Annotated in this window: 53 protein-coding genes (2 of these 53 only partly in view); 26 read left to right on the top strand and 27 right to left on the bottom strand. The window is 71.7% G+C overall.

Annotated features, from left to right (window positions below; translation table 11 throughout):
- From ACH45E_RS23440 to ACH45E_RS23420, 5 genes are all read right to left on the bottom strand, one after another.
- On the bottom strand, positions 1 to 438 hold the 5' portion of the coding sequence (locus ACH45E_RS23440; protein ID WP_361439409.1) for an alkaline shock response membrane anchor protein AmaP. It extends 171 nt beyond the left edge of the window; 438 of the gene's 609 nt are visible here — the first part of the coding sequence; the start codon lies at positions 436 to 438; its stop codon lies beyond the left edge, outside the window.
- Positions 439 to 466: 28 nt separating this feature from the next.
- Positions 467 to 1,093 carry a DUF6286 domain-containing protein gene (locus ACH45E_RS23435; RefSeq protein WP_361439407.1) on the bottom strand — a complete coding sequence of 209 codons (627 nt, stop codon included), beginning with the start codon at positions 1,091 to 1,093 and terminating at the stop codon, positions 467 to 469.
- Between the two features lie 112 nt (positions 1,094 to 1,205).
- Positions 1,206 to 1,613 (bottom strand): Asp23/Gls24 family envelope stress response protein, encoded by a 408-nt coding sequence (locus tag ACH45E_RS23430; RefSeq protein WP_361439406.1) that lies wholly within the window; start codon positions 1,611 to 1,613, stop codon positions 1,206 to 1,208.
- Entirely contained in the window at positions 1,610 to 1,777 is a 168-nt protein-coding gene (locus ACH45E_RS23425; RefSeq protein WP_030645371.1) for a hypothetical protein, read from the bottom strand. Before ACH45E_RS23425 ends, ACH45E_RS23430 begins: the two co-directional genes overlap by 4 nt.
- A gap of 84 nt (positions 1,778 to 1,861) precedes the next feature.
- Positions 1,862 to 2,347, bottom strand: a complete 486-nt coding sequence (locus ACH45E_RS23420; protein ID WP_361439404.1) for an Asp23/Gls24 family envelope stress response protein — start codon at positions 2,345 to 2,347, stop codon at positions 1,862 to 1,864.
- 154 nt (positions 2,348 to 2,501) lie between these two features.
- On the opposite strand from ACH45E_RS23420, the gene ACH45E_RS23415 reads away from it, so the two are divergent.
- The 8 genes from ACH45E_RS23415 (at position 2,502) to ACH45E_RS23380 (ending at position 8,387) form a co-directional block, all read left to right on the top strand.
- Positions 2,502 to 3,077 (top strand): sigma-70 family RNA polymerase sigma factor, encoded by a 576-nt coding sequence (locus tag ACH45E_RS23415; protein WP_361439402.1) that lies wholly within the window; start codon positions 2,502 to 2,504, stop codon positions 3,075 to 3,077.
- Complete coding sequence (locus tag ACH45E_RS23410) at positions 3,068 to 3,739, top strand: hypothetical protein (protein ID WP_361439400.1); 672 nt, start codon at positions 3,068 to 3,070, stop codon at positions 3,737 to 3,739. Before ACH45E_RS23415 ends, ACH45E_RS23410 begins: the two co-directional genes overlap by 10 nt.
- Positions 3,736 to 4,104 carry a hypothetical protein gene (locus tag ACH45E_RS23405; protein WP_361439398.1) on the top strand — a complete coding sequence of 123 codons (369 nt, stop codon included), beginning with the start codon at positions 3,736 to 3,738 and terminating at the stop codon, positions 4,102 to 4,104. Before ACH45E_RS23410 ends, ACH45E_RS23405 begins: the two co-directional genes overlap by 4 nt.
- A gap of 527 nt (positions 4,105 to 4,631) precedes the next feature.
- Positions 4,632 to 5,021 carry a transposase gene (locus ACH45E_RS23400; RefSeq protein WP_399041360.1) on the top strand — a complete coding sequence of 130 codons (390 nt, stop codon included), beginning with the start codon at positions 4,632 to 4,634 and terminating at the stop codon, positions 5,019 to 5,021.
- Between the two features lie 20 nt (positions 5,022 to 5,041).
- On the top strand, positions 5,042 to 6,340 hold the full coding sequence (pcaC, locus tag ACH45E_RS23395; RefSeq protein ID WP_361439397.1) for a 4-carboxymuconolactone decarboxylase: 1,299 nt from the start codon (positions 5,042 to 5,044) through the stop codon (positions 6,338 to 6,340).
- 38 nt (positions 6,341 to 6,378) lie between these two features.
- A complete protein-coding gene (locus tag ACH45E_RS23390) occupies positions 6,379 to 7,014 on the top strand; it encodes an MBL fold metallo-hydrolase (protein WP_361439395.1) in 636 nt (211 codons plus the stop codon).
- Positions 7,015 to 7,071: 57 nt separating this feature from the next.
- Positions 7,072 to 7,851: an exodeoxyribonuclease III gene (locus ACH45E_RS23385; protein ID WP_361439393.1), complete on the top strand. Its 780-nt coding sequence runs from the start codon at positions 7,072 to 7,074 to the stop codon at positions 7,849 to 7,851.
- A 119-nt stretch (positions 7,852 to 7,970) separates the two neighbouring features.
- Positions 7,971 to 8,387, top strand: coding sequence for a DUF6278 family protein (locus tag ACH45E_RS23380; RefSeq protein WP_361439391.1), 417 nt, complete (start codon positions 7,971 to 7,973; stop codon positions 8,385 to 8,387).
- Positions 8,388 to 8,523: 136 nt separating this feature from the next.
- On the opposite strand, the gene ACH45E_RS23375 is transcribed toward ACH45E_RS23380, so the two are convergent.
- Both ACH45E_RS23375 and ACH45E_RS23370 read right to left on the bottom strand, forming a co-directional pair.
- A complete protein-coding gene (locus ACH45E_RS23375) occupies positions 8,524 to 10,092 on the bottom strand; it encodes an alpha/beta fold hydrolase (protein WP_361439389.1) in 1,569 nt (522 codons plus the stop codon).
- A gap of 116 nt (positions 10,093 to 10,208) precedes the next feature.
- Positions 10,209 to 10,973: a hypothetical protein gene (locus ACH45E_RS23370; protein WP_361439387.1), complete on the bottom strand. Its 765-nt coding sequence runs from the start codon at positions 10,971 to 10,973 to the stop codon at positions 10,209 to 10,211.
- A 116-nt stretch (positions 10,974 to 11,089) separates the two neighbouring features.
- On the opposite strand from ACH45E_RS23370, the gene ggt reads away from it, so the two are divergent.
- Entirely contained in the window at positions 11,090 to 12,889 is a 1,800-nt protein-coding gene (ggt, locus tag ACH45E_RS23365) for a gamma-glutamyltransferase (RefSeq protein WP_361439385.1), read from the top strand.
- Positions 12,890 to 12,911: 22 nt separating this feature from the next.
- On the opposite strand, the gene ACH45E_RS23360 is transcribed toward ggt, so the two are convergent.
- The gene (locus ACH45E_RS23360) at positions 12,912 to 15,479 is read right to left on the bottom strand and encodes an ATP-dependent Clp protease ATP-binding subunit (RefSeq protein WP_361439383.1); all 2,568 of its coding nucleotides are present in this window, start codon (positions 15,477 to 15,479) and stop codon (positions 12,912 to 12,914) included.
- Positions 15,480 to 15,684: 205 nt separating this feature from the next.
- The gene (gene map / locus ACH45E_RS23355) at positions 15,685 to 16,461 is read right to left on the bottom strand and encodes a type I methionyl aminopeptidase (protein WP_361439381.1); all 777 of its coding nucleotides are present in this window, start codon (positions 16,459 to 16,461) and stop codon (positions 15,685 to 15,687) included.
- Between the two features lie 32 nt (positions 16,462 to 16,493).
- On the opposite strand from map, the gene ACH45E_RS23350 reads away from it, so the two are divergent.
- The 9 genes from ACH45E_RS23350 (at position 16,494) to ACH45E_RS23310 (ending at position 27,606) form a co-directional block, all read left to right on the top strand.
- Positions 16,494 to 16,760 carry a helix-turn-helix transcriptional regulator gene (locus tag ACH45E_RS23350; protein ID WP_361439379.1) on the top strand — a complete coding sequence of 89 codons (267 nt, stop codon included), beginning with the start codon at positions 16,494 to 16,496 and terminating at the stop codon, positions 16,758 to 16,760.
- A 104-nt stretch (positions 16,761 to 16,864) separates the two neighbouring features.
- Positions 16,865 to 18,556 carry a hypothetical protein gene (locus ACH45E_RS23345; protein WP_361439377.1) on the top strand — a complete coding sequence of 564 codons (1,692 nt, stop codon included), beginning with the start codon at positions 16,865 to 16,867 and terminating at the stop codon, positions 18,554 to 18,556.
- Positions 18,557 to 18,737: 181 nt separating this feature from the next.
- Positions 18,738 to 19,580 (top strand): nitrilase-related carbon-nitrogen hydrolase, encoded by an 843-nt coding sequence (locus ACH45E_RS23340; protein ID WP_361439375.1) that lies wholly within the window; start codon positions 18,738 to 18,740, stop codon positions 19,578 to 19,580.
- Complete coding sequence (locus ACH45E_RS23335) at positions 19,577 to 20,863, top strand: aspartate aminotransferase family protein (protein ID WP_361439373.1); 1,287 nt, start codon at positions 19,577 to 19,579, stop codon at positions 20,861 to 20,863. The genes ACH45E_RS23340 and ACH45E_RS23335 overlap by 4 nt, the downstream gene beginning before the upstream one ends.
- 47 nt (positions 20,864 to 20,910) lie before the next feature.
- Positions 20,911 to 22,485 carry a PucR family transcriptional regulator gene (locus tag ACH45E_RS23330; protein ID WP_361439371.1) on the top strand — a complete coding sequence of 525 codons (1,575 nt, stop codon included), beginning with the start codon at positions 20,911 to 20,913 and terminating at the stop codon, positions 22,483 to 22,485.
- Between the two features lie 155 nt (positions 22,486 to 22,640).
- Complete coding sequence (locus tag ACH45E_RS23325; protein ID WP_361439369.1) at positions 22,641 to 23,483, top strand: nitrilase-related carbon-nitrogen hydrolase; 843 nt, start codon at positions 22,641 to 22,643, stop codon at positions 23,481 to 23,483.
- 31 nt (positions 23,484 to 23,514) lie between these two features.
- On the top strand, positions 23,515 to 24,918 hold the full coding sequence (gene hydA / locus ACH45E_RS23320; RefSeq protein WP_361439367.1) for a dihydropyrimidinase: 1,404 nt from the start codon (positions 23,515 to 23,517) through the stop codon (positions 24,916 to 24,918).
- Positions 24,919 to 24,929: 11 nt separating this feature from the next.
- Complete coding sequence (locus tag ACH45E_RS23315) at positions 24,930 to 25,949, top strand: TIGR03842 family LLM class F420-dependent oxidoreductase (protein ID WP_361439365.1); 1,020 nt, start codon at positions 24,930 to 24,932, stop codon at positions 25,947 to 25,949.
- Positions 25,950 to 26,067: 118 nt separating this feature from the next.
- A complete protein-coding gene (locus tag ACH45E_RS23310; protein ID WP_361439364.1) occupies positions 26,068 to 27,606 on the top strand; it encodes an NCS1 family nucleobase:cation symporter-1 in 1,539 nt (512 codons plus the stop codon).
- Between the two features lie 21 nt (positions 27,607 to 27,627).
- Here ACH45E_RS23310 and ACH45E_RS23305 read toward each other — a convergent pair whose 3' ends face one another.
- Positions 27,628 to 28,302, bottom strand: a complete 675-nt coding sequence (locus tag ACH45E_RS23305; protein WP_361439362.1) for a hypothetical protein — start codon at positions 28,300 to 28,302, stop codon at positions 27,628 to 27,630.
- Positions 28,303 to 28,472: 170 nt separating this feature from the next.
- The gene (locus tag ACH45E_RS23300) at positions 28,473 to 29,426 is read right to left on the bottom strand and encodes a glycoside hydrolase family 11 protein (RefSeq protein ID WP_361439360.1); all 954 of its coding nucleotides are present in this window, start codon (positions 29,424 to 29,426) and stop codon (positions 28,473 to 28,475) included.
- A gap of 234 nt (positions 29,427 to 29,660) precedes the next feature.
- On the opposite strand from ACH45E_RS23300, the gene ACH45E_RS23295 reads away from it, so the two are divergent.
- The 6 genes from ACH45E_RS23295 to ACH45E_RS23270 all read left to right on the top strand — a co-directional run bounded on the left by ACH45E_RS23295 (position 29,661) and on the right by ACH45E_RS23270 (position 36,795).
- Complete coding sequence (locus ACH45E_RS23295) at positions 29,661 to 31,472, top strand: gamma-glutamyltransferase (RefSeq protein WP_361439358.1); 1,812 nt, start codon at positions 29,661 to 29,663, stop codon at positions 31,470 to 31,472.
- 103 nt (positions 31,473 to 31,575) lie between these two features.
- On the top strand, positions 31,576 to 32,433 hold the full coding sequence (locus tag ACH45E_RS23290; RefSeq protein WP_361439356.1) for an inositol monophosphatase family protein: 858 nt from the start codon (positions 31,576 to 31,578) through the stop codon (positions 32,431 to 32,433).
- A gap of 108 nt (positions 32,434 to 32,541) precedes the next feature.
- The gene (locus tag ACH45E_RS23285) at positions 32,542 to 33,951 is read left to right on the top strand and encodes an NAD(P)/FAD-dependent oxidoreductase (RefSeq protein ID WP_361439354.1); all 1,410 of its coding nucleotides are present in this window, start codon (positions 32,542 to 32,544) and stop codon (positions 33,949 to 33,951) included.
- Positions 33,948 to 34,457, top strand: a complete 510-nt coding sequence (locus ACH45E_RS23280; protein WP_361439352.1) for an O-acetyl-ADP-ribose deacetylase — start codon at positions 33,948 to 33,950, stop codon at positions 34,455 to 34,457. Before ACH45E_RS23285 ends, ACH45E_RS23280 begins: the two co-directional genes overlap by 4 nt.
- A 341-nt stretch (positions 34,458 to 34,798) precedes the next feature.
- Positions 34,799 to 36,268: an AlkA N-terminal domain-containing protein gene (locus tag ACH45E_RS23275; protein ID WP_361440228.1), complete on the top strand. Its 1,470-nt coding sequence runs from the start codon at positions 34,799 to 34,801 to the stop codon at positions 36,266 to 36,268.
- Positions 36,269 to 36,309: 41 nt separating this feature from the next.
- Complete coding sequence (locus ACH45E_RS23270; RefSeq protein WP_361440225.1) at positions 36,310 to 36,795, top strand: methylated-DNA--[protein]-cysteine S-methyltransferase; 486 nt, start codon at positions 36,310 to 36,312, stop codon at positions 36,793 to 36,795.
- A 21-nt stretch (positions 36,796 to 36,816) separates the two neighbouring features.
- Here ACH45E_RS23270 and ACH45E_RS23265 read toward each other — a convergent pair whose 3' ends face one another.
- From ACH45E_RS23265 to ACH45E_RS23250, 4 genes are all read right to left on the bottom strand, one after another.
- On the bottom strand, positions 36,817 to 37,554 hold the full coding sequence (locus tag ACH45E_RS23265; protein ID WP_361439351.1) for a Sir2 family NAD-dependent protein deacetylase: 738 nt from the start codon (positions 37,552 to 37,554) through the stop codon (positions 36,817 to 36,819).
- Between the two features lie 58 nt (positions 37,555 to 37,612).
- Positions 37,613 to 38,002 (bottom strand): SseB family protein, encoded by a 390-nt coding sequence (locus ACH45E_RS23260; RefSeq protein ID WP_361439350.1) that lies wholly within the window; start codon positions 38,000 to 38,002, stop codon positions 37,613 to 37,615.
- Between the two features lie 154 nt (positions 38,003 to 38,156).
- Complete coding sequence (locus tag ACH45E_RS23255; RefSeq protein ID WP_361439348.1) at positions 38,157 to 38,651, bottom strand: NUDIX hydrolase; 495 nt, start codon at positions 38,649 to 38,651, stop codon at positions 38,157 to 38,159.
- A complete protein-coding gene (locus tag ACH45E_RS23250) occupies positions 38,652 to 39,752 on the bottom strand; it encodes an ADP-ribosylglycohydrolase family protein (RefSeq protein WP_361439346.1) in 1,101 nt (366 codons plus the stop codon). It abuts the gene before it with no gap.
- A 174-nt stretch (positions 39,753 to 39,926) separates the two neighbouring features.
- Here ACH45E_RS23250 and ACH45E_RS23245 point away from each other — a divergent pair, with 174 nt between their 5' ends.
- Entirely contained in the window at positions 39,927 to 41,063 is a 1,137-nt protein-coding gene (locus ACH45E_RS23245) for a glycerate kinase (RefSeq protein WP_361439344.1), read from the top strand.
- A gap of 531 nt (positions 41,064 to 41,594) precedes the next feature.
- On the opposite strand, the gene pssA is transcribed toward ACH45E_RS23245, so the two are convergent.
- From pssA to ACH45E_RS23200, 9 genes are all read right to left on the bottom strand, one after another.
- Positions 41,595 to 42,413 (bottom strand): CDP-diacylglycerol--serine O-phosphatidyltransferase, encoded by an 819-nt coding sequence (gene pssA, locus ACH45E_RS23240; protein ID WP_361440222.1) that lies wholly within the window; start codon positions 42,411 to 42,413, stop codon positions 41,595 to 41,597.
- 22 nt (positions 42,414 to 42,435) lie between these two features.
- Positions 42,436 to 43,092 (bottom strand): phosphatidylserine decarboxylase, encoded by a 657-nt coding sequence (locus ACH45E_RS23235; RefSeq protein WP_361440219.1) that lies wholly within the window; start codon positions 43,090 to 43,092, stop codon positions 42,436 to 42,438.
- Between the two features lie 170 nt (positions 43,093 to 43,262).
- Positions 43,263 to 44,468, bottom strand: coding sequence for an acyl-CoA dehydrogenase family protein (locus ACH45E_RS23230; RefSeq protein ID WP_361439342.1), 1,206 nt, complete (start codon positions 44,466 to 44,468; stop codon positions 43,263 to 43,265).
- Positions 44,469 to 44,470: 2 nt separating this feature from the next.
- Positions 44,471 to 44,983: a MaoC family dehydratase gene (locus ACH45E_RS23225; RefSeq protein WP_361439340.1), complete on the bottom strand. Its 513-nt coding sequence runs from the start codon at positions 44,981 to 44,983 to the stop codon at positions 44,471 to 44,473.
- A 5-nt stretch (positions 44,984 to 44,988) separates the two neighbouring features.
- Complete coding sequence (locus ACH45E_RS23220) at positions 44,989 to 45,954, bottom strand: CoA ester lyase (RefSeq protein ID WP_099932428.1); 966 nt, start codon at positions 45,952 to 45,954, stop codon at positions 44,989 to 44,991.
- Positions 45,951 to 47,978, bottom strand: a complete 2,028-nt coding sequence (locus tag ACH45E_RS23215) for a protein meaA (RefSeq protein ID WP_361439338.1) — start codon at positions 47,976 to 47,978, stop codon at positions 45,951 to 45,953. Before ACH45E_RS23215 ends, ACH45E_RS23220 begins: the two co-directional genes overlap by 4 nt.
- 18 nt (positions 47,979 to 47,996) lie before the next feature.
- On the bottom strand, positions 47,997 to 49,340 hold the full coding sequence (gene ccrA, locus ACH45E_RS23210) for a crotonyl-CoA carboxylase/reductase (protein WP_361439336.1): 1,344 nt from the start codon (positions 49,338 to 49,340) through the stop codon (positions 47,997 to 47,999).
- A 436-nt stretch (positions 49,341 to 49,776) separates the two neighbouring features.
- On the bottom strand, positions 49,777 to 50,586 hold the full coding sequence (locus ACH45E_RS23205; protein ID WP_361439334.1) for a TetR family transcriptional regulator: 810 nt from the start codon (positions 50,584 to 50,586) through the stop codon (positions 49,777 to 49,779).
- A 115-nt stretch (positions 50,587 to 50,701) separates the two neighbouring features.
- Complete coding sequence (locus tag ACH45E_RS23200) at positions 50,702 to 52,507, bottom strand: 3-hydroxyacyl-CoA dehydrogenase family protein (RefSeq protein ID WP_361439332.1); 1,806 nt, start codon at positions 52,505 to 52,507, stop codon at positions 50,702 to 50,704.
- Positions 52,508 to 52,931: 424 nt separating this feature from the next.
- Between ACH45E_RS23200 and ACH45E_RS23195 the strand changes: the two genes are divergently transcribed.
- Positions 52,932 to 53,507 carry an adenylosuccinate lyase gene (locus tag ACH45E_RS23195; protein WP_361439330.1) on the top strand — a complete coding sequence of 192 codons (576 nt, stop codon included), beginning with the start codon at positions 52,932 to 52,934 and terminating at the stop codon, positions 53,505 to 53,507.
- A 7-nt stretch (positions 53,508 to 53,514) separates the two neighbouring features.
- On the opposite strand, the gene ACH45E_RS23190 is transcribed toward ACH45E_RS23195, so the two are convergent.
- The 3 genes from ACH45E_RS23190 to ACH45E_RS23180 all read right to left on the bottom strand — a co-directional run.
- The gene (locus tag ACH45E_RS23190) at positions 53,515 to 54,078 is read right to left on the bottom strand and encodes a GNAT family N-acetyltransferase (protein WP_361439328.1); all 564 of its coding nucleotides are present in this window, start codon (positions 54,076 to 54,078) and stop codon (positions 53,515 to 53,517) included.
- A 62-nt stretch (positions 54,079 to 54,140) separates the two neighbouring features.
- On the bottom strand, positions 54,141 to 55,739 hold the full coding sequence (locus ACH45E_RS23185) for an alpha/beta hydrolase (protein WP_361439326.1): 1,599 nt from the start codon (positions 55,737 to 55,739) through the stop codon (positions 54,141 to 54,143).
- A 170-nt stretch (positions 55,740 to 55,909) separates the two neighbouring features.
- A protein-coding gene (locus ACH45E_RS23180) for an Rv2578c family radical SAM protein (RefSeq protein WP_361439324.1) crosses the window boundary here: on the bottom strand, positions 55,910 to 56,055 show its 3' portion. Its footprint extends 907 nt past the window's final position; only the last 146 of its 1,053 coding nucleotides appear in the window; its start codon lies beyond the right edge, outside the window; its stop codon occupies positions 55,910 to 55,912.

The following is a 56,055-nucleotide window of genomic DNA, read 5'->3' as shown; positions in this document are numbered from 1 at the left end:
GCGGCCCGGTCGGCCGGTGATGAGTACGGCCGCATGGCCTACCCCTGGCAGGGCACCGGCTTCGTTCGCGATCGCTTCGCTGAGTGCGCGGTCGCGCAGTTCGACGCCCTCCTGCGGGGGTGTGCCGCCGACGGGTAGTGAGCCGGAGCGGTGTCGGCTCAGCTGGGCGAGCAGCCACCACAGGGCGAGCAGGGCGGTGAGGACGAGGGCGGCGATGACCGCGGGCCACCACCACCAGCCCTGGCTGCTCCAGCGTGCCCGGTCGGCGGAGCCGAGCAGGACGTCGGCCGGGGTGGGCAGGGGCCAGCCGGCGGGCGGGGCCACATCGTGCCGCCGGTAGAGGTCGAGTCCGGCGAAGAGGATGAGCAGTCCGCCGCCGAGGAGGACCAGTCCGACGAGGGCCAGCAGAGTGCGGTTGAGTGCGGATCGCGGCGTCATGGCGGGCTCCGGTGCTGCGGGTCTTGCGTCAGCGGGTGCGTCGCCGCGTCCGTACGGCGATGCGGGGAGGACGGGCGAGGGCCAGCCGGTCGCGCTCCTCGTCGAGGACGGCGGTGAGGTCGTCCTTCACCTGTCGGGGCTCGCGGAAGCGGACGTCCGCGCGGGCTTTGATGCGGTGGCGGCGCACCAGGACGTGCGCCGCGCCGACTCCGGGGACCCGCATGGCGGCGTCGCGCAGCAGGACGGCGGCGCCGTCGCGGTCTACGAAGGCCCGCAATCGCGGGCAGCCGGCGGGTGAGCGCAGGGGCAGCCAGCGTCGCTGACCGGGGGTGAGGGCCAGGACGATCAGCCAGACGCCGACGGCGGCGGCCACGGCGGCCCCCGTCAGCATCCACACGTCGTCCACCGGGCGGGTCGCCAGTTCGTCGGCCAGGTGCCGTCGCCAGGCCGCGGCCGGACGTCCCGCCCGTACGGCGACGACGTCGGCGAGCGTCGCGACCGCGGCCACGAGGATCACCGCGGCGACCAGCGCCGCCGTGACGCTGCGCGCCGACCACTTGCGACGGCTTCGGTGCCCTCCTTCGCGCTCACCGGCTGTGAGGTCCGAGGTGGACACGTCGCGTTCGGGAGGATCGGGCTCCTTCGTCAGCGGCACTGCGGCACGGTGCGCGGACGACGCGGAGCCGCGGCCCGGGGGACGTGGACCAGATGTCATCACGATCGCCCTTCCTGCACGGCGTGCCCGGTGACCCGGGCCGCCCGGCCGCTCACCGGACCCGCCCCCGGCTCGAGTCGGTGGCGGTCACCAGCCGCCGGACGGTGAGGAGGACCTCTCCCACGCGCAGCCCGGTCAGCTGGGCGACCCGTTCGGCGACGTCCCGCTGGATCCGCTCGCAGACACGGGGGATGTCGGTGGGGTAGGGCAGGTCCATGGTCAGATGCAGGCGCACCGATCCGGTACGGACGGCGGCGGAGGCCTGGGGTGCCGCAGGTCCGCCCCGATCGGGCGGTACGGCGGCGCGCCGCGCCTGCGCCGCGCGCGCGGCCTGCGCGGCGATACGGGCGACCACCCTGTCCGGGATGACGGTGGCGCCCCGCTCGGCCGGGGGCGGCAGCCCGGCGGCCGGCGCCGGCGGGCCCGACCCCTCACCGGGGGAACCGGGCTGGGTCTTCACCGCTGCCTCCGTGTCCGGAGGTCCAGGTCGCCCTGTACGACGAGGCCGACGATCAGCCCCGCCGCGCCCAGGACCAGCACCAGCAGAAACGCCCAGAAGCCGCCGAAGTAGCCGGCGAAGCCGAGGGCCATACCGGCCGCGAGTCCCGTTGTTGCTGTGTTCATCTTGCACTCACCCGTCTCGCGAGTGTCCCTCCCGACGTGATCATCCGCTCGTGCCCGAGGACACGGCGGTGCTCCCGGCAGCGGTCACCTCACGCGGCCCTCGTCCGGTCCGGTCTGTTCCTCCTCGTCGTCGGGCAGGTGGACGTCGTCGACGGCGATGTTCACCTCGACGACCTCCAGGCCCGTCATCCGCTCCACGGCGCTGATGACGTTGGTGCGTACGCCGCCCGCGACGTCGACGATGGAGACGCCGTACTCGACGACGACGTCCAGGTCCACCGCGGCCTGCCGTTCCCCGACCTCGACCTTGACGCCGCGGGTGACCGCTCCGCCTCCGCCGGGGACGCGTTCCCGCATGGCTCCGAAGGCGCGGGCCATGCCCGCGCCCAGGCTGTGGATGCCTGGTACCTCGCGGGCGGCCATGCCCGCGATCTTGGCCACCACGCCGTCCGCGATGGTGGTCCTGCCCCGTGTCTCGGCCGGAGCCCCGGCCCCGGTGCGGCCCTTGAGCGCGCTCACGCCTGTTTCGGGCCGGCTGCCCCCGCCGACGTTGGTGATGTTGTCCGTCATGGCGGTCGCCTCGATCGGTCGGCCGGACACCGGAATGATGCCCGTCGAAAGTTGGACATATCGAGCGGTGGAGTCCTCACGTGCCCTGGTGTGTGACGTGCGTCACATTTCTTTTCGGGGGTACACGGTCGTTCCGAGCTTGCGTGGGAGCGCCATGATCGAACGCACTGCTTCCCCACGACTGGGGTGCGACCTGCCCGACCGTCTGCTGGCGGTGCGGGCGGCCGAGGGAGACGAGGACTCCTTCGCCGTTCTCGTCCAGCGGCACAGCCGGTCCCTCCTGACCCTGGCCCGTTGCATGCTGGGCAACCTCCAGGACGCAGAAGAGGCCGTCCAGGACGCCTTCGTCAGCGCCTGGCGCCACCTGCCGGAATACCGCCACAGGGCGGAGTTCCGCACCTGGATGTACCGGATCACCGTCAACCGCTGCCAGACCATGTGCCACCGCCGGCCGCCGCCCCTCCCCCTGGACACCGTCGCCGAACCCGCGGAGAGCGACGCGTGGAGCCAGCCCGCCCGGACCGCCGAGCAGGACGCGGCCACGGCCGCCCTGTCCCGCGCACTCGCCGAGCTGGACGCCGGACAGCGGGTCTGCTGGATCCTGAGGGAGGTGCAGGGCCTGCCCTACAAGGAGATAGCGCACGTGACGCGTACCGGCGAGCAGACGGTACGCGGCAGACTGTTCAGGGCACGCCGATCCCTGCAGGAGGCGATGGGCCCATGGCGCTAGACGACCCGCACACGCGGCCTCCCGAACCGCCCGGAGCCGATGGGCCCCGCAACGGCTGGGCCGCCGCCGACGTGCCCCCGATCGCAGGCGATGAGGTACTGCCCTGCGGCCGCCTGCTCAGCCGGGTCTGGGAACAGGCGCGGGACGCACCACCGGCCGCGGACCCGCACCCGGTGTCCTGTCCATACTGCCTAGAGGCGGTTGAGGGACTGGCCACGGTGAACGCGGCCGCCCGGACGCTGCGCGACGAGGACCCTCCGGGCCTGCACGCACTCGCGGACCGGGTCATGGACGTCGTCAGGGCAGAGGTCCGGTTCGGGCGGCTGCTGCCCCTGGCCGACCCCGACCGGGACCTGCGGATCGCCGAGAGCGCCGCGGCGAAGGTGCTGAGGCGGGCCGCGGACACGGTCCCCGGTGCCAGGGCCGCGACCTGCCGGCTCGTACCCGAGGGCAACGGCACCGACGTGCGGGTGACCATGACCCTGGCCGCCGCCCTCGACCGCCCGCTGCCCGACCGGGTCCACCAGGTACGCCGATCGGTCCTCCACTCGGCCGGACAGGACCTGGGGCTCACGGTGACAGCCGTCGACATCACCGTGGCCGACGTACTGGAACCGGGACCGACCCTCGGTCCCCGCCTCCCGACGGGCGGTGGCGCATGATGACCGCCGCCGGCACCACCGCGCTCCCCGGCGTCGCGGCCGAGGCAGCCCTCGCGGTTCCTGGCGTGGCCGCCCTGCAACCCCGCCTCGCCCGGCGCCTCGCGGCAGCCGCCGCGCCCACCCGGGCGGACACCACGCCGCCCGAGGCCGGCGTACGCGCCGACCGGGCGCCGGACGGTTCCGGATGGCACATCGAGGTGCGCTGCGTCCTGACGGAGGGTCGGCGGGCGCTGGACATCGCCCGAATCGTCCACGACCGGGTGACAGACGCCCTCGTCACCCACCTCGCCACCCACGCTGCCGCGGAGCCGGTCACCGTCGCGGTCACGGTGACCGGTATCGCCGCCTGGCGCGACGCGGCGTGAGCGGCCGCGCGGGCACAGGCCCGCGAACCGTCGCTTCTTCGTGCTCCCGTTCAACCCATCGCTCCGCATCGGTCCGCCAGGCCCCGACGAGGAGTACCTGGTGATTGCCATGAGCATTCCGTACACCAGCGATGAGCGTCGCGTCGTCGCTGGTGCGGCCGCCCCGTTGCTGCTTCAGAGCGTGAGAGAGGGCGCGCACCACCGTTGCTGATCCGCAACCACCAGCTCGTGCGGCAACTGACAGGCCCGACCACCGTGCCGGTCGGCTTCGGCGGTGAGGAACCCCGGATCGCGGCATGTCATGCGGGCTGTTTTCGTTGGTCTGCTGCGGACGGCATTGTCGGCCCGCTGACGAGGCACGAGGGGGCCGTCCGGGGCGGTCGACGCTCGGAATAGGGCCCCTAGTGTCCGCTGCCCCGGTCGGAGAGGGGGGAGATCGACTGCACTCCGGCGGCTCTCACCGTTGGGCACTTGGAAGGCCGCCTGACCCGCCTGGTGGAGCGCCACGCTCCACAGTCGCTCGGACGGTGGGCATCGGTCCGGACACCGCCGTCACTTTGCTGATCACGGTGGGGGGCACCCCGGAACCGCTGGGCAGTGAGGCGTCCTTCGCGGCGCTGTGCAGGGTCAGCCCGGTCGAGCCTGGCGGAGTCAGTCCCATCGAGTACTCCTCCGGCCGTCGGAGCACGCGACGGCTCAACTACGGCGGCGACCGGCAGGCCAACGCCGCCCTGCACCGCATCGTGTTCACCCGGCTGCGTCACGATCCGCGCACCCAGGCGTACTACGAACGCCGCACGCAGGAGGGCAAGACCCGACGCGAGATCATCCGATGCCTCAAGCGATATGCAGCCCGCGAGGTCTTCAACCTGGTCAGAACGGTACCCGGCGTTCCCCCGTTATATGGGCGTCCGTGAGACGTGAGAGGGTCTGACGCGTGAGTGAGACACCCCCGAACACCCTGCAATACCGCTTTGACGGGCCAGAAGACGCTCCGGTCCTGATCTTGGGTCCCTCACTGGGTACCACATGGCACATGTGGGACCGGCAGGTCCCCGAGCTGGCCCGGCAATGGCGGATCTTCCGGTTCGACCTGCCCGGGCACGGCGGCGCCCCCGCGCACCCGGCGGGGTCCGTCTCCGAGCTGACCGCGCGGCTGCTGGCCACGCTGGACGGGCTCGGGGTGCACCGCTTCGGCTACGCGGGCTGTGCGCTCAGCGGTGCCGTCGGCATCGAGCTGGCGCTGCGCCACCCGGAGCGGCTGGCCTCGCTCGCGCTGGTCGCCGCCTCGCCGCGGTTCGGCACGGCCGACGAGTTCCGGCAGCGCGGGGTGATCGTACGGACCAACGGGCTCGACCCGATCGCCCGTACCTCGCCCGACCGCTGGTTCACCGGCGGATTCGCCGCCGCCCAGCCCGCGATCACCGAGTGGGCCGTGCAGATGGTCCGCACCACCGACCCCGGCTGCTACATCGCCGCCTGCGAGGCCCTCGCCGGGTTCGACGTGCGGCCCGAACTGGGCCGCGTCGGTGTGCCGACCCTCGTCCTGGTCGGCTCCGACGACCAGGTCACCGGCCCGGCCGAGGCCCGTACCCTCGTCGCCGGCATCCCCGACGCCCGCCTCGCGGTCGTCCCCGGCGCCTCCCACCTGGTCCCCGTCGAGCAGCCCGCGGCCGTCACCGACCTGCTGGTCAGACACTTCTCCACCGCCTGGCAGCCCGCCAACGAGCCCGCCACCGGCCATACGGCCCTCCCGGCGGTCGCTCCCCAGCCGGTCCTGGTCGTGCCGCCGCAGGCCCGGCCCATCGCCGAGATCGCCCCGGCCGTCGTCGTAGCGCAGCAGCTGCCCGGGCGGCCCGACCCCTACGACGCGGGTCTCAAGGCCCGCCGGGAGGTCCTCGGCGACGCGCACGTGGACCGCGCGCTCGCCCAGGCCGACGACTTCTCCGGGGACTTCCAGGAGTTCGTCACCCGCTACGCCTGGGGCGAGATCTGGGACCGCCCCGGCCTCGACCGCCGCACCCGCAGCTGCGTCACGCTCACCGCACTGGTCGCCGGCGGCCATCTGGAGGACCTCGCCGTCCACACCCGGGCGGCCCTGCGCAACGGACTGACCCCCGGCGAGATCAAGGAAGTGCTGCTCCAGGCGGCCGTCTACTGCGGCCTGCCGGCGGCGAACAGCGCCTTCCGGGTGGCCCAGCAGGTCATCCGCGAGGAGACCACGCCCGAGGGGTGACCCGGCCGCGCTCCACGCCGGCAGGCAGGATGGAAGCCATGAAGCTCACGAAGATGTCCCACGCCTGCGTCCGGCTCGAGAAGGACGGGCGGACGCTCGTCATCGATCCCGGCGGCTTCAGCGAGCAGGACGCCGCCGCCGGCGCGGACGCCGTCCTGGTCACCCACGAGCACCCGGACCACTTCGACGAGGGGCGGCTGCGGACCGCGCTGGAGGCGAACCCCGCGGCCGGGATCTGGACGCTGAAGTCGGTCGCCGACCAGCTCGCCGCGGCCTTCCCCGGCCGGGTGCACACCGTCGGCCACGGCGACACCTTCACCGCCGCGGGCTTCGACGTGCAGGTCCACGGCGAACTGCACGCGGTGATCCACCCGGACATCCCGCGCATCACCAACGTCGGCTACCTCGTCGACGGCGGCAAGGTCTTCCACCCCGGCGACGCCCTCACCGTCCCCGGTCCGCCGGTCGAGACCCTGATGCTCCCGGTCATGGCCCCCTGGAACAAGATCTCCGAGGTCATCGACTACGTCCGCGAGGTGCGCCCGCAGCGCGCCTACGACATCCACGACGCCCTGCTCAGCGACCTCGCCCGCCCGATCTACGACCGCCAGATCGGCGCCCTGGGCGGCGCCGAGCACCTGCGGCTCGCGCCGGGGTCGTCCGCCCAGGTCTGACCGCCCCGGGAGGCCGGGCGGGCCGCGTTGTCGGACCCGCCGGGTAGGTTGTGAGACATGCGCATCGCGACCTGGAACGTGAACTCGATCACCGCCCGCCTCCCGAGGCTGCTGGCCTGGCTGGAGAGCAGCGGCACCGACGTGCTCTGCCTCCAGGAAGCCAAGATCGCCGAGGAGCAGTTCCCGTTCGACCAGCTGCGCGAGCTGGGCTACGAGGCGGCGGTCCACGCCACCGGCCGGTGGAACGGCGTGGCGGTGCTCTCCCGCGTCGGCCTCGAGGACGTCGTCAAGGGCCTGCCCGGCGACCCCGGCTACGACGGCGCGGTGGAGCCCCGGGCCGTCGCCGCGACCTGCGGCCCGGTCCGCGTCTGGTCGGTGTACGTGCCCAACGGCCGCGAGGTGGACCACCCGCACTACGCCTACAAGCTCCAGTGGTTCGAGGCCCTCAAGGCCACCGTCGCCGGCGACGCGGGCGGCAGCCGCCCGTTCGCGGTGCTCGGCGACTACAACGTGGCGCCGACCGACGACGACGTCTTCGACGTGGCCGCCTTCGAGGGCAGCACCCACGTCACCCCCGCCGAGCGCGCCGCCCTGGCCTCCCTGCGCGAGGCGGGCCTGTCCGACGTCGTCCCGCGCCCGCTGAAGTACGACCACCCCTTCACCTACTGGGACTACCGCCAGCTCTGCTTCCCCAAGAACCGCGGCATGCGCATCGACCTGGTGTACGGCAACGCGCCGTTCGCGAACGCGGTCAAGGACGCCTACGTGGACCGCGAGGAGCGCAAGGGCAAGGGCGCCTCCGACCACGCGCCCGTCGTGGTCGACCTGGACGTGTAGCCGGACGTGCGGCACATGCTGCACGTGGGGGACGTGCAGGTCGTGCAGGACGTGTAGAGGACACGACACCACCGCCCGGGCTGTGGTGCGTACGGCGGCGCGAATGCCACGCTGGGTGCATGAACATCCCTTTCCTGGGCCACCGGCACCCCAAGACCGGGGAGGCGGTGCTCCCCACCGATCCCGAGGGCGTCGCCGACCTCCTCTCCGAGTGCGAGCTGCTGCGCTCCCAGGCGGAGCGGGCGGGGGTCGGGCTCGACGACTCCCCGGGTTCGCTGGAGGCGCTCGACCAGGTGCTGCCGCGCTGGCGCGACGACGAGGAGACCCTGACCTGGCTGGGCAACGACGCCGGCTTCTACCTGGGCACGGTGATCGTGCGCACCGTGCCCGGAGCGGCCTGGGACGTCCGGGCCGCCGGGCCGGTCGTACGCCTGGCGTCCGGCCGTGAGTTCGACGTCCTCGCGTCCGGCCACGAGTGGGCCACGAGCGGGGTGCCGGAGCTCTCGCAACTCTACGCGGAGGTCGCCGAGTCCTAGGCAGGGCCAGTCCGTTGAGTCCCCGGTCACCGGGCGGCGACCCCGGTCGGCTGTCCGGCCGGCGGTCGTCGCATAGGATGTGCCCTTCGTGGGGTGGCGGTTCACCGAGCCAGACCCGGCCGGCGGCAGCCGGCGATCACTGCTCGCGCAGCGGTACGGACACGTATGACGGGTCGTCCGCCGGTGAGGAGAAGGTCAGCTGCGCGCCGGACGGGTTGTGCTCGATGTAGAGCGGGTCCACCGTGTCCACGACCAGGGCGAGACGGTGCCCGGCCGGGACGTCGTAGGCGGTGGAGAACAGATCAAGGTCCACGCCGAACGACTGGCCGGGCGTCCGTCCGTGCCAGGTGTACGGGGCGTGGGTGACGAGCTTGCCGAGGCCGAGCGGCCCCACGTCGTACAGGTAGGCGACGAGGGTGCCGCTCTCCTTGGTCGGGGTGAGCGTGGTGTGCAAGCTCGCGGTGCCCCGCACCTGTTGGGCGGACGCGTACTTCTCCGACTGCCACACCGCGGCCCAGCGGCGGGGGAGCAGCGGGATCGAGGCGACGGGCGGCAGCTGGGCCACCTGGTCGAGGATGCTGGAGAGGAAGATCACCCCGCCGTCCGCGCCCGAGTCGACGTTCGCGTGGAGGGTGGTGGAGCCCGCGAGGGCGATCTTCCGGCGGGTGGCGGCCACCGACTTCCAGTCCGGGTAGCCCTCGTAGCCGCCCGTCGTACGGGACTTGAGCTGGACCGGCTGCTCGCGGTCGATGCCGTTGTCCGCGCCCTTGAGATAGTGGTCGAACCAGCGCCCGGTGTCCGTCCACACGTCGTTGGGCAGCCCGAACAGGCCCGTCAGTTCGGCGGTCGCGTGGTCGCCGGGGCGGAGTTCCAGTCGCTTGGGGCCGGTCAGCTTCTGGTAGAAGTCCGCGTACTGGTTGGCCGGGAAGATGGTGTCGCCCCAGGCGTTGGCGAGCATGACGGCCGCGCCGTTCTTGTTCAACTGGTCGACGTAGGTTCCGGGGGAACGTTTCTTTCCCCAGGCCACCAGTTCGGGCTCCTTGGCCAGGTTCGAGGCGTAGAAGTCGTCGAAGACCTGGCGCAGTTCGGGACTCTCCCGGCCGGTGACGGTGGCCGTGCCGTCCAGCAGGGCGGCGGCCTGGACGTGCTGGGTGCGGCCGGAGTAGATGGAACCGATCAGGTCGGCCCAGCCGCTCAGCGCGGCGACGGCCTTGATCCGCTTGTCGTGGGCGGCGGCCAGCAGGCTGATGCCCGCGCCGTAGGAGACCCCCGCCATCCCCACGTGCTGCGGGTCCGCCGGGGTGTTGGCGAGCGCCCAGTCGATCACCTTGGAGGCGTCGGCCGTGTCGGGCGGCCCCGCCACTTCTATCTCGCCGCCGGACTGCCAGAATCCGCGCACGTTGTAGGTGAGCACGACATAGCCGGAGTCGGCGAGCTTCTGGGCCTGGGCGAGATACTCGGCCTGGGGCAGGCTCCAGCTCGTGGGCAGCACGATCAGCGGGTAGCGGCGGGTGCTGTCGGCCCCCGCGGGCGTCACGACGTTCGCCTTGAGCACCGTACCGCCGTCGCCGGTGATGTCGACGAAACGGACGCCGTTCTGCGCCGCCAGGGCGGTCGGGGCGAGCCCGAGAACGCCACCGGCGATCAGTGTCGCGGATACGGCGCCCACGGCGGTCGTACGCAGGGCCTGGCGATGGGTGCCCACGGGCCACTCCTCACTCGTGTCAGTGCAAAGTGACCAGACGGTAACCGGAACGCCTTACTCTAGGTAACCCGTGGGTAAGTTACGTGCCAGTAACGATTGTTGTCCTGTGAACGAATTCAGGAGGCACGGTGTGAGGCGCGCGTGGGGGAGGGCTCCGGGTCCGGCAGCGGCGCCTGTGCCGCCCGCGTCACGTCCGCGACCAGCTCCACCACATCGGGGCCGTACGCCTGCGAGTTGACGACCTTCAGCAGCAGGACGAAGGAGTTGCCGCCGTGCTTGCGGGCCAGCCGTTCGTGGTTGCGGGCGAGGTACCGGGTCGCCGCCTGGTTGGTGATCGCCCGCTGCCCGCAGAACAGGAACACCGGCCGCGCCTCGCGCCGCTCGCCCGCGGTGATCCGGGCCAGCAGGACGTACTCCGTGACGCCCGGCTCCATGCGGTAGCGCTCGCCGCCGATCTGGAAGGCGCCGCGGTCCGGGCCCGGTTCCGGATCCACGTTGACGCGTACGCCGGGCAGCATCGCCGACATGTGGGCCAGCATGCGCCGGTTCGAGCCGGGACCGCCCACGCAGAACTCGGTGCGCTCGCCGAAGCCCTGCCGGACGGAGTCCTGGGTCACCACCTGCAGATTCGCACCGCAGTCCTTGATCAGCGCGGCGAGTTCCAGGAGGGCGAACACGTCGAAGCGGTGGACCGCGGGCTCGGACGTGGCGGGGTCGCGGTTGACGATGAGCAACGTCTCGGAGTTCTCCGGGAGCCCGAAGAAGGCCTGCTTGCGGCGGAGCTTCCGCTTCCACAGGTACGTGCGGGCGATCCAGCCCAGCCCGGCGCTGATGCCGGCCGCCACCACGCCCAGTACGATATTGCGCACGTCGTCGTTCATGGCCGCGCATGGTAGCGGGTCCGGCGCACCCGTGTTCGAGACGTTCTCGATGCGTTCCTGACGTGATCATGACGATGCACTAAGCTGCCCGGACGGTCCCTCGGCTGGAGGTGCGGATGCGTCGCCCTGTCGCACGGAAACTGTCGGTCCTGGCGGTCTCGGCCGCCGTGGTGTCGGTGGGGGCGGCAGCGCCACCCTCCGCCGCCGGCGCCGTCCCACGGAAGGTCCCGGTCGCCGTCGGGTACGGCGGTGCCGTCGCCAGCGTCGACGCGGACGCCTCCGCCGCCGGCATCGAGGTGCTGAGGAAGGGCGGCAACGCCGTGGACGCCGCCGTCGCCACGGCCGCCGCGCTCGGCGTCACCGAGCCCTACTCCTCCGGCATCGGCGGAGGCGGCTACTTCGTCTACTACGACGCCAAGTCCCGTACGGTGCATACGATCGACGGCCGGGAGACCGCGCCGCTGACCGCCGACTCCGGCCTCTTCCTGGAGAACGGCAAGCCCCTCGCCTTCGCCGACGCCGTCAGCAGCGGCCTGAGCGTCGGCACACCCGGCACGCCCGCCACCTGGCAGACGGCGCTCGACAAGTGGGGCAGCCAAGGACTCGGCACGGTCCTGGGGCCCGCCGAACGGATCGCCCGCGACGGCTTCACCGTCGACGACACCTTCCGCTCCCAGACGGCGGCCAACGAGACCCGCTTCCGCTACTTCCCGGACACCGCCAAGCTGTTCCTGCCGAACGGGCAGCTCCCGGTCGTCGGCTCCACCTTCAAGAACCCCGACCTGGCCCGCACCTACGAGGAGTTGGCGAGAAAGGGCGTCGGCGCGGTCTACCGCGGCGACCTCGGCAAGGACGTCCTGTCCACCGTCAACAACCCGCCGGTCGACAGGAGTTCCGGCTGGAACGCCCGCCCCGGCAAGCTGTCCGCGAAGGACCTCGCGGCCTACCGCGCGAAGCTCCAGGCGCCCTCGGAGACCTCGTACCGCGGGCGGAAGGTGTATTCCATCGCCCCCTCCTCCTCGGGCGGCACCACGGTCGGCGAGGCCCTCAACATCCTGGAGAACACCGACCTGTCCAAGGCCGGTGACGTCCAGTACCTGCACCACTTCATCGAGGCGAGCCGTATCGCGTTCGCCGACCGCGGGCGCTGGGTCGGCGACCCCGCCTTCGAGGACGTACCGACCAAGCAGCTGCTCTCGCAGAAGTACGCCGACTCGCGCGCCTGCCTGATCCAGGACGACTCGGTCCTCACCAGCCCGGTCGCCCCCGGCGACCCGCGCCACCCCGCCGCCTGCGCCGCCGGCGGCACGGCCGCCCCGACGACGTACGAGGGCGAGAACACCACCCACCTCACCGTCGCCGACAAGTGGGGCAACGTCGTCTCCTACACGCTCACCATCGAGCAGACCGGCGGCAGCGCCATCACCGTGCCCGGCCGCGGATTCCTGCTCAACAACGAGCTGACCGACTTCTCCTTCGCCCCGGCCAACCCGGCCGTGCACGACCCGAACCTGCCGGGCCCAGGCAAGCGGCCGCGGTCGTCGATCTCACCGACCATCGTGCTCGACCGGCACGACAGGCCGGTGGTGGCGCTGGGCTCGCCCGGCGGCGCCACCATCATCACCACCGTGCTGCAGACCCTGACCGGGTTCCTCGACCGGCACCTGCCCCTGGTCGACGCCATCGCCGCACCCCGCGCCAGCCAGCGCAACGCGGCCAAGACCGAACTCGAACCCGGCCTCTACAACAGCGAGTTGCGCGGCAAGCTGGAGGCCATCGGGCACTCCTTCTCGCTCAACCCCGAGATCGGCGCCGCGACCGGCGTGCAGCGGCTCGGCAACGGCGAATGGCTGGCCGCCGCCGAGAAGGTACGCCGCGGCGGCGGCTCGGCGATGGTGGTGAACCCGGCACGCTGAGCGCGCCGGGCCCACCACAGGCTCACCACTCCGGGACGGGCGGCTTCTGGGCCGGATCCTCCGCCGGATCCTCCGTGCGGAACACCAGCCGCCCGTCCGCCACATCCACCGTCACCCGGCTGCCGTCCCCGAGCCGGCCGTCGAGCAGCAGCCGGGAGAACTGGTTGTCGACCTCGCGCTGGATGGTGCGGCGCAGCGGACGGGCGCCGTACTCCGGCTCGTAGCCGCGTTCGGCGAGCCAGTTCACGGCCGCGTCGGCGAACTCCACCGTGACGCCCTGCGCGTGCAGCATCCGGCGGGTCCGCTCCAGCAGCAGATCGGTGATCCGCCGCAGCTGCTCGACGGTGAGCTGACGGAAGACGACGATCTCGTCGATGCGGTTCAGGAACTCCGGCCGGAAGTGCTCGCGCAGCGGCCTGAGGATCTGCTCCCGCCGTGCCTCCTCGTCGGCCTCGGCGCCGCCCGGCCCGAAGCCGATGCCGGCGCCGCGCCGGTTGATCACCTCGGAGCCGAGGTTGCTGGTCATCACGATGACCGTGTGGGTGAAGTCGACGGTGCGGCCCTGCGAGTCGGTCAGCCGCCCGTCGTCCAGCACCTGGAGCAGGATGTTGAAGACATCCGGATGCGCCTTCTCCACCTCGTCCAGGAGCAGCAGCGAGTACGGGTGCCTGCGCACCACCTCGGTGAGCTGGCCGGCCTCCTCGTGGCCGACGTACCCGGGCGGGGCACCGACCAGCCGGGAGACGGTGTGCCGCTCCTGGTACTCGCTCATGTCCAGGCGGACCATCCGGTCCTCGCTGCCGAACAGCGCCTCCGCCAGCGCCCGGGCCAGCTCGGTCTTGCCGACACCGGTCGGGCCCAGGAACAGGAAGCTGCCGATCGGCCGGTCGGGGCTCGCCAGCCCGGCACGCGAGCGCATCACCGCCTCGGCGACCACCGCGACCGCCTCGTCCTGGCCGACCACCCGCTGGTGCAGGTGCTGCTCCAGGCCCAGCAGCCGCTCCTTCTCCTCCTGCGTGAGCCGGCTGACCGGGATGCCGGTCAGCCGGGACACCACCTCGGCGATGGCCTCGGTCGTCACCTCGAGGTCCTGGCCCTCGTCGGCCCGGTCCTCGCCGGTGGTCTGAGCGATCCGCTGCTTCAGCCCGGTGATGCGGTCCCGGAGCTGGGTCGCCTGCTCGTACTGCTCGTCGGCGACCGCCTGGTCCTTGTCCCGGGTCAGCTGCTCGACCTCGCGCTCCATGGCGCGTACGTCCGTGCCCTTCGTCCGGGCGCCCAGCCGCACCCGTGCCCCCGCCTGGTCGATCAGGTCGATCGCCTTGTCCGGCAGGCGGCGGTCGGCGAGGTAGCGGTCGGACAGCTCCACGGCGGCCACCAGCGCCTCGTCGGTGTAGCGGACCTGGTGGTGGGCCTCGTACCGGTCGTGGAGCCCGCGCAGGATCTCGACGGCGTCGGCGACGGTCGGCTCGGGCACCAGGATCGGCTGGAAGCGGCGGGCCAGCGCCGCGTCCTTCTCGATCCGCCGGAACTCCTCCAGCGTGGTCGCGCCGACGATGTGCAGCTCGCCGCGGGCCAGTGCGGGCTTGAGGATGTTGGCCGCGTCCATCGCCCCGCCCTCGCCGCCACCGCCCGCGCCGACGACGGTGTGCAGTTCGTCGATGAAGACGATCAGGCGGTCGGAGTGGGCGCGGATCTCGCCGACGATGTTGTTCAGCCGTTCCTCGAAGTCGCCGCGGAAGCGGGTGCCCGCGACCACCCCGGTCAGGTCCAGGGCGACCACGCGGCGCCCGAGGAGGACGTCGGGCACGTCCCCGTCGGCGATCCGCTGGGCCAGGCCCTCCACGATCGCGGTCTTGCCGACGCCCGCGTCACCGATCAGGACCGGGTTGTTCTTGCCGCGCCGGGAGAGCACCTCGATGGTCTGCTCGATCTCGTCGTCCCGCCCGATCACCGGGTCGATGCCGCTCTGCCGGGCCAGGTCGGTCAGGTCGCGGCTGTACTTGTCCAGCGTCGGCGTCGACGTGGGGCGCTGCCGCTCGGCGGTCCGCGTCCGGTCGGCCTCGGAAGCCTCGGGCGGTAGGCCGGAGGACGCGTAGCGGGCCGCGTGCAGGATGTGCCCCGCGGCCGAGTCCGGGTTCGCGGCCAGCGCGCTCAGCACATGCTCGGGGCCGATGTATCCGGCGCCGCGCGAGCGGGCCAGGTCGTGCGCGTCCAGCAGGGCGCGCTTGGCCGCCGGGGTCAGGGACAGCGTCGTCGGCGGCGGTGCCTCGCCCGGCGGATGCTGGACCGGCCCGGACCGCTCGTCGATCTCCGTCGCGAGCGAGTCCGGGTTCGCCCCGGCCCGGCTGAGCAGACTCCGGGTGGGTTCGGCGGCGAGCGCCGCGCGCAGCAGGTGCTGCGTGTCCAGGTCCCGGCTGCCGTGCTCGGCGGCGTACTGGGCGGCGCCTCTCACCAGTTCCCTGGCCGGCTGGCTCAGCAGCCGGCCGAGGTCGATGTGGCGGGGTCCGGATTGGGGGCCGGCTCCGCCGAAGAAGCGGGCGAGGAAGTCGCCGAAGGGGTCGCCCTCCGGGCCGATGAAGCCGCTGGTCATCGTTTCCGTTTCCTTCGCTGACGTTTGGCTCCCGCCGGGTAACCGGGAAGGGGTGCGCTCATGCCACGATGGCACGTTCTGTTTCTCGGGGCATGTCCGGAGCGCCTACGGTATGGGTGCTTCGTGTCGTTTCGCGGGTGCGGGCGAGTGGGGGCTTGTCGCGCCCACGCGGCGGAGCCGCATATCGATACAGCCCCGCGCCCCTTCAGGTGGGCTCGCGTGCCGTCAGGATCCTGGGGCCGCCATCCGTGATCGCCACCGTGTGTTCCGCGTGGGCCGCTCGGGATCCGTCGGTCGTGCGGAGTGTCCAGCCGTCCGGGGCCTCGTAGTAGCCGTCGGTGCCGCCGGCGATGAGCATCGGCTCGATCGCCAGGGCCATGCCGTGGCGGAGGCGGAGGCCCCGGCCGGGGCGGCCCTCGTTGGGGACCGGTGGGTCCTCGTGCATGTGGCGGCCGATGCCGTGGCCGCCGAAACCGTCCGGGATGCCGTATCCCGCGGCCCGGCACACCGTGCCGACAGCGTGGGCGATGTCGCCGATGCGGTTGCCGACGACCGCCGCCTCGATGCCGGCCGCCAGGGCCCGCTCGGCCGTCTCGATCAGCCGTACGTCGGCCGGGCGGGCCCGTCCCACGGTGAAGCTGATCGCCGAGTCGCCGGCCCATCCGTCCAGTTGGGCGCCGCAGTCGATGGAGACCAGGTCGCCGTCGCGCAGCCGGTACCGGTCCGGGATTCCGTGCACGATCGCGTCGTTGACCGAGGCGCAGATCACCGCGGGGAACGGGGTCGGGGCGAAGGAGGGGCGGTAGCCGAGGAACGGTGAGGAGGCACCCGCCTCGCGCAGCACCTCCCGGGCCACCTCGTCCAGTTCCAGCAGGCTGACGCCGACGGTCGCGGCCTCCCGTACGGCCGTGAGGGCCCGCCCCACTACCCGGCCCGCCGCGTGCATCGCTTCGATCGACGTGTCCGTCTTCAGTTCCACCATGCCAATTACTATACCGGTATTAGAATGACGGCATGGTGCGTACCCCTCTCACCCCCGAGGAGCGCGAGCGCGGCGAGCGGCTCGGGCGGTTGCTGCGTGACGCGCGTGGCGCGCGGAGCATGACGGATGTCGCCGCCGAGGCGGGCATCTCGGCCGAGACCCTCCGCAAGATCGAGACGGGCCGCGCTCCCACTCCGGCGTTCTTCACGGTGGCCGCGCTGGCCCGGGCGCTCGGCCTGTCCATGGACGAGGTGGCCGAGCGGTGCGAGCTCGCCGGTGCGCCGGTCAAGAACGCGTAATGGGCGGCTCGCGCATCTTCTCCGAAAACTGGCCGTAGCAGCGCTGTAACACAACTGGTGTTGCCTACGGAACCGGAGTGCTCCTCTCTGGCGGGAGTTGGGCGATGGCTGTGGATCAACTCCCTGGTCGGGTAAGGGAGTTCGCGGACTACCTGGACGGTCTGCTGGCGCGCCTGGATCAGGGCGGCGGCTGGTGCGGGGTGTTCTGGCAACGCGACCCCGAAGGCATGCGGGCCTGCCTCGGCGGGCGTGAGGTGCCGCCGTGGGACGTGGTGGACGCGCTCCTGCACGACCTCGCGGTGACGTACGGCGCCCCGGCCGCGGAGGCCGAGACGGAACGGGCCCGGATCCTGCACGTGGCCGCCCTCGACGCATACGACTCCCTGCCGGGCGCCCGGGCGGAACTGGGCGACCGGCTCGACGTGATGCTGCGCGAGCAGCGGTACGCCGCCGAACGGCAGGCCGAACTGAACCGGCTGCTCGCCGCGGCCACCACGCCTCAGGAGGCCGACGCCCTCCGCCTCGACCTCGCCTGGGCCCGCGACGACCACGAACGCGCCACCGCGCGGTGCGCGGAACTCCGTTCTCGTACGGCCGGCCTGGACCGGCGCACGGCACACGGCATCCTGGCCGTCCGGCCGGGCGCGGACGGGGACGTGCTCCACGTCGGGGACGGGGTTACGAGGGGCGGCGGCGAGGCGGCCCCGGCCGAGGCGAAAGGCCCGCATCGCGAGTCGTCGGCACGGTCCGCGGCGGGGGACCTCCGGTCGTCCCGCACGCCTGGTTCCCCGGGCGGCGCCCTGCGGACCACCACCCCTGACACCACCTCCGACACCACCTCCGACACCACCTCCGACACCCCCTCCGACACCCCCTCCGCCCCCGCCGTCTTCCATCCTTTCCGCCGCCCCGACCGGGCACCGGCCGCCGACCACGAGCAACCCGCCGCGTCCGACCCCGCCACCACCCCGGCCCCGTCCGCGCACCCCACGCCCGAATGGGCCCCCGCCCCCGAGCCGCCCCCCACCGCCCCCAAGCAGCGCAAGCGCCGCCGAGGCAGTGCCCGCTTCGCCGGGATGGCCGAGGGCGAGGCGGCGCCGGCCGTCCTGCCGGGGGTGGAGCAGGCCCCGGCGGCACCGCTCGCCCCCGACCCGGCGCCCGCCCCGCGGCGTACCCCGCGCGGCGCCCGGTTCGCCGGAGCCGCGCAGGAGGTGCGGCGGCCGGTACCGCGGGCCGAGCCCGCGAACGCCACGGACGCCACGGACGCGGAGGCGGCGCGGGCCGTCGCCGGGGCCGTCGAGCGGCTCGTACGGCTGCGTGCGGAGGGCCGCAGCGGCGAGGCGCACGCCCTGCTGGCCGAGGCCGCGTACTGGCCCGCCTCCCGCTTCCCGCCGCTCGCGGCACAGCTCCGGCGCGCCGGGCTCGGCGCCGACTGGACGACCCTGCTGTGGGAGGCCGCCTCGCTGCCCGCCGACCGGCTGGTGGCCGCGGCCGACGCCCTGGACGCGGCGGGGCGCTCCGCCGACGGGCAGCAGATCCTGCGGCAGGGCGTCGCCCGCCCCGCCGCCGAGATAGCCGAGGCCGTGCTGGCGCTGGACACGCAGGGCCGCGGGCGCGAGGTGCGGGTCCTGCTGGACGCCTACGTCCGGGTCCGCACCCCCGAGGAGGCCGCGCGCAGCGTCGCCGCCGACCCGCGGCGCCTGGTCCCGCTGCTGCTCCAGGCCGCGCGGGGCGTCTCCCAGGAGCGGCACTGGGACCTGGTGCACGCCGTCCGCGTCGCCGGATTCACCGCCTGAACGCCGTACCGCGGGCATACCGCGGGTAACCCCTGATCGCCCACTGGAGTGCGAAACACGATCGACTCAGCGGGTTGACGGCGATGGTCTTGGCAAGGCCGTCCGGGAGGCTTACGTTCGTCCCTCTACCGCTTGCGTCTACGTGCGTAGAGGGATGAACGTCCCGTCGAAGGAGCAGCTCATGGCGAACGTCGTCCGCGCCGCACTGGTCCAAGCCACCTGGACCGGCGACACCGCGTCCATGGTGGCGAAACACGAGGAACACGCCCGCGAGGCCGCCCGGCAGGGCGTCAAGGTCATCGGGTTCCAGGAAGTCTTCAACGCCCCCTACTTCTGTCAGGTCCAGGAAGCGGAGCACTACCGCTGGGCCGAGCCGGTGCCCGACGGGCCGACCGTCAGCCGGATGCGGGAACTGGCCCGCGAGACCGGCATGGTGATCGTCGTCCCGGTGTTCGAGATCGAGCAGTCGGGTCACTACTACAACACCGCGGCCGTGATCGACGCCGACGGCAGCTACCTCGGCAAGTACCGCAAGCACCACATCCCGCAGGTCAAGGGCTTCTGGGAGAAGTACTACTTCAGGCCGGGCAACCTCGGCTGGCCCGTCTTCGACACCGCCGTCGGCAAGGTCGGCGTCTACATCTGCTACGACCGGCACTTCCCGGAGGGCTGGCGGCAACTCGGCCTGAACGGCGCCCAGCTCGTCTACAACCCGTCCGCCACCCACCGCGGCCTGTCCTCCCATCTGTGGCGCCTCGAGCAGCCCGCCGCGGCCGTCGCCAACGAGTACTTCGTCGCCGCGATCAACCGGGTCGGCGTCGAGGAGTACGGCGACAACGACTTCTACGGCACGAGCTACTTCGTCGACCCGCGCGGGCAGTTCGTCGGCGAGCCCGCGAGTGACACCAAGGAGGAACTCCTCGTCCGGGACCTCGACTTCGACCTCATCGAAGAAGTCCGGCAGACGTGGGCGTTCTACCGCGACCGCCGCCCCGACGCCTACGAAGGGCTGGTGCAGCCGTGACCAAGGACCTGCTGGGCCGCCACCGGGCCGTCCTGCCCGACTGGCTCGCCCTCTACTACGAGGACCCGATCGAGCTCACCCACGGCGAGGGCCGTCACGTCTGGGACGCCGCCGGCAAGCGCTACCTCGACTTCTTCGGCGGCATCCTCACCACGATGACCGCGCACGCCCTGCCCGAGGTGACCAAGGCGGTGAGCGAGCAGGCCGGGCGGATCATCCACTCCTCCACGCTCTACCTCAACCGGCCGCTGGTCGAACTCGCCGAACGGATCGCCCAGTTGTCCGGCATCCCGGACGCCCGGGTCTTCTTCACCACCTCCGGCACCGAGGCCAACGACACCGCCCTGCTGCTCGCCACCGCCTACCGGCGCAGCAACACCGTCCTCGCCATGCGCAACAGCTACCACGGCCGCTCCTTCAGCGCCGTCGGCATCACCGGCAACCGCGGCTGGTCCCCGACCTCCCTGTCCCCGCTGCAGACCCTGTACGTCCACGGCGGCGTCCGCACCCGCGGCCCGTACGCCGCTCTGGGCGACGACGAGTTCATCGCCGCCTGCGTCGAGGACCTGAAGGACATCCTCGGCCACACCCGCCCGCCCGCCGCGCTGATCGCCGAACCCGTCCAGGGAGTCGGCGGCTTCACCTCCCCGCCCGACGGCCTGTACGCCGCGTTCCGTGAGGTCCTGCGCGAGCAGGGCATCCTGTGGATCGCCGACGAGGTGCAGACCGGCTGGGGCCGCACCGGCGACCACTTCTGGGGCTGGCAGGCGCACGCCGGCAGCGGACCGCCGGACATGCTCACCTTCGCCAAGGGCATCGGCAACGGCATGTCCATCGGCGGGGTGGTCGCCCGCGCCGAGATCATGAACTGCCTGGACGCCAACAGCATCTCCACCTTCGGCGGCACCCAGATCACCATGGCGGCGGGCCTGGCCAACCTGGCGTACCTGCTGGAGCACGACCTCCAGGGCAACGCCAGGCGGGTGGGCGGGCTGCTCATCGAGCGGCTGCGGGCCGTCGCCGCGCAGCTGCCCGGCGTACGGGAGGTGCGCGGACGCGGCCTGATGATCGGCGTCGAACTGGTCAAGCCCGGCACCGACCGGGCCGATCCGCAGGCGGCCGCCGCGGTGCTGGAGGCGGCCCGCGCGGACGGGCTGCTCCTCGGCAAGGGCGGCGGCCACAACACCAGCGCCCTGCGGATCGCACCGCCGCTGTCCCTGACCGTCGCGGAGGCCGAGGAGGGCGCCGCGATCCTCGAACGCGCGCTGAGGAGCACCTGGTAGCACCGACCGGGCTGCCCCGGGCAGCACATGAGCAAGGGAACAAGGTCATGGCCACCACCTACGAGACCCTCCAGAGCCTGGAACCCGCCCTGTCGGTCCGGCAGGTCCTGAACCTGGAGCGGGTGCTCGCCGGGGAGCCGGAGGTGGTGGCCGGCGCCGCCCAGCTCGACCGGCCCGTGCGCTGGGTGCACGTCGCCGAGGCCCCCGACGTCGGCGTGATGCTCAGCGGCGGCGAGATGGTGCTCACCACCGGGGTGCTGCTCGCCGGTGACGAGGGCAAACAGGCCGAGTACATCCAGTCCCTGCACCGCGCCGAGGCCGCCGCCGTCGTCCTCGGGCTCGGCCGGGCCTTCCCCGCCCCGCCGGACGTGATGCGCCGGGCCGCCGAGCGGTGCGGGCTGCCCCTGGTCGTCCTGCACCGCCCGTTCCCCTTCGCCGAACTGACCGAGGAGGTGCAGTCCCGGCTGGTGCGGCGGAAGTTCGCCGCGGTGAGCCTGTCGGAGGCGGTACGCACCGCCCTCACCGGGCTCATCACCGCGGGCGCCCCGCTGCAACGGCTCCTTGACGAGGTGGCCCAGCACAGCGGCTGCCCCGTCGTCGTCACCAACCTCGCCCACCGCGTGCTGGCCACGGCGGGGGAGCGGTCCGCCGTGGACGACGTACTGCGCGACTGGGAACGTATCGCCCGGCAGGCGGGCGGCGGCCCCGGCGACGGCTGGATCCGCGCCGACCTCGGCGGGCGTGGCGAGCGATGGGGCTGGATCGTGCTGTGCGGGCACCGGGGCGACACCGCCACCGGACGGCTGCTCGCCGACCGCGCCGCCGAGGCCCTCGTCCTGCACCGCATGCTCGGCGGCTCCGCCGCCCACAGCTGGGAGGAGCAGTCCGCGCAGAGCCTGCTGACCGACCTGGTCTCCGGCGTCGTACCGGCCCGCCAGCTGCTGCCCCGGGCCCGCGCGGCCGGGCTGCCGGTCAACCGGCGCACCTTCGTGCCGCTGGTCGTCCGGGACGCGGAACCCGCCGGGCTCGACCGCATGCTCAGGCTGCTGGGCCTGCCCGGACTCGTCGCCGAGCTCGCCGACGGGGCCACCGCCGTGCTGCTCAGCCTCGCCCGCGACCAGGACGCCGAGGCCCTCGCGGCGCACTTCGCGGCCCGGCTGCGCACCGAGTCCGGTCAGGCCCGCACGGTGGTCGCCGCCGCCGATCCGCGCACCGCCTGGGACGACGTACCCGCCGGTCTGCGCGAGGCCCAGCACGTCGCCGACGCCGTGGCCGACTCCTCGGCCGCCCTGGCCCTCCCTGCCGTCGTCCGTCTCCGGGACGTCCATCTGCGCGGCCTGATCCGGCTGCTGCGGGACGACCCGCACGTGCAGTCCTTCGCCGAACGGGAGCTGGACGGGCTGCTGTGCGGCGCCGGCGAGGACCTGCTGAACGTCCTGCGGACCTACCTGGCCACCGGCCGCAACAAGTCCCGCACCGCCCAGCTCCACCACGTCTCCCGGCCCGCGCTCTACCGCCGGCTGGAAGCGATACAGGGCCGCCTCGGCGTCGACCTCGACGACTTCGAGCAGGCGGCCTCCGTGCACATCGCGCTCCTCGCACACGACGCGCAACAGGGCTGAAACTTACGATGACCTGCGAAAACGGCGGTGAAACATGGGCCCGGCAACACGTGACACGGTGACACGCCGCCCACCCGCAGACGTGACACGCTGCAACTCAAACCGGCCTTCCGGGCTTCCTACTCTCGCCGTACACCGAGCGACCGGAGGTCCCGATGAGCAGAGTGATCCGTGCCGCCCTCTTCCAGACCGCCTGGACCGGCGACAAGGAATCGATGATCCAGGTGCACGAGCAGGCGGCCCGCGACGCGGCCGCGCAGGGTGCCCAGGTGCTGTGCTTCCAGGAACTGTTCTACGGACCCTACTTCTGCCAGGTCCAGGACAAGGCCTTCTACGAGTACGCGGAAGCGATCCCGGACGGCCCCATCGTCAAGCGCTTCCAGGCGCTCGCCAAGGAACTGGGCATCGTCCTCATCCTGCCGATGTACGAGGAGGAGCAGCCCGGCGTCCTGTACAACACGGCAGCCGTGATCGACGCGGACGGCTCGTACCTCGGCAAGTACCGCAAGCACCACATTCCCCAAGTGCCGGGCTTCTGGGAGAAGTTCTACTTCCGTCCCGGCAACGCCGGCTGGCCGGTCTTCGACACCAAGGTCGGGAGGATCGGTGTCTACATCTGCTACGACCGCCACTTCCCGGAGGGCTGGCGGGCGCTGGGCCTGGCCGGCGCCGAGATCGTCTTCAACCCGTCGGCCACCTCGCGCGGCCTGTCCGCCTACCTGTGGCAGCTGGAGCAGCCGGCCGCGGCGGTCGCCAACGAGTACTTCGTCGGCGCGATCAACCGGGTCGGTGTCGAGGAGCTGGGCGACAACGACTTCTACGGGACGACGTACTTCGTCGACCCCGAGGCCAAGTTCGTGGGCGAGGTGGCTTCCGACAAGGAGCCCGAACTCGTCGTCCGTGACCTGGACATGGCCAAGCTGCGCGAGGTCCGCGACCGCTGGCAGTTCTACCGGGACCGCCGCCCCGACGCGTACCCCCCGCTGACCGCACCCTGACCGCACCGTCCACCCTGGCAGGAGAGGGACCATGAGCAGCCGTACCGTCATCCGCGGTGGCCTCGTCATCACCGCGTCCGACGAGATCCACGCCGACGTCCTGATCGAGGACGGGCGCATCGCCGCCCTCGCCGCCTCCGGCACCCCGGCAGCCGAGGCCTTCACCGCCGACCAGGTCATCGACGCCACCGGGAAGTACGTCATCCCGGGCGGCGTCGACGCGCACACCCACATGGAGCTGCCCTTCGGCGGCACCTTCGCCTCCGACACCTTCGAGACCGGCACCCGGGCCGCCGCCTGGGGCGGCACGACCACGATCGTCGACTTCGCGGTCCAGAGCGTCGGCCACTCCCTGCGCGAGGGCCTGGACGCCTGGCACGCCAAGGCCGAGGGCAACTGCGCCATCGACTACGGCTTCCACATGATCGTCTCCGACGTCAACCAGGAGACGCTGAAGGAGATGGACCTGCTGGTGGAGGAGGGCGTGACCTCCTTCAAGCAGTTCATGGCCTACCCGGGCGTCTTCTACAGCGACGACGGCCAGATCCTGCGCGCCATGCAGCGCTCCGCCGAGAACGGCGGGCTGATCATGATGCACGCGGAGAACGGCATCGCCATCGACGTGCTGGTGGAACAGGCGCTGGCCCGCGGGGAGACGGACCCGAGGTACCACGGCGAGGTCCGCAAGGCCCTGCTGGAGGCCGAGGCCACCCATCGCGCCATCAGGCTCGCCCAGGTCGCCGGCGCCCCGCTGTACGTCGTGCACGTCTCGGCCATGGAGGCGGTGGCCGAACTGGCCCGGGCACGTGACGAGGGGCTCCCCGTCTTCGGCGAGACCTGCCCGCAGTACCTGTTCCTGTCGACCGACAACCTCGCCGAACCCGACTTCGAGGGCTCGAAGTACGTGTGCAGCACGCCGCTCCGCCCCAAGGAGCACCAGGCCAAGCTGTGGCAGGGGCTCAGGACCAACGACCTCCAGGTCGTCTCCACCGACCACTGCCCCTTCTGCTTCACGGGCCAGAAGGAACTCGGCCGTGGCGACTTCTCCAAGATCCCCAACGGCCTGCCGGGCGTGGAGAACCGCATGGACCTGCTCCACCAGGCCGTCGTCGACGGACACATCAGCCGCCGCCGCTGGATCGAGATCGCCTGCGCCACCCCGGCCCGGATGTTCGGCATGTACCCGAAGAAGGGCACCATCGCCCCGGGCGCCGACGCCGACGTCGTCATCTACGACCCGCACGCCGAGCAGATCATGTCCGCCGAGACCCACCACATGAACGTCGACTACTCGGCGTACGAGGGCAGGCGCACCACCGGCCGGGTCGAGACCGTGCTCTCGCGCGGCGAACCCGTCATCACCGAGCGGGAGTACACCGGACACGCCGGCCACGGTGTCTACACCCCGCGCTCCACCTGTCAGTACCTCAACTAGGAGTGGCGCTCATGGACTTCGGACTCGTCCTGCAGACCGACCCGCCGGCCTCCCGTGTCATCAGCCTGATGCAGCGCGCCGAGCGCAACGGCTTCACGTACGGCTGGACCTTCGACTCCGCCGTGCTCTGGCAGGAACCCTTCGTGATCTACAGTCAGATCCTGTCGCGCACGGACCGGTTGACGGTCGGTCCCATGGTCACCAACCCGGGCACCCGCACCTGGGAGGTCACCGCCTCCACCTTCGCCACCCTCAACGACATGTTCGGCAACCGCACCGTCTGCGGCATCGGCCGCGGCGACTCCGCGATGCGCGTCGCGGGCCGCAAGCCCAACACCCTCGCCCGCATCAGCGAGGCCATGAAGGTCATCCGGGCGCTCGGCCGCGGCGAGGAGGCCGACCTCGGCGGCACGGTGATCAGGTTCCCGTGGATCAAACCGGGCGCCGAACTGCCCGTGTGGATGGCCGCGTACGGGCCCAGGGCGCTGAAGATGACCGGTGAGGAGGCCGACGGGTTCATCCTCCAGCTGGCCGACCCGTATCTGACCGAGTACATGGTCAAGGCCGTGAAGGACGCGGCTGCCGCCGCCGGCCGCGACCCGGCCGAGGTGAAGATCTGCGTCGCCGCCCCCGCGTACGTCACCGAGGACGACTCGCCCGAGGCGCTCGCCCACGCCCGCGAGCAGTGCCGCTGGTTCGGCGGGATGGTCGGCAACCACGTCGCCGACCTGGTCGCCAAGTACGGCGAGCACTCCGCGGCCGTACCCGACGAACTCACCGACTACATCAAGGCCCGGCAGGGCTACGACTACGCCCACCACGGGCGCAGCGGCAACCCCGACACCCAGTTCGTGCCGGACGAGATCGTCGACCGGTTCTGCCTGATCGGCCCGGCCGACAAGCACATCGAGAAACTGAACGTCCTCCGCGAGCTGGGCGTCGACCAGTTCGCCGTGTACGACATGCACGACGCGCAGGAATCCGTCATCGACACCTACGGGTCGCGGGTGATCCCCGCCGTCAACTCCTGAGCCCCACCACCGCTTTCCGGTGAACCCCCCACTCCTGGTCACCCCTCCCCGCAGTCCCCGGGGAGGGGCGAGTGCCCGCACGGCCTCTCCCGTCCCACCTCGTTCGATTGGCCTGCCCATGACCGACACCGCTCCCACCGCCATACCGCCCACCTCCCAAGTCACCCTCGCCGACGGCCGGGTGGAGATCGCCCCCGGAGTGCCGCAGCCCAGCGGCCCCTACGCCAATGAGGACCTGCTCCCGGTCCCGGTGGCCGGACGCACCTGGACCACCTACAACTTCTCCGCGCTGTGGGTCGGCATGGCCCACAACACCGCCTCCTGGACCCTCGCCTCCGGGCTCATCGCCGTGGGCATGGACTGGAAGCAGGCGGTGTTCACCATCGCCCTGGCCAACCTGATCGTGCTCGTGCCGATGCTGCTCACCGGGCACGCCGGACCCAAGTACGGCATCCCCTTCCCGGTCTTCGCCCGCGCCTCCTTCGGTGTGCGCGGCGCCAACCTGCCCGCCGTCGTACGGGCGTTGGTGGCCTGCGGCTGGTTCGGCATCCAGACCTGGATCGGCGGCGAGGCCATCTACTTCCTCGCCGGGAAGCTGATCGGCGACAGCTGGTCGGGCGCCTCGCACATCGGCGGCTACGCCTGGACCATGTGGCTGTCGTTCGCGATCTTCTGGGCGATCCAGGTCGCGATCATCTACCGGGGCATGGAGACGATCCGCCGCTTCGAGAACTGGGCCGCGCCCTTCGTGCTGGTCGGCGCCTTCGTGATGCTGTGGTGGATGAGCGACAAGGCCGGCGGCCTCGGCCCGCTGTTCGACCAGCCGTCCAAGCTGGGCTGGGGCGGCGACTTCTGGAAGCTGTTCTGGCCCTCCCTCATGGGCATGATCGGCTTCTGGTCCACGCTGTCCCTGAACATCCCGGACTTCACCCGCTACGGAAAGAGCCAGAAGGCGCAGACCTGGGGCCAGGCGCTCGGCCTGCCGACCACGATGACCCTCTTCGCGTTCCTCTCCGTGCTGGTGACCTCAGGCTCGCAGGCGGTGTACGGCAAGCCGATCTGGGACCCGGTACAGCTGGCCGCGCAGACCGACAGCGTGGTGGGCCTGCTGTACGCGCTGGTGACCGTGCTGGTGGCGACCCTGTCCGTCAACATCGCGGCCAACCTGGTCTCGCCGGCCTTCGACTTCTCCAACATCGCGCCCCGCAGGATCAGTTTCCGTACCGGCGCCCTCACCACCTGTGTGCTCGGCGTGCTGATCTTCCCGTGGAAGCTGTACTCCGACCCGCAGGGCTACATCTTCACCTGGCTCGGCCTGGTCGGCGGTCTGCTCGGCACGGTCGCCGGCATCCTCATCGCCGACTACTGGATCCTGCGCCGCACCCGGCTGGAGCTGACCGACCTCTACCGCACGGGCGGCCGGTACTGGTACGCGGGCGGCTGGAACTGGCGGGCGGTCGTCGCGTTCGTGGCGGGCGGTGTGCTGGCCGTCGGCGGCGCCAGCTTCAAGCCGCTGATCGACGGCCGGCCGATCCCGGCGCTGTCCTCGCTGGCCGACTACGGCTGGGCGGTGGGCCTGGGTACCTCGCTCGTGCTCTACCTGGCGCTGATGCTGCTGACCGGGCGGAAGGACACCACCGCGCCCTCCGTGGTCTGACGAGTGGCCGGAGGGCGGCCGTCAGCTGGTCCTGCCGCCCTCCAAGGCCTTCACCGCGTCCTTGGCGGCCTTGATGGCCCCCTTGTTGATCTCGTCCGTACCCGGCGCCTTCTTCGACTCGAAGTCGCTGCCGTTGTACGTGACCACCACCAGCGCGTTGGCGGCACGCACCAGCACCGTGCCCTCGCGCGTCTGCTGCTTGTCCTCGGTGGTGAGGTTCACGACGGAGTACCCGGCGTCACCGACGCCCGGAACATCCCCTCCGCCGCTTTTCTCCGTTACGCGGTCCTTGTACTCCTTCTGTGCCGCCTGGTCCGAGGCCGTCATCTCGAACGACACGTCGAGCCAGCGGTAGTCGTACCCCTTGAGCGCGTTCCAGGAGCAGGTGCGGCGCAGCTTGGTGTCGGTGGACGGGATCTCCTTCCCGGCCGTCCTGGCGCCCGGCACCAGTGACTTGACCGTCGCGGCCGTCACGCTGCCGCAGGGCGCGGGCGCTGCGCCGTACGTCGTCGAACCGGCCGTCGTCGACGACGGCGCCGAGGGTGACTGGGTGGCCGTCTTCTGGGCGGCCGGCTGGTGCCCGGCGGCCGGCGCCGGGGCGAACGGACCGGACGCCAGCGCCCAGCCGGCCGTGGCCAGTACGGCCACCGGCGACAGACGCGCGGTCAGGGCGAGCGGCAGAGAAAGAGGGGGCACGGGCGCACTTCTCGTGGGGGAGGGCTGTGCGGATGGGGGGTCCGCACCGCGGGCGGGGCGCCAGTCTCACATGACTCTCTGTGAGACGGAAGGGAAAACTCGCTCCGTGCCTGCGCGATCACTGAGACTCACCGCTGACGGGTGGTCGGCGCGCGGCCGACGGAACGGCGCTAACCGCCGCTGCAGGAGACGGTCGGCCAGGTCCAGGTGCCGTTGGTCTGGATGGTCACGCCCCAGTTGTTGCCGTTGCCGTTGGGTTTGGCGGTCAGTGTCTGGCTGGTGGGGTAGGTGGCGTTGGTGTTCCAGGTGGCGATGATCTTCTCCGGTGACGGGACGTTCATGGTGACCGTCCAGGTGCTGGAGCCGCTGACGGCGACGTTGAGGTTGTAGCGGTCGCTCCACGCCGTGCCCGCGGACAGCGTCGCCGTACAGCCTCCGGTGCCGCCACCGCCGCCCGAGCCGCCGCCGGAACCGGCGTCGCTCAGTGTGATGCTGGAGTTGCCGCTGCTCTGGTATCCCTCGGTCGCGAGGATCTGGTAGTTGAAGGTTCCCAGGTTCATCCCGTAGCGGGCCCAGGCGTCGAAGTGGTTGGCCGCGGTGATGGTGCCGCCGGTCCGCTTCGACTGCCGGACGCTCCAGTACTGGTTGAAGGTCCGCGTGCCCTCGATGGAGGGGGCGTTGTACCGCGTGGTCTCGTAGATGTCGTACGTGCCGCCGTCGGTGGTGACGGTGCCCTTGTACGTCCCGGTGGGCCGGTAGGTGCCCCAGTTGTCGACGACGTAGTACTCCACCAGCGGGCTGGTCGTCCATCCGTAGAGGGACAGGTACGCGTTGCCGGACGGGTTGAAGCTGCCCGAGTAGTTCACCGTCCGGCGCGCGCCGGTGGCCCAGCCCTTGCCGGCGACGAAGTTCCCGCTGTTGCTCCACGAGGTGCTGTAGCTGCCGCCGGAGCCCAGGTTCATGGAGGTCGATCCGCCGCCATCGGTCCAGAACGAGTAGAAGTAGCCGTTGTTCGTGCCGGTCTGGTTCGATGTGATCACCGTGTCGGCACGGGCGGTGCCGGCGAGGACCAGCGCGGCCACGACGGCCAGCGCGAGGGTCCAGGTACTCCTGAGTGTGCGCATACGTGCTTCCTCCTCTCTGACAACGGCGCCAGTGTTGGTCTGACCCTGCCAAGCGTCAATGGTTTCGGTGAATATTTCGAAATGTTCGTTTGGGTGAGGAGTCGCTGATCAGTACTCTTTCCTGGGGTGTTGTTGCCTGGAGTCCCATAGATCGAAATGTGAAGTGACACCTTCGAAACATTCGAAGTGCACTGCCCGGGCGACCTCACGAGGCAACTCGATAGCCTGCGCCGTATGTTCACCACCCGCCCCACCCTCCAGGGCACCTTCGGCATGGTGTCCTCCACGCACTGGCTGGCCTCGCAGACGGCGATGGCCGTGCTGGAGGACGGCGGCAACGCCTTCGACGCGGCCGTGGCGGGCGCCTTCGTGCTGCACGTCGTCGAGCCGCACCTCAACGGGCCCGCCGGCGAGGTGCCGGTCCTGCTCGCCCCGGCGGGCGGCGAGGTGCGCGTGCTGTGCGGGCAGGGCGTCGCGCCGGCGGGGGCGACGGCCGCGCACTACCGGGGCCTCGGTCTCGATCTCGTACCCGGTACGGGACCGCTCGCGGCGGCCGTCCCCGGCGCGTTCGACGCCTGGATGCTGCTCCTGCGCGACCACGGCACCAAGTCCCTCGACGACGTCCTGAAGTACGCCGTCGGATACGCCGAGCACGGGCACGCGCCCGTGGAGAACGTCGGCGCCACCGTGGAGACCGTACGGGAGCTGTTCGAGACGGAGTGGACCTCCTCGGCCCAGCTGTACCTCCCCGGCGGCCGGGCACCCCGGACCGGCGAGCTGCTGCGCAACCCCGCCCTCGCCGCCACCTGGAAGCGGCTGCTCGCCGAGACCGCCGGAGCCGGCGACCGAGAGGCGCGCATCGAGGCCGCGCGCGAGGTGTGGCGCACGGGCTTCATCGCCGAGGCGCTCGTCCGGCAGGCCGCCCGCCCCACCCTGGACACCAGCGGCGAGCGGCACACCGGCACGCTCACCGCCGCCGACCTCGCCGGGTGGTCCGCGAGTTACGAGACGCCGGTGACGCACGACTGGAACGGCTGGACCGTGTGCAAGGCCGGCCCCTGGAGCCAGGGCCCGGCCTTCCTCCAGCAGCTCGCCCTGCTCCCGCCCGAGCTGCCCCCGTACGGCTGTGCCGACTACGTCCACCTGCTCGTCGAGGGCTGCAAGCTCGCCATGGCCGACCGGGAGGCCTGGTACGGGGACGCCGCCGAGGTGCCCCTCGACACGCTGCTGTCGCAGGCGTACAACGACGGGCGGCGACGGCTCGTCGGCGAGGAGGCCTCGTACGAGCTGCGGCCCGGCAGCCCCGGCGGGCGGGCGCCCCGGCTGCCCGGGCACGCGCGCGTGACGGCCGACGAGGAACCCGGCTTCGACCCGATGGGCGTCGGCGAGCCCACCGTGATGAAGATCCCGGGCGAGCCCGAGATCACCGCCCATGGCGGCACCCGCGGCGACACCTGCCACCTCGACGTCGTCGACCGCTGGGGCAACATGATCGCCGCCACCCCCAGCGGCGGCTGGCTCCAGTCCAACCCGGTCGTCCCCGAACTCGGCTTCCCGCTCGGCACCCGGCTGCAGATGACCTGGCTGGAGGAGGGCCTGCCGAACACCCTCACCCCCGGCCGCCGCCCCCGCACCACCCTCACCCCCTCCCTCGCGCTGCGCGACGGCGTGCCCGTCCTGGCCTTCGGCACCCCCGGCGGCGACCAGCAGGACCAGTGGCAGCTGCACTTCTTCCTGGCCGTCGCCCTGCGCGCCCCCGTCCGCGGCGGCCTCGACCTCCAAGGCGCCATCGACGCACCCAACTGGCACAACGACAGCTTCCCGAGCTCCTTCTACCCGCGCGGCAGACGCCCCGGCAGCGTGACCGTCGAGTCCCGCCTCGACCCCGGGACCGTCGCGGAACTCCGGCGCCGCGGCCACGACGTCACGGTCGGCCCCGCCTGGTCCGAGGGCCGCCTGTGCGCGGTGGCCCGGGATCCGGAGAGCGGGATCCTGTCGGCGGCGGCCAATCCGCGGGGAATGCAGGGGTACGCGGTGGGACGCTGACACCGCCTCTGCCGCAAGGCGGCACCCCGCTTCTTCAACCCGATTCCACCCGGTGTCCACCACCCCGGCGGGGATTGTCAGTGCCACGTGCTCTCATGGAGGCATGATCGGACACACGGAAACCATCGACGAGTTTCTCGACACGTTCCTCACCCGCCACGCGGCCGACGTGGAGGAGGCCGTCCGCAAGGCCGCCGCCACCGAGATCCTGCCCCGCTTCCGCCGGCTCGCCGCGCACGAGGTCGACCAGAAGAGCGGACCGCACGACCTGGTCACCGACGCCGACCGCCTGGCGGAGCAGTACCTCACGGACAGGCTCGGCGCGCTGCTGCCCGGCTCCGTCGTCGTGGGCGAGGAGGCGGTGCACGCCAACCCGGCGACGTACGAGGCGATCCAGGGCGACGCGCCGGTCTGGATCATCGACCCCGTCGACGGCACCCGGCAGTTCGTGCACGGCGACGACGGCTTCTGCACCCTGGTCGCGCTCGCCCACCGCGGCCGCACGCTCGCCTCCTGGACCTACGCACCCGCCCTCGACCAACTGGCCACCGCCGCACGGGGCAAGGGCGCCTTCCTGGACGGCGAGCCGCTGCACGCCGGCACCCCCGCCCCCGGCCGGGACCTGCGCGTCGCCACCTCCCACCCGGACTACACCACGGACGAGCAGAAGCGCGCCCTGCTCGGCCTGTGGACCCCGGGCGTGGCCCCGCGCCCGTGCGGCTCGGCGGGCCTTGAGTACCTCGCCGTCGCCCGCGGCGAGTTGGACGCGACCGCCTTCTCCTGGGAGGCGGCCTGGGATCATGCCGCCGGGCTGCTGCTGGTCGAGGAGGCGGGCGGCGACCACCGCACGCTCGCGGGCGAGCCGTTCCGCATCACGGGCGGCAACGCCCTGCCCTTCACCGCGGCCCGGGACACGGCCACGGCCCGTCGTGTGGTGGAACTGCTGCGCGCCCCGGCCTGACCGGCCCGTCACCCGGCCGAAGCCACCCGCGCCGGGCACCGCCGGTGCACCGGCATATGCTGAGGCCGAGTGGCCATCGGCTGACGAAGGGGTCCCAAGGTGCCGTCGATGCTCGATGCGGTCGTGGTGGGTGCGGGACCGAACGGCCTGACGGCCGCCGTGGAACTGGCCCGCCGCGGCTTCTCCGTCGCCCTCTTCGAGGCCCGCGACACCGTGGGCGGGGGAGCCCGCACCGAAGAGCTCACCCTGCCCGGCTTCCGCCACGACCCCTGCTCCGCGGCCCACCCCCTCGGCATCAACTCGCCCGCCTTCCGCGCGATGCCCCTGGAGCGGTACGGCCTTCAGTGGCTGCACCCCGACCTGCCCATGGCGCACCCCTTCCCGGACGGCACGGCCGCCGTGCTGGCCCGGTCCGTCGCCGAGACGGCCGCCTCCTTCGGGCCGCGCGACGCCGGCGCGTACCGCAGGCTGATCGAGCCGTTCCTCGGCCGGTGGGACACCCTGGCCCGCGACTTCATGTCCCTGCCGCTCACCGCGCTGCCCCGGGACCCCGTCACCCTCGCCCGGTTCGGCCTGGCCGGGCTGCCGCCCTCCACCTGGCTGATGCGCCGCTTCCGCGACGAACGCGCCAAGACCCTCTTCGCCGGTCTCGTCGCCCACGTCATGGCCCCCCTCGACGGCTTCGCCACCGGCGCCATCGGCCTGGTCTTCGCGCTGTCCGCGCACGCCCGCGGCTGGCCCGTGGCCCGCGGCGGCTCCCAGTCCATCTCCGACGCCCTCGCCGCCTACCTCGAGGACCTCGGCGGCACCGTGCACACCGACTACGAGGTCAAGCGCCTGGACGACCTGCCGCCCGCCCGGGCGTACGTCTTCGACACCTCGCCCACCGCGCTGGCCCGCATCGCCGGCTTCGGCCGCACTTACGACGGCTACCGCTACGGCCCCGGCGTCTTCAAGATCGACTACGCGCTGGACGGCCCGGTGCCGTGGACCGCGCCCGAGGCACGCCGCGCCGGCACGGTGCAGATCGGCGCGAACAGCGCGGAGATCGGCACCGCCCTGCGCGCGGTGTTCCGGGACGGCCGCGCACCCGACCCGCCGTTCCTCATCACCGTGCAGCCCGGCGTCGCCGACCCCACCCGGGCCCCCGAGGGCAAACAGGTCTTCTGGGCGTACGGCCATGTGCCGCACGGCTGGACCGGCGACCTCACGGACGCCATAGAACGCCAGCTGGAGCGCTTCGCCCCCGGTTTCCGCGACCGCGTCCTGGCCCGCGCCACCGCCGGCCCGCCCGAACTGGCCGCCCGCAACGCCAACTACGTCGGCGGCGACATCGCCACCGGCGCGGTCTCCGGGCTGCAGCTCCTGCTGCGCCCCAAACTGTCCCTGTTCCCGTACCACACCCCCCATCCGGCCGTCTTCATCTGCTCGTCGGCCACCCCGCCGGGACCCGGCGTGCACGGCATGTCGGGGCACAACGCGGCCAAGGCCGTATGGAGGAGGCTGCGGCAGGCATGACCACCATCACCCTCGTGCGCGGCGACATCACCCGGCAGACCGCCGACGCGATCGTCAACGCGGCCAACTCCTCCCTCCTGGGCGGCTCAGGCGTCGACGGCGCGATCCACCGCCGCGGCGGCCCCGCGATCCTCGAGGACTGCCGCAAACTCCGCGCCTCCCACTACGGCAAAGGCCTGCCCACCGGCCGAGCGGTCGCCACCACGGCCGGTGACCTGGACGCCCGCTGGGTGATCCACACCGTCGGCCCGGTCTGGTCCTCCACCGAGGACCGCTCCGACCTGCTCGCCTCCTGCTACCGCGAATCACTCCGCGTGGCCGGTGAACTCGGCGCCCGCACGGTCGCCTTCCCGGCCGTCTCCACCGGCGTCTACGGCTGGCCGATGGACGACGGCGCCCGCATCGCGGTCGAGACGGTCCGCACCACGGAAACAACCGTCGAGGAGGTCCGGTTCGTCCTCTTCGACGAACGGGCGTACGAGGCGTTCGGCAACGCGGTCCGCTGAGCCGAGCGGCCCCGGCGGCCCGCGGGAAGCCGGCACGATGACCTCCGCTCGCCGCCGCCTCCTCGCCCGCAAGCCGAGGTGCGGTACCGGGCCGCGACCGACGCCCGGCGGCCCGGCATCCCGGACTGCCCGCCCGCTTCCTGGTCAGGCTGCTGCGCGACCGCGAGGCCGCCGAGGAGGCAGCCCGGAACCCCGGGCTGCCCGAAGACGTCATCCGTGCGCCGGCCGGCACCCAGGCGACCCAGGCGATCCGGGCAGACGCAGCACACACGAGGTTGATGTCGGATTCCCGCCAGCCCGGCCCGGGGCGACTGCGCGATCCTGGACGCATGCAGACAGGGATGCACACCGACCGGGAGCGCTGTGTGCGCGCCGTGCAGTCGAAGGACGCGCGCTTCGACGGCTGGTTCTTCACCGCCGTCCTGACCACCCGTATCTACTGCCGGCCCAGCTGCCCGGCCGTGCCGCCCAAGCCCGAGAACATGACCTTCTACCCGAGCGCGGCCGCCTGCCAGCAGGCCGGATTCCGGGCCTGCAAGCGCTGCCGCCCCGACACCAGCCCCGGCTCCCCGGAGTGGAACCAGCGCGCCGACCTGGTGGCCCGCGCCATGCGGCTGATCACCGACGGGGTCGTGGACCGCGACGGCGTGCCCGGCCTCGCCGCCCGCCTCGGCTACAGCACCCGGCAGGTGGAGCGGCAGCTCCTCGCCGAGCTGGGCGCCGGCCCGCTCGCGCTCGCCCGCGCCCAGCGCGCCCAGACCGCCCGTCTGCTCATCGAGACCACCGCGCTGCCCATGGCGGAGATCGCCTTCGCGGCCGGATTCTCCTCGATCCGAACCTTCAACGACACCGTCCGCGAGGTCTTCGCCCTCGCGCCCGGCGAACTGCGCGCCCGGGTACCGAAGCGGAACGCCCCCGGCACACCGGGCACACTCTCGCTGCGCCTGCCTTTCCGCGCCCCGCTCAACCCCGACAACCTCTTCGGGCACCTCGCGGCCACCGCCGTACCCGGCGTGGAGGAGTGGCGGGACGGCGCCTACCGGCGCACGCTCCGGCTGCCGTACGGCCACGGCATCGTCGCGCTGACCCCCGCCCCGGACCACATCGCCTGCCGCCTCACCCTCAGTGACCTGCGCGACCTGACCGTTGCCATCAGCCGCTGCCGCCGGCTGCTCGACCTGGACGCCGACCCGGTGGCCGTCGACGACCAGCTGCGCACCGACCCGCTGCTCGCGCCCCTGGTCGACAAGGCTCCCGGCCGGCGCGTGCCACGGACCGTCGACGAGGCGGAGTTCGCCATGCGGGCCGTGCTCGGCCAGCAGGTCTCCACGGCCGCCGCCCGCACCCACGCAGCCCGCCTGGTCACCGCCCACGGCAAGCCCGTCGACGACCCCGAAGGCGGACTCACCCACCTGTTCCCGCCGCCTCAGGCCCTCGCGGCCCTCGACCCGGAGGCACTGGCGATGCCCCGCACCCGGCGCACCACCTTCACCAACCTGATCCGCCAACTCACCGACGGTTCCCTCCACCTGGGCCTGGAGAGCGACTGGGCCGAAGCCCGCGCCCGGCTGCTCGCCCTGCCCGGCTTCGGCCCGTGGACGGTCGACGTCATCGCGATGCGCGCCCTCGGCGACCCCGACGCCTTCCTCCCCACCGACCTCGGAATCCGCCGCGCCGCCCAGGAGTTGGGCCTGCCCTCCACCCCGGCCGCCCTCACCGCCCGCGCGGCGGCCTGGCGGCCCTGGCGGGCGTACGCCGTGCAGTACCTGTGGGCGACCGACAGCCACCCCATCAACTTCCTCCCCGTGTAAGCCCGTACGAGCCCACGCAAGGACCTCCCATGAGCATGAAGATGAAGCAGCACACCGTCATCGACAGCCCCTACGGCCCGCTCACCCTCGTCGCCGACGCCGACGGCGTCCTGTGTGGCCTCTACATGACCGGCCAGCGTCACCGCCCGCCCGAGGAGACCTTCGGCGACCGCGACGACACGCTCTTCGCCGAGGCACAGGACCAGCTCAAGGCCTACTTCGCCGGGGAGTTGAAGGACTTCAGCCTCGAACTGCGCCTGAACGGCACCCCGTTCCAGCAAAGCGTCTGGGACCAGCTGCGCCGCATCCCCTACGGCGAGACCCGTTCCTACGGCGAACTCGCCGATGCCCTCGGCAACCGCGGCGCCTCCCGGGCCGTCGGCCTGGCCAACGGCAGGAACCCGATCGGCATCATCGTCCCCTGCCACCGGGTGATCGGCGCGGGCGGCTCCCTCACCGGCTACGGCGGCGGCCTCGACCGCAAGCAGCGCCTGCTGGACTTCGAGCGGGGCACGGCGCTGTTCTAGCCCGGGGAAGGACCGGAAGGACTAGGCGCCGTACTCCTGAGTCATCGCGGACAGCAGCCGCGGCAGCGCCGCGCCGATCGGTTCCCGTACGACCTCCTCGGCGAGGTCGTCGTACGGCGTCGGCTCGGCGTTGACGATGATCAGCCGGGCACCGTGGTCGGCGGCGACGCCGACCAGCCCCGCGGCCGGCTGCACCTGAAGGCTGCTGCCGACGGCGATGAACACCTGGCAGGCCTTGGCGATCGCCAGGGCGTCCCCCAGCACCACCGGGTCGAGCCGCTCCCCGAACATCACGGTCGCCGACTTCAGAACGCCGCCGCACTCCCGGCACGGCGGATCCTCCTCACCGGCCTCGACCCGGGCGAGGGCGTCCTCCATCGGCCCCCGCGCATGGCACTTGGTGCACACCACGCTACGCGCAGTGCCGTGCAGCTCCAGCACCTTGCGGGCGGGCAGCCCGGCGAGCTGGTGCAGCCCGTCCACGTTCTGCGTGATCACCCGCACCGGGAACCCGGCTCGCTCCAGCTCGGCCACCGCCCGGTGCGCGGCGTTCGGCTCGGCCTCCAGCGTCCGGTTCTGCCGCCGCATCTGCCACGACCGCCGCCGGATCTCCGGATCGCCCATGTAGTACTCGTACGTCACGAGTTTCTCGGCCTCCGGATCCCGCCGCCACAGCCCGCCCGGCCCGCGGTAGTCCGGGATACCGGAGTCGGTCGAGATACCGGCGCCGCTGAGGAGGGCGACGAGAGGTCTGGTCATGGGGCCGAGGGTAGGGCGGGGGACTCGGTGGCGGCGAACGGTTATCGGGCGCCGGGGGTCAGGTGAGCCCGCTGAACCGGGGCAGGGCCCGTACCAGGTCGGAGGGGAGGGCGATGCCGTCCTCGGTGGACGGGTCGACCGCCAGCCACAGGTCGTCGTCGGGCCAGTTCACGGCCAGCTCGACGACCGGGATCCTGATCGCCGTGGCCGGATCGGCCCCGGCGGCGGCCAGCGAGTCGTCCGACGTGAAGACGGGGACATAGCGGTTGCCGTCCTGCTCGATCACCGGCAGGGCGAGTGCGCCTTCGGGTGGCTGCTCACCTTCGGGTGGCAGCGCCTGCGGGACGAGGGCGACGCTGTTCGCGAGATCGATCAGCGCGGCCTGGGTGTCCTCCGCCGCCGCGGTCGCGTCGACCTGTGCGTCGCCTTCGGGATGCGGGGTGCTCATGGGGTGTCCTCCTCCGTCGCGTCCATGTGCGCGCCTGCGTCCATATGCGCGCCCGACGGCCCGAGTCCCTGCGCAGCCCTCCCTTAAACCGATCTTGGCCGACAAATAGGAGATATGGGAGATATTGGAGATACGGGATATGCGGGAAGGGTGGTCATCCGACGCGGTGGCCGTTCTCCAGCTCCGCCGTCCCCACACCCTCCGCCAGTACGTCCAGGCCGGCGAGGACGCGGCGGCCCGAGGAGCCGGGCAGGTGGGCGGCCAGTTCCTCGCGGGGGACGAGGCGCCAGGACAGGAGCTCCTCCTCCTGGAGGCGGATCGCCTTGAACTCGTCCTCGGCGAGCACCCCGCCGTCGTAGAGGTACGCCACCAGCGGCGGCCGTCCCGTCCCGTGCACCCAGTCCACCGCCAGCAGCCGGCCGAGCTCCACGTCGAGCCCGATCTCCTCCAGCGTCTCGCGGCGCGCCCCCTGGCGCGGTGTCTCCCCGTCGTCCGACTCGACCGTGCCGCCCGGCAGGGCCCAGCCCTCGCGGTAGTTCGGCTCGACGAGCAGCACCCGCCCCTCGGCGTCCCGGAAGAGCACGGCGGCACCGGCGAGGACACGCGGCAGGCCGGCGATGTACGTGGCGAAGTCTTGAGCGGTGGTCATTCACGCAGGGTATCCGGGCGCCGCCTGCCGGCCGTCCGCCGTGGCCAGGCGCAGGGTGCGTTCCGCCAGCGCGCTGATTCGTACGCCGTCGAAGCCGAACACCGCGCTGCGGACGGTGTCCTCCAGCGGGTCCTTCCACTGCGCCGGGATGGCCGCCGCACCGTTCAGGACACCGGCCACGGATCCGGCCGTGGCGCCGTTGGAGTCGGTGTCCAGGCCGCCGCGGACGGTGAGGGCGATGGTGCGGGTGAAGTCGCCGTCGCCGTACAGCAGGCCGGCGGTGAGCACGGCCGCGTTCGGGACGGTGTGGATCCAGCCGAGCCCGGCCGTCTCCTCGGACACCGTGGCGAGGGTGTCCTGCCACGTCATCCGGGCCCCGTGCAGGGCGGCGACCCGCCGCACCATACGGGCCAGGCGGCTGCTCGCCGGGACGACGGTGAGCGCGGTGTCCAGGGCGTGGCGCACGGTCGGGGCGGTGAACGCGGCCGAGACCAGCGCCGCCGCGAACATCGCCCCGTACACGCCGTTGCCGGTGTGGGACAGCACCGCGTCCCGGCGGGCCAGATCGGCGGCGCGGCGCGGGGCGCCCGGGCAGGTCCAGCCGTAGACGTCGGCGCGGATCAGGGCGCCGATCCACTCCTGGTACGGGTTGTCGTACGTGGCCGTCAGCGGCGGCTTGAGCCCGTTGGCGAGATTGCGGTACGCGGCCCGCTCCGCCGTGAACGTCTGGAGGTACGGCAGCCGCAGCAGCCACAGATCGCCGACCTGCTCGGTACTGAAGTCGAAGCCGTGGGTCTCCAGCAGGTGCAGGCCGAGGATGGCGTAGTCGACGTCGTCGTCGCGGCAGCTGCCGTGGATGTGGCCGCGCACGCACTGGCGCCACTCGGGACGCAGCTCGAGGCCGTCGCTCTCGTCGGCCGGTTCCGGGAGGTAGTCGGTGAGCGGCAGGGCGGCGGCCAGCCGCAGATAGCGGTCGATGCGCTCGCGCGTCCACACCTCGCCCTGCTCGACCGGTTTGCCGAGCATGTTCCCGGCGATCCGCCCGAGCCAGCCGCCCAGGACGCGGTCGGCGAGCTCCGGCTCGGTGCGCACAGCTGTCATGGCTGAGATGTACCCGGTTTACGGGGCGCGCACAGCCGGATGCCAGGAGGTTCCCAGGGTTCGGGCGGGGCATGACGCCGGAGGGCTCCGCCGGTTAAGGTCACAGCGGCGCGACTGGCCCTGACGTGCGACGGGCCCGGAGAGCAAGGGGAATGCAAGGTGGCGGACGCTTCTGTGGACGGGACCCGTCGGGTACTCGTCGCCGCGGACAAGTTCAAGGGCTCGCTGACGGCCGTGCAGGTCGCGGAGCGGGTGACGGCGGGTCTGCGTCGGGTCGTGCCGGACGTCGAGGTGGAGGCGCTGCCCGTCGCCGACGGGGGTGACGGGACCGTGGACGCGGCGGTGGCCGCCGGGTTCGAACGGCGCGAGGTCCGGGTCGCGGGGCCGCTGGGGCAGGACGTGACCGCCGCGTTCGCGCTGCGCGGCGGCACCGCGGTGGTGGAGATGGCCGAGGCGAGCGGGCTGCAGCGGCTGCCGGCCGGGGTCTTCGCGCCGCTCACGGCGTCCACGTACGGGTCCGGCGAGTTGCTGCGGGCCGCGCTGGACGCGGGGGCGCGGACCCTCGTGTTCGGCGTCGGCGGCAGCGCGACGACCGACGGCGGGGCCGGGATGCTGACGGCGCTGGGGGCGCGGTTCCTGGACGAGGAGGGGGAGCCGGTGCCGCCGGGCGGGGGCGGGCTGGCCGATCTCGCGCGTGCGGACCTGTCGGGTCTGGACCCGCGGCTGTCCTCGGTCGAGTTCGTGCTGGCCAGCGATGTGGACAACCCGCTGACCGGGCCGAAGGGGGCGCCCGCGGTGTACGGGCCGCAGAAGGGTGCCTCGCCGGACGACGTGGAAGCGCTGGACGCGGCGCTGGCGCACTACGCGAAGGTGCTGGAGGCCGCGGTCGGGCCTCAGGCGGCGGAGTACGCGGCGTCCGCGGGGGCGGGTGCCGCGGGGGGCATCGGATACGGTGCTCTGCTCCTCGGTGCCGTGTTCCGTCCCGGCATCGAGGTGATGCTCGACGTGCTGGGCTTCGCGCCCGCGCTGGCGTGGGCGGAGCTGGTGATCACCGGTGAGGGGTCCCTGGACGAGCAGACCCTGCACGGGAAGGCTCCCGCGGGGGTGGCCGCGGCGGCGCGGGCCGCGGGCAAGGAGGTCGTCGCGGTGTGCGGCCGGCTCGCCCTGCCGCCGGAGGCGCTCGGGCGGGCGGGGATCCGGCGGGCCTACCCGCTGACCGGCGTCGAGCCGGATGTCGCCGCGTGCATCGCTGACGCGGGCCCGATCCTGGAACGCGTGGCAGAATCCATCGCCCACGACTTCCTGACCTGACCCAGCCGTTTCCTCGCCCCCGCCGCCCCTACCCTTCCCATCCCCAGGGGCTCCGCCCCTCCAACCCCACCGGGGCTGCGCCCCCGGCCCCCGGCGGGGACTGCGTCCCCTGCACCCCTCTGGGGCCGCGCCCCTTCCCACCGGGGGCTGCGCCCCCTGGCCCAAGCGGGGACCGCGTCCCCTGCACCCCTCCGGGGGCTGCGCCCCCTGCCTCCGGCCGGCGTACGTCGCCTGCACCCCTCTGGGGCCGCGCCCCGGCCCAGGGCGGGGACTGCGTCCCCAGCACCCCGGAGGGGCCGTGCCCAGGTCCAGGGCGGGGACGGGACCCCAGCCCCGGCCTTGCGGGGACTGCGTCCCCTGCACTCTGGACGGCCGGGGCCCCCGGCGGGGACTGCGTCCCCCGCGCCCCTTCAGAGGGCTTTGGCCCTGGCTTTCTTTCTGGTGTGGCCGGCGTGTCGGTGCGTTGGGCGGGCTCGTGAAAGACGGAAGGCCCCGGACCGGGGAGGTCCAGGGCCAGCGTCAGGGTGAGCGTTACGGCAGTTGGGCCGCTCGGGCTTCGCGGCGGTTGTCGCGGAAGTTGTTCACCCGGCGGGCCGTGGCGAACAGGGGGATCACCGCGCCCATGACGAGTTGCAGGGCGCAGCCCGTCTGGAGGAGGAGCTGTCCGCTGGGGGCGTCGAAGGCCCAGGCGGCCAGGAGGCCCATGGAGAGGACGATCCAGGAGAGCATCGCGACCGCGAGGCGGCCCCGCGGCTTGGGGTACTCCACGCGGCTCACCATCAGCCACGCCGTGCCGAGGATGGCGAGGAGCGTCGCCACGAAGGGAAGCTCCAGCAGGACGATGGAGACCACCGTCAGCGCGCCGAACGGGGATGGCATGCCCTGGAACATGCCGTTCGCCGGTGTCACGCACGAGAAGCGCGCCAGGCGGAGGACCACGGCCAGGAGCACCACGATTGCCCCCAGCGCCGCCACTCTCTGGTGCGCGTCGTCCGCGACCATGCCGTAGACCAGCACGAAGTACGCCGGCGCCAGGCCGAAGCTGATCAGGTCGGAGAGGTTGTCCAGCTCCGCGCCCATCGGGGACGAGCGCAGCTTCCGCGCCACCAGGCCGTCGAACAGGTCGAAGACCGCCGCGCAGAGCATGAGGATGACCGCCGTGGCCGCGCTGTGCCGGGCCATGCCCGTTTCCTGGTCGCCCGTGAGGTGCGGGATCAGGATGCCGGTGGTGGTGAAGTACACCGCCATGAACCCGCACGTGGCGTTGCCGAGGGTGAGGGTGTCCGCTATCGAGAGGCGGAGAGAGAGCGGCATCTCCTCCTCTTCGGTCACCTCGTCCGCCTCAGGCACCCAGCCCGCCTGTGTCTCCGGATCAATCACGGTCAATGCGAGTCACCCCAGCCACGGTCTTCTGGCCGACCTCGACCGCGACCTCCACACCCTCGGGCAGGTAGAGGTCGACACGCGAGCCGAAGCGGATCAGACCGATACGGTCGCCCTGCTCGACCTTCGTCCCCTGCGGGATGTAAGGCACGATGCGACGGGCCACCGCGCCGGCGATCTGGATCATCTCGATGTCGCCGAGTTCGGTGTCGAAATGCCAGACTACGCGCTCGTTGTTCTCGCTCTCCTTGTTGAAGGCGGGAACGAAGCCACCGGGGATGTGTTCGACCGACGTCACCGTGCCCGACAGGGGCGCGCGGTTGACGTGGACGTTGAGCGGGCTCATGAAGATCGCGACGCGGGTACGCCCGTCCTTCCACGGCATGATGCTCTGCACCACACCGTCGGCGGGAGAGATGACCCGGCCCGGGGCGATCTCGCGCTCGGGGTCGCGGAAGAACCACAGCATGCCCGCCGCGAGCGCGGTGGCGGGCACGGCGACGGCCTTGGCGACGCCGGAGCGGCGTGCGCGGGCCAGGCTGAGGGCTGCGGTGGCGACGGTCGGGAGAAGCCACGGCGATGCTCCGCGCGCAAGGCGTACGCCGGCTCGGCTGTCGCGAGGTGCAGAGGTTTGGCTGTGGGGCATGGATGACCTTCGTAGCGGATGATGCCGCGCTGGAACGGGGGACGGCGGCTTTCCCGGGATCGTACCGGTCGCGGGCCGCAACTGGGCAAGCCAGGAAGCCGAGTCGGCGGCCGAAGAGCGTTGACGGGGTGTGATCTTCTTCTCGAAGAAAACACCCCGCATCCGGACAATCAGCCTTGGAACCGATACTCTTCGAGCAATCTGCGACCAATGATCATTTTCTGGATCTCGGCGGTACCTTCACCGATGAGCAGCATCGGAGCCTCACGGTAGAGGCGCTCGATCTCGTACTCCTTGGAGAAGCCGTAGCCGCCGTGGATCCGGAAGGCGTCCTCCACGACCTCCTTGCAGTACTCGGAGGCGAGGTACTTCGCCATGCCGGCCTCGAGGTCGTTACGCTCGCCGGAGTCCTTTTTGCGTGCCGCGTTGACCATCATGGCATGCGCGGCCTCGACCTTGGTAGCCATCTCCGCGAGCTTGAACTGGATCGCCTGGTGCTGGGCGATCGGCTTGCCGAACGTGTGCCGCTGCTGGGCGTACTGGACACCGAGCTCGAACGCACGCTGTGCGACACCGCAGCCACGGGCCGCCACGTTGACGCGGCCGACCTCCACGCCGTCCATCATTTGGTAAAAACCTCGGCCGGTGACGCCGCCGAGCACCCGATTGGCCGGAATTCGCAGTCCGTCCATGATCAGTTCGGTGGTGTCCACCCCCTTGTAACCCATTTTGTCGATCTTGCCGGGGATGGTGAGGCCGGGGCGGACCTCGCCGAACCCGGGCTCCTTCTCCACCAGGAAGGTCGTCATCGACTTGTGGGGCGCCGTACCCTCGGGGTGTCCTTCGTCACTTCGGACCAGGACGGCCACCAGGGACGAGGTACCGCCGTTCGTCAGCCACATCTTCTGGCCGTTCAGGACGTACTCCTCGCCGTCCTTCACCGCCTTGGACGTGATCGCCGACACATCGGAGCCGAGGCCCGGCTCCGACATGGAGAACGCGCCCCGGATGTCACCGGCCGCCATCCGGGGGAGGAAGTGGTCCTTCTGCTCCTGCGTGCCGTGCTGCTTGAGCATGTACGCCACGATGAAGTGCGTGTTGATGATGCCGGAGACCGACATCCAGCCCCGGGCGATCTCCTCCACGCACAGGGCGTAGGTGAGGAGCGACTCGCCCAGGCCCCCGTACTCCTCGGGGATCATCAGACCGAAGAGGCCGAGTTCCTTCAGGCCGTCCACGATCGCCTGCGGGTACTCGTCGCGGTGCTCCAGCTCGGTGGCGACCGGAATGATCTCCTTGTCGACAAAGTCCCGAACGGTGGAGAGGATCTCCTGCTGGACGTCGGTCAGACCGGCGGTCTGGGCGAGACGGGCCATGCCTACTTCTCCTGCTGCTTGAGTTCCGGGCGGCCCGGCTGCTCGCCGCCGCGCTCCTTGATGTACGTCTCGGTCGGCACCATCACCTTGCGGCGGAAGACGCACACCAGGGTGCCGTCCTGCTTGTAGCCCTTGGTCTCGACGTAGACGATCCCGCGGTCGTTCTTCGACTTCGACGGCCACTTGTCGAGGACGGTCGTCTCGCCGTAGATCGTGTCGCCGTGGAAGGTCGGCGCCACGTGCTTGAGCGACTCGATCTCCAGGTTGGCGATCGCCTTCCCGGAGACGTCCGGGACGGACATGCCGAGCAGGAGGGAGTAGATGTAGTTGCCCACGACGACGTTCTTGCCGAAGTCCGTGGTCTTCTCGGCGTAGTTGACGTCCATGTGGAGCGGGTGGTGGTTCATGGTGAGGAGACAGAACAGGTGGTCGTCGTACTCGGTGACCGTCTTGCCCGGCCAGTGCTTGTACGTCGCCCCGACCTCGAACTCCTCGTAGGTGCGCCCGAACTGCATGGTCCTCAGGCCTCCGGGATCTCGAACTTGCTGGTGCGCTGCATGCCGGCGGCGCGGCCCTTGCCGGAGATGACCAGGGCCATCTTGCGGCTGGCCTCGTCGATCATCTCGTCGCCGAGCATCGCGGAGCCCTTCTTGCCGCCCGCCTCGGACGTGTAGTAGTCGTACGCGTCCAGGATCAGCTCGGCGTGGTCATAGTCCTCCTGGGAGGGCGAGAAGATCTCGTTGGACGCCTCGACCTGTCCCGGGTGCAGCACCCACTTGCCGTCGAAGCCGAGCGCTGCGGCGCGCTGGGCGACCTCGCGGTAGCCGTCGATGTTGCGGATCTGGAGGTAGGGGCCGTCGATCGCCTGGAGGTTGTTGGCGCGGGCGGCCATCAGGATCTTCATCAGGATGTAGTGGTAGGCGTCCGCCGGGTAGCCGGGCGGCTGCTCGCCCACGACCAGCGACTTCATGTTGATCGACGCCATGAAGTCGGCCGGGCCGAAGATGATCGTCTCGACCCGCTGGGAGGCCGTCGCGATCTCGTTGACGTTGTTGAGGCCCTGGGCGTTCTCGATCTGTGCCTCGATGCCGATCTTGCCGACCTCGAAGCCCATGGTCTTCTCGATCTGCGTCAGCAGCAGGTCCAGCGCGACGACCTGCTGGGCCGTCTGCACCTTCGGCAGCATGATGCAGTCGAGGTTCTGGCCGGCGCCCTCGACGACCGTGACGACGTCGCGGTACGTCCATTCGGTCGTCCAGTCGTTGACGCGCACGACCCGCGTCTTGCCCGTCCAGTCGCCCTCGTTGAGGAACTTGACGATGGTGTGCCGCGCCTCGGGCTTGGCGAGCGGCGCGCACGCGTCCTCCAGGTCCAGGAAGACCTGGTCGGCGGGGAGGCCCTGCGCCTTCTCCAGGAAGCGGGGGTTGCTCCCGGGGACCGCGAGACAGGAGCGTCGCGGACGCAGACGGTTGACGGGCGTGGTCATGCGGGGACCTCCAGGGGGTCGAGCTTGTTCGCTTTCCGGATCTCGTCGACGATGCGGCCGATGATCCCGGTGATGTCGAAGTCCTTCGGGGTGAACACCGCGGCCACACCGGCGGCCCTCAGCTGTTCGGCGTCACCGTTCGGGATGATGCCACCTGCGATCACCGGTATATCTGTGGCACCGGCCACACGCAGCCGTTCGAGCACGTCCGGGACCAGCTGGGCGTGCGAGCCGGACAGGATCGACAGGCCCACCGCGTGCACGTCCTCGGCGAGGGCCGCGTCCACGATCTGCTCGGGCGTGAGCCGGATGCCCTGGTAGACCACCTCGAAGCCGGCGTCACGGGCCCGTACGGCGATCTGCTCGGCGCCGTTGGAGTGCCCGTCCAGACCGGGCTTGCCGACCAGGAAGCGCAGCTTGCCCACGCCCAGCTCACGGGCGGTGGCGTCCACCTTGGCGCGGACGTCGGCGAGCGCGGAGCCCGGCTCGGCGGCGACCGCCACCGGCGCGGACGACACCCCGGTGGGTGCCCGGAACTCGCCGAACACCTCGCGCAGGGCCCCGGCCCACTCACCGGTCGTGACGCCGGCGCGGGCGCACTCCAGTGTGGCCTCCATCAGGTTCTCGGTGCCCTTGGCGGCCTCCTTCAGCCGCTCCAGCGCCTTGCACGGGCGCGGGTGGTTGAAGGGCGGCTGATAGCGCGTGTCGCGCCAGTGCTGGAGCGAGGCGATGACGCGGGCCTCGACCGCCGGGTCGACCGTCATGATCGCGGTGTCCAGGTCGGCCGTCAGTGGGTTCGGCTCGGTGCCCTCGAAGGCGTTGACACCGATGATCTTCTCCTCGCCGGACTCGATCCGGGCCCGGCGCTCGGCGTGCGAGGCGACCAGCTGCGACTTGAGGTAGCCGGACTCGACGGCGGCCATCGCGCCGCCCATCTCCTGGATCCGCTCGATCTCGGCGAGGGACTCCTCGACGAGCTCGCCCACCTTCGCCTCGATCACCGTCGAGCCCGCGAAGATGTCCTCGTACTCCAGCAGGTCGCTCTCGTGCGCCAGCACCTGCTGGATGCGCAGGCTCCACTGCTGGTCCCAGGGCCGGGGCAGGCCCAGGGCCTCGTTCCAGGCGGGCAGCTGCACGGCACGCGCGCGTGCGTCCTTGGAGAGGGTCACGGCCAGCATCTCGAGCACGATCCGCTGGACGTTGTTCTCGGGCTGCGCTTCGGTCAGTCCGAGGGAGTTGACCTGGACGCCGTAGCGGAAGCGGCGGTGCTTGGGGTCCTCGATCCCGTACCGCTCGCGGGTGACCTTGTCCCAGATGCGGCCGAAGGCGCGCATCTTGCACATCTCCTCGACGAAGCGGACGCCCGCGTTCACGAAGAAGGAGATACGGCCGACGACATCGCCCATGCGCTCCTGCGGCACCTGCCCGGAGTCGCGCACGGCGTCGAGGACGGCGACCGCGGTGGACATCGCGTACGCGATCTCCTGGACCGGCGTGGCGCCCGCCTCCTGCAGGTGGTAGCTGCAGATGTTGATCGGGTTCCACTTCGGCATGTGGGAGACCGTGTACGCGATCATGTCGGTCGTCAGCCGGAGCGACGGCCCCGGCGGGAACACATGGGTGCCCCGGGACAGGTACTCCTTGACGATGTCGTTCTGGGTCGTGCCCTGGAGCTTGGTGATGTCCGCGCCCTGCTCCTCGGCGACGACCTGGTAGAGCGCCAGGAGCCACATGGCCGTGGCGTTGATCGTCATCGAGGTGTTCATCTGTTCCAGGGGGATGTCCTGGAACAGCCGGCGCATGTCACCGAGGTGCGCGACCGGCACCCCGACCCGGCCGACCTCGCCGCGGGCGAGGATGTGGTCGGAGTCGTAGCCGGTCTGCGTCGGCAGGTCGAACGCGACCGACAGGCCGGTCTGGCCCTTGGCGAGGTTGCGCCGGTACAGCTCGTTCGACGCCTCGGCGGTGGAGTGACCGGCGTACGTGCGCATGAGCCACGGCCGGTCCTTCTGACGCTCAGTCATCTATGGCCTCCGCGGTCCTCAGATGTTCCGGAAGCGGTTGATGGCGTCGATGTGCTGGGCGCGCTTGGCCTCGTCACGCACACCCAGGCCCTCCTCGGGGGACATGCACAGGACGCCGACCTTGCCCTGGTGGAGGTTGCGGTGCACGTCGTAGGCGGCCTGCCCGGTCTGCTCCAGGGAGTACACCTTCGACAGCGTCGGGTGGATCTTGCCCTTGGCGATGAGGCGGTTGGCCTCCCAGGCCTCGCGGTAGTTGGCGAAGTGGGAGCCGATGATCCGCTTCAGGGACATCCACAGGTAGCGGTTGTCGTACTCGTGCATGTAGCCCGAGGTCGAGGCGCAGGTGGTGATGGTGCCGCCCTTGCGGGTGACGAACACGGAGGCGCCGAAGGTCTCGCGGCCGGGGTGCTCGAAGACGATGTCGATGTCCTCGCCGCCGGTGAGCTCGCGGATGCGCTTGCCGAAGCGCTTCCACTCCTTCGGGTCCTGGGTGTTCTCGTCCTTCCAGAACTTGTAACCCTCGGCGGTGCGGTCGATGATCGCCTCGGCGCCCATCGAGCGGCAGATCTCCGCCTTCTGCGGGCTGGAGACGACACAGATCGGGTTGGCGCCGCCGGCCAGCGCGAACTGGGTGGCGTAACTGCCGAGGCCGCCGCTCGCGCCCCAGATGAGCACGTTGTCGCCCTGCTTCATGCCGGCGCCGTTGCGGGAGACCAGCTGGCGGTAGGCGGTGGAGTTGACCAGGCCCGGGGCGGCGGCCTCTTCCCAGCTGAGGTGGTCGGGCTTCGGCATCAGCTGGTTGGACTTGACGAGTGCGATCTCGGCGAGGCCGCCGAAGTTGGTCTCGAAGCCCCAGATGCGCTGCTCGGGGTCGAGCATGGTGTCGTTGTGGCCGTCGCTCGACTCCAGCTCCACGCTCAGACAGTGCGCGACGACCTCGTCACCGGGCTTCCAGGCGTTGACGCCGGGGCCGGTGCGCAGGACGACGCCCGCGAGGTCGGAGCCGATGATGTGGTACGGCAGGTCGTGCCGCTTGGCCAGCTCGTTGGTGCGGCCGTAGCGCTCCAGGAAGCCGAACGTCGACAGCGGCTCGAAGATCGACGTCCACACGGAGTTGTAGTTGACCGAGGAGGCCATGACGGCCACCAGGGCCTCGCCCGGGCCGAGCTCGGGCAGCGGCACCTCGTCGAGGTGGATCGACTTGCGCGGGTCCTTGTCGCGGGTCGTGAGACCCGCGAACATCTCCGTCTCGTCCTTGTGCACGGTGATCGCGCGGTACGACTCGGGGAGCGGCAGGGCGGCGAAGTCGGCGGACGTGGCGTCCTTCGACTGGATCGCGTCCAGGATGTCCTTCACGGTCACGGTGTTGCCTCCGGCGGTGAGCGCCCTGAGGGAGGGGCGCTGAGGGTTCGTCGGTGCTGCGATGAGTGCTGCTGAGGGTGGGGTGAAAAGGTGCCGTCGGTTCGGCGGGTGGTGCTTCGGCAGCGCTTTGTGGCGCGGGAGGTTGCCTGTGACGCAGGCGTCCGGGCGCGCAGGCCGTCCGGCTTGCGGGGACAGCCGACGCGCGAAAGGTCGCTGCGCGCCGGCCGCCCGGACTCCTTCAACGTATGACACCCCGTGTCATGTCGCAAGGCACTGAGTGCCAGAACTTCCCCTCACCTGAAATCTTTACGTAACAAATGAGCGATGATCGATCGAACGGGCTCTGAAATCCGCGCGAAAAAGTGCTCTGACATGCCAAAACGGCCACCCGGTGGGGTGGCCGTCATCACAGTGGCAAAGGTGCCCGAGAGGGCGCTCAGCGGTCCTTGAGGGCCTCCTCGATGGTCCGCATGACCTCGTCCAGCGGGGCGTCGGTGCGCGCGACCGTCACCAGCACCTCGCCGTGCGGGGCGACCGCCGCCGGGGCCGGTCTGGGAGCGGTGTCGCGCCCGGCGCCGATGCCGGTGCCGAAGGTCTTCCGCACGATCGCGAAGGCGTGGTCGAGCTGGGCCTCGACATCGCCCTGCCCGCCGGCCCTGAGCCAGCGGCGCAGGACGTGGTTGTGGGCGGTGACCACGGCGGACGCGGCGACCTCCGCCAACAGCGGGTCGTCGTTGGCGTCGTCGTCGTGCGCGTGCTCGTCGAAGTGGCCGAGGAGATAGCGGGTGAACAGACGTTCGTAGCGGGCCACCGACGCGATCTCCGCCTCACGCAGGGTGGGCACCTCGCGCGTCAGCTTGTAGCGGGCGACCGAGATCTCCGGCCGGGCCGCGTACATCTTCATGACTTCCTTGATGCCGCGGCACACGGTGTCGAGCGGGTGCTCGTGCGCGGGGGCGGCGTTGAGGACCGCCTCGGCGCGGATCAGTGTGTCGTCGTGGTCGGGGAAGATCGCCTCTTCCTTGGAGCGGAAGTGGCGGAAGAAGGTGCGGCGCGCGACCCCGGCCGCGGCCGCGATCTCGTCGACGGTGGTCGCCTCGTACCCCTTGGTCGCGAACAACTCCATCGCGGCTGCCGCCAGTTCTCGGCGCATCTTGAGCCGCTGGGCGGCGGCACGGCCGCCTGCGGCACTTTCCGGCGCGTCGGGCGTAGCTGGTGTACGGGAGGACCTGGCGGGCTGGGACATGACCCGAACGTACTGCATGCGCGCAGCTCGATGCGCAGGTCCGGGGTTTCCCCCGCCCTTCGGGGGCGGGGGGCCGCCGGCGGTGTCGAGCAGTCCGCCCCAGTCGCCGGGACGGTCAGCGGCGGGCATATTCGCGGAAGCCGCGGCCGGTCTTGCGACCGAGGCAGCCCGCGGCCACCAGGTGCTCCAGGAGCGGCGCCGGGGCCAGCCCCGGGTCGCGGAACTCGCGGTGCAGCACCTTCTCGATCGCCAGGGAGACGTCGAGGCCGACCACGTCCAGGAGTTCGAAGGGGCCCATCGGGTAGCCGCCGCCCAGCTTCATCGCCGCGTCGATGTCGTCCAGGGACGCGTAGTGCTCCTGCACCATCTTGACCGCGTTGTTCAGGTACGGGAACAGCAGCGCGTTCACGATGAAGCCGGCGCGGTCACCGCAGTCCACGGCGTGCTTCCTGATCCTGACGCAGACCTCGCGGACCGTGGCGTGCACGTCCTCGGCCGTCAGCACCGTACGGACGACCTCGACCAGCTTCATCGCCGGAGCCGGGTTGAAGAAGTGCATGCCGATCACGTCCTGCGGACGCGAGGTGGCACGGGCGCAGGCGACGACCGGCAGCGAGGAGGTGGTGGTCGCCAGGACCGCGCCCGGCTTGCAGATCTTGTCCAGCGTCGCGAACAGCTGCCGCTTGACCTCCAGGTCCTCGGCGACCGCCTCGACGGCCAGGTCCACGTCCGCGAACGCCTCGTAGGAGCCCGCCGGGGTGATCCGGTCCAGGGTCTCGGCGGCGGCCTCGGCGGTCAGCCGGCCCTTGTCGACGGAGCGGGCCAGGGACTTGCCGATGCGGGCCTTCGCGGTCTGCGCCTTCTCCTCGCTGCGGGCGGCCAGGACGACGTCGTACCCGGCCTTGGCGAAGACCTCGGCGATGCCGGAGGCCATGGTGCCGGAGCCCGCGACGCCGACGGAGCGGACCGGGCGGCCCGAGGCCTCGGAGCCCGTGGAGGCGGGCGTCAGGGCGTCCGGCACGACGGTCGCGCTGCCCGGCGCCTCGTACGTGTAGAAGCCGCGCCCCGACTTGCGGCCGGTCAGGCCCGCCTCGCTGAGCTGCTTCAGGATCGGGGCGGGGGCGTGCAGCCGGTCGCGGGACTCGGCGTACATGGCGTCCAGGACGGTCCGCGCGGTGTCGACGCCGATCAGGTCCAGCAGCGCGAGGGGACCCATCGGCAGGCCGCAGCCGAGCCGCATCGCGGCGTCGATGTCCTCGCGGGAGGCGTACTTCGCCTCGTACATCGCGGCGGCCTGGTTGAGGTAGCCGAACAGCAGGCCGTCCGCGACGAAACCGGGGCGGTCGCCGACCGCGACGGGCTCCTTGCCGAGGTCGAGGGCGAGATTCGTGACCGCGGTGACGGCCGCCGGCGCGGTCAGCACGGAGGAGACGACCTCGACCAGCTTCATCGCCGGGGCCGGGTTGAAGAAGTGCAGGCCCAGCACCCGCTCGGGGCGGGCGGAGTCGGCGGCCAGCCGGGTCACCGACAGGGCGTTGGTGCCGGTCGCCAGGATCGTCTCCGGCCGCACGACGCCGTCGAGTTCACGGAATATCTGGTGCTTGACCTCGTACGACTCCGGGGCCACCTCGATGACGAGGTCGGCGTCGGCGGCGGCCGTGAGGTCGGTCGCGGTGCGCACCCGGCCGAGGAGGTCCGCGCGCTCCTGCTCGGTGAGCTTCCCGCGCTGCACGGCGCGGGCGGTGGAGGACTCCAGCGCGGCGACGGACCTCGCGGCCTGGGCCTCGCTGATGTCGATGCCGATCACCTCGCGGCCGGCCTTGGCGAGGACCTCGGCGATGCCGGTGCCCATCGTGCCGAGGCCGACGACGGCAATGGTCTTGAGCTGGGACAGAGGGGTGTCGGACAGGGGAGTGGCCATCGCGGACTCCAGGAATGAGGGTGACGACGAGGACGCGCCGGGTGCGCCGGAGGGGCGCACACCGGGGCGTGCACAGCTGCGTGAATGCGGGTGTTCGCCGGGCTGCCAAGCGCACACGCCCGGTGCCGTCGCGGCGGGCGCGAACGCCCGGGGAACGGCGGATCCGACCGGCTCTGTCCCGAAGCCGAGTCGTACTGCGGTACACGCTCTACCGAAACGCGTGGTACCGAAACACGATTCACCGAAAACACGGTGTACCGAACCGACCAGCGCTCACGACGGCCGCGTCACCAAACCGTCGCGAGCGGAAGTGCGAGTGGGTAACTCGCTCGTCTGAGCTTAACTTGCCGGTAACGAGCACGCCAGCCCCCTGAGTTTGTGATGTAGGTCCCTCCCGCCGCGCAACACCCCTACGCTGGGCTTCGTGGACGAAGAGTTGCGATCGCTCACGGAGCGTCTACGGCAGGAGTCCGGGGGCTCGGCGGCGTACGAACGCCTGGCGGCGACCGGCGACCTCGACGAACTCGCGGACGTGCTCACCGCGCCCGGACAGCCGCTGTGGGCCAGGGAACTGGCCGCCTTCAGGCTGGGTCTTGCCGGTGACCGGCGCGCCTTCGAGTCCCTCGTGCTGCTGCTCAACCACCGCGACCCGCCGCGCTGCGCCGCCGCCGCCCACGCCCTGGCCCGCCTGGGCGACCCGCGCACCGCCCGCGCCGCCGCGGCGCTGGCCACCAACGAGCTGCGCGTCGCCTACGCCCTGCACCCGGTACGGCTCCTGGTCCAGCTGCGCGCCCCCGAGTCCGTGCCCGCGCTGATCACCACCCTGGAGCGGCGGCTGCGCCCGCACGACCCCTACCGCCGGGTGGCGCTCGCCTGCGTGGAGGGGCTCGGCGAGCTGGGGGACGACCGGGCCAGGAGGGTACTGAACGAGTCCCTGGCACACCCGGCGCTCGCCGAGGCCGCGGTGCACGCGCTGGCGCGGATCCCGAAACAGCGGTGAGCCCGCGTCAGCCGGCCGGCTCGCGCACGTACCGCACCTCGGGCACGGCCACCCCGTCCACCTCGAAGGGCTCCTCGGCGCCGTCCGCGCGGAAGCCCGCCCGTTCGTAGAAGCGGCGCGCGGGCGTGTTCTCCTTCAGGACCCAGAGGAACACCCGCGGATACCCGGCGGCCGTGCAGCGCCGCAGCGACTCGTGCAGGAGGGCGCGGCCGATGCCGGTTCCGGAGTGTCGATCGTCTACATAAATCGCATACAGTTCACCGTCTCCGGTACGCGCCTCTCCGTCCCGGTACGGGCCCAGCGCCGCCCACCCGGCAACCTCGCCGCCCCGCTCGGCGACCAGGTTCACCACGCTCCCGTCCCCCTGCCGGAACCGGGCCCGGCGCCGCGCCGCGTCCTCGGCCACGCTGAGCGCGTCGAGATACGACTGCGGCATGAGCCCCCGGTAGGCGGTCTGCCAGCCGCGGACGCGTATCCCGGCCACACGGTCGCAGTCGGCGAGGATCATGTCACGGACCGGTGTGCCACGTACGGCGCCGTCGGGGGCGGGGGTCCTGGTCGGCTCACTCATGCGTCAATGGTGAACCACACGACGCCATATCGTCCCTGACGGCTCATCAGGTCTGACCGTGCTCAGCCCCTGAAGCCGAGCAGCCGGTGCAGGCGCGCCCCGGGGGACGAGACGGACGCCGTCCTGGCGGCGAGCGGCTCGGGGTCGGGCAGGGTCCGGCACATCGCGTCGGCCTCGCCGCCGCCGTGCGGGACCGCGCCGTCGGTGAGGTAGGCGGCCAGGTAGGTGTCCAGGCAGGTGTTGCCGCTCAGCGTGATGCCATGGTTGCCGCCGCCCTGCTCGACGACCAGGCTGGAGCCGGCGAGGAGGCGGTGGACCGTCACACCGCCCTGGTAGGTGGTGGCCGCGTCGTGCGTCGCCTGGAACAGCAGGGCGGGCGGCAGTTCGCCGTTGGCCACGTTCACCGGGCGCAGGGTGTCCGTCGGCCAGAACGCGCACGGCGCGTTGTACCAGGCGTTGTTCCAGGCCATGAAGGGCGCCCGGTCGTACACCGCCCACGTGTCCCCCCGCCATTGGTCGAAGTCGCGCGGCCAGGAGACGTCACGGCACTGCACCGCGGAGTAGACGCTGTAGCCGTTGTCGGCCGCGGCGTCGACGGCGCCCAGCTTGTCGTACACCTCGACGAGCGGGCCGGCGTCCTTGTCGTGCACGTAGGCCGCGAACGCCTCGGCGAGGTAGGGCCAGTAGCCGTTGTAGTAGCCCCCGGGGATGAAGGTGTCCTCCAGTTCGGCGGCGCCGACCCTGCCGCCCGCGGGCTTCTTCGCGAGCGCCGCCCGCATCGCGTACCACGCGGCCTCGACCTTCGCGGGGTCGGTGCCGAGCCCGTACGTCGAGTCGTACGTGGCGATCCACGCCATCAGGGCGCGGTGGCGGTCGTCGAAGGCGTAGTCCTGGCCGAGGTTGTCGTCGTACCAGACGCCGGTCGGATCCACGACGGAGTCCAGGACCAGCCGGTGCACCCGCCGCGGGTAGAGCTTGGCGTAGACGGCTCCGAGGTAGGTGCCGTAGGAGTAGCCGAAGTAGCTGACCTTCTCGGCGCCGAGGGCCTGCCGGAGGATGTCCAGGTCCCGGGCGGCGCTGACGGTGTCGATGTACGGCAGCACACTCGCGTACTTCTTGCCGCAGGCGGCGGCGAAGGCCTGCGCGCGGGTGACGCCCGCCTTCTCCAGTGCGGGTGTGGCGGGGACGGTGTCGGGGCGTACGGGCCCGAAGGAGCCGGACGCGCAGTCCAGCGCGGGGGTGCTCCGGCCGACGCCGCGCGGGTCGAACCCGATCACGTCGTACTGGCCGGCCACCGCCCTGGGCAGCGCCGAGGCGACGAAGCCGGCCAGGGTCAGACCGCTGCCGCCGGGGCCGCCGGGGTTGACCAGCAGCGGGCCCTGGTAGGTCTGCGCGGTGTGCGGTACGCGGGAGAGGGCGAGCGTGATCTGCCGTCCGGCCGGGTGGGCGTGGTCGAGCGGCACCTTCAGGGACGCGCACTGCAGCGTCGGATAGTCGGCGGTGCCGCACTTCTTCCAGGCGGGCTCGGCGGCCGGGGCGGCGGGCGCGGGCCGCGCGGTCCGCGCCGTACCGGCGTTCGTGCTCGCGTCGGCGGGGACGGCCGCGACCGGCCCGGCGAGGACGGCGACGGCAGCCCACAGCACGGCTGCGCGGGTTCTCATGGGTCCTCCCGGGACGGCGGCGGGCAAGGACCGCGAGGCTCACGGTCCTTGCCGGATCGTCCCGGCAAGGGCACCCGCGGACACGTCTTGTGCCGATACTTGACCCGATTGGGCCGCGGGATGCCCTCGAACGCTCTCAGATCTCGAACGCTCTCAGATCTCGAACGCTCTCAGATCAGGGTGAGTTGCGTCGGTTGCCCCGTGCCGGGCCCGGTGGGAAGGGGCTCGGCCGGTTCGGGCGTGCGGATCCCGCGGTGCCTGCCCGCGCGCGTGGGGCCGATGCCGTACTCCTCGGCCAGCTCGTGCACCTGACGGG

The organism is Streptomyces sp. NPDC020299 (genome assembly GCF_044387825.1).
GTDB lineage: Bacteria > Actinomycetota > Actinomycetes > Streptomycetales > Streptomycetaceae > Streptomyces.
Note: the sequence above shows the minus strand (reverse complement) of the source record. Positions and strands in the feature narration are given on the sequence as shown.

Coding starts and splice junctions, on each gene's coding strand:
- ACH45E_RS23270 (WP_361440225.1), top strand. CDS start 36,310: ATGAAGCAGCACACCGTCATCGACAGCCCCTACGGCCCGCTCACCCTC.
- ACH45E_RS23325 (WP_361439369.1), top strand. CDS start 22,641: ATGAGCAGAGTGATCCGTGCCGCCCTCTTCCAGACCGCCTGGACCGGC.
- ACH45E_RS23295 (WP_361439358.1), top strand. CDS start 29,661: ATGTTCACCACCCGCCCCACCCTCCAGGGCACCTTCGGCATGGTGTCC.
- ACH45E_RS23275 (WP_361440228.1), top strand. CDS start 34,799: ATGCACACCGACCGGGAGCGCTGTGTGCGCGCCGTGCAGTCGAAGGAC.
- ACH45E_RS23390 (WP_361439395.1), top strand. CDS start 6,379: ATGAAGCTCACGAAGATGTCCCACGCCTGCGTCCGGCTCGAGAAGGAC.
- ACH45E_RS23350 (WP_361439379.1), top strand. CDS start 16,494: ATGGTGCGTACCCCTCTCACCCCCGAGGAGCGCGAGCGCGGCGAGCGG.
- ACH45E_RS23230 (WP_361439342.1), bottom strand. CDS start 44,468: ATGGCCCGTCTCGCCCAGACCGCCGGTCTGACCGACGTCCAGCAGGAG.
- ggt (WP_361439385.1), top strand. CDS start 11,090: ATGCGTCGCCCTGTCGCACGGAAACTGTCGGTCCTGGCGGTCTCGGCC.
- ACH45E_RS23190 (WP_361439328.1), bottom strand. CDS start 54,078: ATGAGTGAGCCGACCAGGACCCCCGCCCCCGACGGCGCCGTACGTGGC.
- ACH45E_RS23220 (WP_099932428.1), bottom strand. CDS start 45,954: ATGACCACGCCCGTCAACCGTCTGCGTCCGCGACGCTCCTGTCTCGCG.
- ACH45E_RS23185 (WP_361439326.1), bottom strand. CDS start 55,739: ATGAGAACCCGCGCAGCCGTGCTGTGGGCTGCCGTCGCCGTCCTCGCC.
- ACH45E_RS23315 (WP_361439365.1), top strand. CDS start 24,930: ATGGACTTCGGACTCGTCCTGCAGACCGACCCGCCGGCCTCCCGTGTC.
- ACH45E_RS23290 (WP_361439356.1), top strand. CDS start 31,576: ATGATCGGACACACGGAAACCATCGACGAGTTTCTCGACACGTTCCTC.
- ACH45E_RS23380 (WP_361439391.1), top strand. CDS start 7,971: ATGAACATCCCTTTCCTGGGCCACCGGCACCCCAAGACCGGGGAGGCG.
- ACH45E_RS23420 (WP_361439404.1), bottom strand. CDS start 2,347: ATGACGGACAACATCACCAACGTCGGCGGGGGCAGCCGGCCCGAAACA.
- map (WP_361439381.1), bottom strand. CDS start 16,461: ATGGTGGAACTGAAGACGGACACGTCGATCGAAGCGATGCACGCGGCG.
- ACH45E_RS23410 (WP_361439400.1), top strand. CDS start 3,068: ATGGCGCTAGACGACCCGCACACGCGGCCTCCCGAACCGCCCGGAGCC.
- ACH45E_RS23260 (WP_361439350.1), bottom strand. CDS start 38,002: ATGAGCACCCCGCATCCCGAAGGCGACGCACAGGTCGACGCGACCGCG.
- ACH45E_RS23255 (WP_361439348.1), bottom strand. CDS start 38,651: ATGACCACCGCTCAAGACTTCGCCACGTACATCGCCGGCCTGCCGCGT.
- ACH45E_RS23300 (WP_361439360.1), bottom strand. CDS start 29,426: ATGCGCACACTCAGGAGTACCTGGACCCTCGCGCTGGCCGTCGTGGCC.
- ACH45E_RS23425 (WP_030645371.1), bottom strand. CDS start 1,777: ATGAACACAGCAACAACGGGACTCGCGGCCGGTATGGCCCTCGGCTTC.
- ACH45E_RS23405 (WP_361439398.1), top strand. CDS start 3,736: ATGATGACCGCCGCCGGCACCACCGCGCTCCCCGGCGTCGCGGCCGAG.
- ACH45E_RS23235 (WP_361440219.1), bottom strand. CDS start 43,092: ATGCCCCACAGCCAAACCTCTGCACCTCGCGACAGCCGAGCCGGCGTA.
- ACH45E_RS23340 (WP_361439375.1), top strand. CDS start 18,738: ATGGCGAACGTCGTCCGCGCCGCACTGGTCCAAGCCACCTGGACCGGC.
- ACH45E_RS23385 (WP_361439393.1), top strand. CDS start 7,072: ATGCGCATCGCGACCTGGAACGTGAACTCGATCACCGCCCGCCTCCCG.
- ACH45E_RS23280 (WP_361439352.1), top strand. CDS start 33,948: ATGACCACCATCACCCTCGTGCGCGGCGACATCACCCGGCAGACCGCC.
- ACH45E_RS23285 (WP_361439354.1), top strand. CDS start 32,542: ATGCTCGATGCGGTCGTGGTGGGTGCGGGACCGAACGGCCTGACGGCC.
- ACH45E_RS23205 (WP_361439334.1), bottom strand. CDS start 50,586: ATGTCCCAGCCCGCCAGGTCCTCCCGTACACCAGCTACGCCCGACGCG.
- hydA (WP_361439367.1), top strand. CDS start 23,515: ATGAGCAGCCGTACCGTCATCCGCGGTGGCCTCGTCATCACCGCGTCC.
- ACH45E_RS23360 (WP_361439383.1), bottom strand. CDS start 15,479: ATGACCAGCGGCTTCATCGGCCCGGAGGGCGACCCCTTCGGCGACTTC.
- ACH45E_RS23310 (WP_361439364.1), top strand. CDS start 26,068: ATGACCGACACCGCTCCCACCGCCATACCGCCCACCTCCCAAGTCACC.
- ACH45E_RS23225 (WP_361439340.1), bottom strand. CDS start 44,983: ATGCAGTTCGGGCGCACCTACGAGGAGTTCGAGGTCGGGGCGACGTAC.
- ACH45E_RS23345 (WP_361439377.1), top strand. CDS start 16,865: ATGGCTGTGGATCAACTCCCTGGTCGGGTAAGGGAGTTCGCGGACTAC.
- ACH45E_RS23415 (WP_361439402.1), top strand. CDS start 2,502: ATGATCGAACGCACTGCTTCCCCACGACTGGGGTGCGACCTGCCCGAC.
- ACH45E_RS23200 (WP_361439332.1), bottom strand. CDS start 52,507: ATGGCCACTCCCCTGTCCGACACCCCTCTGTCCCAGCTCAAGACCATT.
- ACH45E_RS23250 (WP_361439346.1), bottom strand. CDS start 39,752: ATGACAGCTGTGCGCACCGAGCCGGAGCTCGCCGACCGCGTCCTGGGC.
- ACH45E_RS23215 (WP_361439338.1), bottom strand. CDS start 47,978: ATGACTGAGCGTCAGAAGGACCGGCCGTGGCTCATGCGCACGTACGCC.
- ACH45E_RS23370 (WP_361439387.1), bottom strand. CDS start 10,973: ATGAACGACGACGTGCGCAATATCGTACTGGGCGTGGTGGCGGCCGGC.
- ACH45E_RS23330 (WP_361439371.1), top strand. CDS start 20,911: ATGGCCACCACCTACGAGACCCTCCAGAGCCTGGAACCCGCCCTGTCG.
- ACH45E_RS23265 (WP_361439351.1), bottom strand. CDS start 37,554: ATGACCAGACCTCTCGTCGCCCTCCTCAGCGGCGCCGGTATCTCGACC.